Origin of the sequence: Streptomyces sindenensis (assembly GCF_014649035.1) — a bacterium.
Lineage (GTDB): Bacteria > Actinomycetota > Actinomycetes > Streptomycetales > Streptomycetaceae > Streptomyces > Streptomyces sindenensis.
Window position 1 is genome coordinate 1 of record NZ_BMSG01000035.1, and the last position, 57,083, is coordinate 57,083.

Here is a 57,083-nt window from a genome sequence, read left to right on the forward strand (position 1 = left end):
GCGGCCGTCACCATCGCCTCAATCCTGCTCTGGATCTGACCTTTGAAGACGATCTCTAGGGGAGCGCGCCCGCCGGGACGAGGCCGCTTTGCCGGTGGCGAATTCGCCCTCAGCGGCGTAGCTTCGGGAACTTCCTCGGCGGCGCGGCGGCCTGCTCGGCCGCCTTCACCTTGGCCGCGTACTCGTCCACGTACTCCTGGCCGGAGAGTTCGAGGATCGCGTACATGATCTCGTCCGTCACCGCCCGGATCGCCGCCTTCTGGTTCTCCATGCCCGCGTAGCGGGAGAAGTCCAGCTGCTCGCCGAAGCGGATCTCGACCCGCTTGATCTTCGGCAGGACCTGGCCGGGCGGCTGGATCTCGAAGGTGCCGACCATCGCGCAGGGGATCACCGGCACCTGCGCGGTGATCGCCATCACCGCGACCCCGACCTTGCCCTTGTAGAGCCGGCCGTCGTGCGAGCGGGTGCCCTCGGGATAGATCCCCAGCAGCTCGCCCTTGTCCAGCACGCCGAGCCCTTCACGGATCGCCGCCTGCCCGGCGTCCTTGCCGGACCGGTCCACCGGGATCTGTCCCGCGCTGCGGAAGAAGGCGGCCGTCAGCCGGCCCTTGATCCCCGGGCCCGTGAAGTATTCGGCCTTCGCCAGAAAGGTGATGCGGCGCTTGATGATGGCCGGCATCAGGAAATGGTCGGAGAAGGAGAGATGGTTGCCCGCGACGATCGCCGCGCCCTCCTCCGGGATGCTTTCCAGACCCTCGATCCGGGGCCGGAACAGCAGCCGCAGCACAGGGCCCAGAACGACATACTTCAGGACGTAATAAAACACCGTGCGGGTGCACCTCGCTCTGCCGGGCCGACTCAGGACTCGTATCTACCAGGTCATGGTGGTGCCGGGGCCCCAGCCGTAGGGCCCCGGCACCACCGTGCGACCGTAGCGAACCGGTCTTCCGGCTCGTACCCGCCTCCGGGTCCGTCAGGCGTGGTCATCCGCCGTGACGTCGAGGGGTGTTCACTCCCCGTGATGCCTCAGGTGTCCTGTGTGGCCAGCATGCCGATGGTGCACAGTCCCAGCACCACCCAGCCGAACCAGAGCCAGCCGCTGCTTCCCAGCGCCACCGTGTACGCGGTCACCGCGACCAGCGCCCCGACGGTCAGGTATCCCATGGTCTTCGTCGATCCGGACATGCGCGCACGCTCCTCGTCGGCCGCGCGGCCGTTACCCCCATGGTCACCCCGGATGCGCCCTCCGCGCTACTGTCCGCGCGCCTGCAAGGACGCGAGATAGGCGTTGTACGCCGCCAGCTCCTTGTCGCCGTCCCGGTCGGCGGCCCGGTCCGAGCGCCGGGCGGCACGCTGCTCGGAGTTGTACCACTGGTAGACCAGCGCGATCAGCACCAGCACCGAGGGGATCTCGCTGAACGCCCAGGCGATGCCGCCCGCCCAGTTCTGGTCGCTCAGGGCGTCGATGCCCAGCGAGGCGGGCGGATTCTCGTACGTCTTCACCATCGGCGTCGACGCCATCATCAGCGCGATCCCGAAGAACGCGTGGAACGGCATCCCGGCGAACAGCTCCAGCATCCGCATCACATAGCCGGGGCGGTGCGGACCCGGGTCCACGCCCATGATCGGCCAGAAGAAGACCAGGCCGACCGCGAGGAAGTGCACCATCATGCCGATGTGGCCCGGCTTGGAGCCCATCAGGAAGTCGAAGATCGGCGTGAAGTAGAGCGCGTAGAGGCTCGCGATGAACAGCGGGATCGTGAACACCGGATGCGTGATGATCTTCATGTACCGGCTGTGCAGCAGCTTCAGCAGCAGTTCGCGCGGCCCGGTCCGCCCCCGGCCGGCCGGCGGCAGCGCGCGCAGCGCCAGCGTCACCGGGGCGCCGAGCAGCAGCAGGATCGGCGACAGCATGCTGATCACCATGTGCTGCACCATGTGCACGCTGAACATGACCATGCCGTAGTCGTTGAGCTTGGTGCACATCACCAGCGCGATGCTCAGCACGCCCACCGTGAAGAACACGATCCGGCTCACCGGCCAGCCGTCCCCGCGCCGACGCAGCCGCACCACGCCGTACCCGTACAGGGCGAGCGCCAGGACGCAGCCGGTCAGGAAGAACGGTTCGACGGAGAGCTCCAGCCCCCGTCCCAGCGTGAACGGCGGCAGATCCATGTTCATGCCGTGCCCGCTGTGATCCATCTGTTCACTCCCGATGGGGACACGTCCCCGTTTCGTGCCGGTTGTCCGGTCCAGAGTAGAACTGCCCCCGGCCGCGCTCGCGGCCGGGGGCAGTTCTGGCAGGACGTGTCCTGGCGAGGTGTTCTAGAGCACGCACTCCGCCTCGGCGTACCGCTCGGCCGGGACCGTCTTCAGCGTCTCGACCGCCTCCGCCAGCGGGGCCATCACGATGTCCGTGGCGCGCAGCGCGGTCAGCATCCCGAACTCGCCCCGGTGCGCCGCCTCCACCGCGTGCCAGCCGAACCGGGTCGCGAGGACGCGGTCGTACGCGGTCGGCGTGCCGCCGCGCTGGACGTGGCCGAGGATGACCGGGCGGGCCTCCTTGCCGAGCCGCTGCTCCAGCTCGCCGGAGAGCTGCGTGGCCACCCCGGCGAACCGCTCGTGGCCGTAGATGTCCTTGACGCCCTGCTCGAACTGCATGGAGCCCTCGCGCGGCTTGGCGCCCTCGGCGACCACGACGATGGCGAACTTCTTGCCCGCCGAGAACCGCTTGCCGACCAGCTCGGTCAGCTCGTCGATGTCGAAGGGGCGCTCGGGCACCACGATCGCGTGGGCGCCGGCGGCCATGCCGGAGTGCAGGGCGATCCAGCCGGTGTGACGGCCCATGACCTCCACGATCAGCACCCGCTGGTGCGACTCGGCGGTGGTCTTCAGCCGGTCCAGCGCCTCGGTCGCGACACCGACGGCGGTGTCGAAGCCGAAGGTGACGTCGGTGGAGGCGATGTCGTTGTCGATGGTCTTGGGGACCCCGACGATGGGCAGCCCGGCCTCGGAGAGGAGGCTGGCGGCCTTCAGCGTGCCCTCGCCGCCGATCGGGATGATGGCGTCCAGGCCGAGGTCCGCGACATGACCGCGGGCGCGCTCCACCCCGTCGCGCAGATGCGCGGGCTGGACCCGGGAGGAGCCGAGGATCGTGCCGCCGCGGGCCAGGATGCCGCCCACCGCGTCGAGGTCGAGCTTGCGGTAGTCCGCCTCCAGCAGGCCCTTCCAGCCGTCGTGGAAGCCGATGACCTCGTCGCCGTGGTCCACCACCGCGCGGTGCACGACGGAACGGATGACGGCGTTGAGGCCGGGGCAGTCGCCGCCGGAGGTGAGTACGCCAATGCGCATGGCCCGGAAACCTTTGCAACGTGTAAATCGATGACCGGACCACGCCGTCCGGTTGGATCCCCGCCACCCTACCGGCGCAGGGTGGCGGGACCGAACCGGCCGTCCGCCTGGTGGACTTCGCTCAACCGAGCGGAAAACCCCTCAGGCGGGCCGCTGCTCAACCGAGCGTCAGCCCCCTCAGGAGGGCTTTGCTCATGCGAGCGGAATGTGCCTCAGGCGGGCTGGGTCGCCGAGGCCATCCGCTCGGCGCGCAGCGCCTCGTACCAGCGGTCGTCGGTCGGCGGCAGCGCGTTCACGTCGAGGGCCAGCTTCAGCAGCAGATCGGCGATCTGCGGGTTGCGGGCCATCACCGGACCGTGCATGTACGTCCCGAAGACCGTGTCGTTGTACGCGCCCTCCGTGCCGTCCCCGGTGCCGTTGCCCCGGCCGAGCTGCACCCGGGCGAACGGCCGTGCCGTCGGGCCGAGATGAGTGACGCCCTGGTGGTTCTCGAACCCGGTCAGGGGCGGCAGCCCCAGCTGCGGGTCGATGTCCGCGAGGACGTCGCCGACGCACCGCGCACCCTCGCCGCGGGTGGAGACCACGTCGAGCAGACCGAGGCCCTGCTCGCGCTCACCGAGGTCGTTGACGAACTCGTGGCCGAGGATCTGGTAGCCCGCGCAGACCGAGAAGATGATCGCGCCGTTGGACGCGGCCCGGGCCAGCCCGCCGTCGCGGCGCAGCCGCTCCGCCGCGAGCCGCTGCGGCCGGTCCTCGCCGCCGCCGATCAGATAGATGTCGCCGGACGTCGGCACCGGCTGGTCGCTGCGCACGTCGACGCGCTGCACGTCCAGACCGCGCTGCCGGGCCCGCCGTTCCACGACCAGGGCGTTGCCCTGGTCCCCGTAGGTGCTGAGCAGGTCGGGGTAGACCCAGACCAGACGCAGACCGTTGTTCATACTTCGTCCTCTCCGGAGATGGCCGGGGCCGGGGTCAGTTGCCGACACGGCGGCGCAGATCCTGGAAGGCGGTGTAGTTGGCGATGACCTCGATGCGGCCGGGCGGGGCGTACTGCACGGCCTCGTCGAGGTTCTCGCAGACCCGGAAGTCGAGACCGGCCACTTCGAGACGGACCGCGAGGTCCAGCTTCCGGTCGCCGAGCACGAAGATCGGGTGCCCGGCCAGCTGGGTGTAGTCCACGTCCCACAGCCAGGAGGTGTCCGTGCCGTCCGCGCCGCGGGCGTTCACCGAGAGGATCACCGGCGTCGGCGGCGGGTCGATCAGCGAGAACGTCTCCAGCCAGCCGGCCGGGTTCTTCGCCAGCAGGAGCCGCAGCTCACGGTTGTTGAAGGTGACGACGTCGTACCGTCCGGCGACCGCCTGCACCTGGTACATCCGCTCCAGCGCGACCTGCGGCGGCACACCGAAGACGGCGGCCACGGCGGCCGAGCTGGCGGCGTTCGCCTTGTTGGCGCGGCCGGGCAGCTGGAGGTGGATCGGCCACGCCGAACCGTGCGGGTCCAGGACGTAGTCGCCGTTCAGCGCCCAGCTCGGGGCGGGGCGGCGGAAGCCGCACTGCCCGCAGAACCAGTCGTCGCCCGGACGCTGCATCACACCGCCGCAGGACGGGCAGGACCAGGCGTCGTCCTTCCACGCCTGACCGGCCGCCACCCACACCACGTTGGACGAGGAGGAGGCCGCCCAGACGACCAGCGGGTCGTCCGCGTTGGCGATGATCACGGCCTTCGAGCCGGACAGGCCCTCGCGCCAGTGCTCGGCCATCATCCGGGTCTCCGCCGCGCGGTCCAGCTGGTCGCGGGAGAGGTTGAGCAGCGCGATGGCCTTGGGTGTGGTGTCCCGGGCCACCCCGGCCAGATACTTCTCGTCGACCTCGATCACGCCGAACTTCGCGTCCGAGCCGCCGGCCAGCGCCGAGGTGATGCCCGCGGGCATGTTGGCGCCGAGCGCGTTCGACACGACGGGCCCGGCGGCCCGCAGCGCCTCGGCGATCAGCCGCGTGGTGGTCGTCTTGCCGTTCGTCGCCGACACGAGGATCACGTCCAGGTGCTGCGCCAGCCGCCCCAGCAGGTCGGGGTCGAGTTTGAGCGCCACCCGGCCGCCGATCACCGATCCGCTGCCCCGCCCCGCGGCGCGTGACACCGCCGCCGCGGCCTTGCCCGCCGTCACGGCCAGTTTGGCCCGCGGCGACAACGGCTCCGTGTTGCCTGCCATCGTCCTAGATCCTCCTTGCATCGGTCCGCGCCCAGCCTATCGATGTCCGCCGCACCGGCCGCACCGCGGCACCACGGGAATCGCCCGGCCCGGCGGAACGTACGCTTGCCGCCATGCGAAACCGCCCGATCCCCGGCAGTTCCGGACTCGTCCGTGAGATGAGTCTGCTCGGCGACCCGTTGCTCCACCGGCCCTGCGAGGACGTCACCGATTTCGGCCCGTCGCTCGCGAAGCTGATCGAGGACATGTTCGCCACGATGTACGCCGCACAGGGTGTCGGGCTCGCCGCCAACCAGATCGGCGTCCCGCTCAAGGTGTTCGTCTACGACTGCCCGGACGACGACGATGTCCGCCATCTGGGACACGTGGTCAATCCCGAACTGGTCGAGGCGGACGGACTCACCGTACGCGGACCGGAGGGCTGTCTGTCACTTCCAGGTCTGGAAGCGGGCACGGAACGCTTCGACCACGCGGTCGTCGAGGGCCTGACGATGACCGGCGAACCGGTCCGGATCGCCGGGACGGGATGGTTCGCCCGGTGCCTCCAGCACGAGTGCGACCACCTGGAGGGCACCGTCTACCCCGACCGGCTCACCGGGCTGCGGCGCTCCCGGCTGCTGCGCGCGGCGCGCCGGGCTCCCTGGGCGCGGCAGGGCTGATCCGGCCAGGGCCCGGCGGGGCGTTCAGAACCCCGGGCCGCCCTTGACGTCGCGGTCGCCCGCCTCCGCCAGCCGTCCCCACAGCAGATCGGCGAGGCTGCTCACCAGACGCTCGCGGGAGCAGGGCCGGTCGGCGAGCCACCAGTCGCCCGCCGCGTGCATCATGCCGACGATCCCGTGGCCCCAGATGCGGGCCATCTGCTCGCTGTCCGGCCCCAGGTCCACCCGCTCGACGATCACCTGGCCCAGTTCCTCGCCGAGGCGGCGCAGCAGCGGTGCGGAGTGCCGGCCGACGTCGAAGCCCTGCTCGGCGGTGGGGGAGGCGTCGGCGGTGTCGGCGGCTCCGTCGGCGGGGTGCATCAGGAAGCGGTAGACCTGCGGGCGGGCCTCGATGGCGGCGAGATAGGTGTCGAGCGTGGACTCCACCCGGGCCCGCCGCTCGGCGGGCGCGTCCAGGGCGGCGCGCAACGCGCTGAGCAGGGCGTCGGTGTGGCGCTTGGCCAGCGCGCGGTAGAGGCCGCCCTTGTCCCCGAAGTGGCGGTAGAGGATCGGCTTGGTGATGCCGGCCTCGGCGGCGATGGCGTTCATCGAGGCCTGCGGTCCGTCCCTGAGCACCACCCGGTCCGCCGCTTCCAGCAACTCGCGGCGGCGGCGCTCGGCCGCGGTCCGCTGTCGCTCGGAGCTTCGTGCGGTCTCCATGTCGTCTCTCCCACCCCTGGCCACGCGGTGCCGTCGCACCGCTCCTGCACGCCCGCGCAACGTAACACTCCACGCGGCGGGGGCCGGATCGGCTCCATGACGGTTGACAGTACCTACTTGCCGGTAACAGACTGTTGTTACCGCGAGTAACACATGGTTTTCGCCGCAGTGCCTGGAGGGGAAACATGGCCGAGTTCACGCTTGAGCTCAACGACGACCAGAAGCAGGTCAAGGAGTGGCTCCACGGCTTCGCGGCGGATGTCATCCGCCCCGCCGCCGCCGAGTGGGACGAGCGTGAGGAAACGCCCTGGCCCGTCATCCAGGAAGCGGCCAAGGTCGGCATCTACTCCCTGGACTTCTACGCCCAGCAGTTCTTCGACCCTACGGGTCTGGGCATCCCCATGGCTATGGAGGAGCTCTTCTGGGGCGACGCTGGCATCGCCCTGTCGATCGTCGGTACGGGCCTGGCGGCCGTCGGCGTCCTCGCCAACGGCACCGAGGAGCAGATCGGCACCTGGATCCCGCAGATGTACGGCGACGCCGACGACGTGAAGGTCGCCGCCTTCTGCTCCTCCGAGCCCGACGCCGGGTCCGACGTCGCCTCGATGCGCACCCGGGCCGTCTACGACGAGGCCAAGGACGAGTGGGTCCTCAACGGCACCAAGACCTGGGCGACCAACGGCGGCATAGCCAACGTCCACGTCGTCGTCGCCGTCGTCGACCCCGACATCGGCTCCAAGGGCCACGCCTCCTTCATCGTGCCCCCGGACACCCCCGGCCTCTCCCAGGGCCAGAAGTTCAAGAAGCACGGCATCCGGGCCTCGCACACCGCCGAGGTGGTCCTGGAGGACGTCCGCGTCCCCGGCCACTGCCTGCTCGGCGGCAAGGAGAAGCTCGATGAGCGCCTCGCCCGCGCCCGGGAGCGCGCCAAGGCGGGGGGCGAGCGGGTCAAGAACGTGGCGATGGCCACCTTCGAGGCCTCCCGCCCGGCCGTCGGCGCCATGGCCGTCGGCACCGCCCGAGCCGCCTACGAGGTCGCCCTCGACTACGCGAAGACCCGCAGCCAGTTCGGCCGCCCGATCATCGACAACCAGGGCATCGCCTTCCAGCTCGCCGACATGCGCACCCGCATCGACGCGGCCCGGCTGCTGGTCTGGCGCGCCTCCTGGATGGCCACCACCGGCAAGCCGTTCACCTCGGCCGAGGGCTCCATGTCGAAGCTGTACGCGAGCGAGACCGCCCGGGACGTCACCGCGCAGGCGATCCAGATCCTCGGCGGCAACGGCTTCACCCGTGAGTACCCCGTCGAGCGCATGCACCGCGACGCGGCCATCTACACCATCTTCGAGGGCACCAGCGAGATCCAGCGCCTGGTCATCGCCCGCACGCTCTCGGGCATGCCGATCCGCTGAGGACGCCGGCCCCGTCCGGACGGGGCAAGGGCCGCCGCTCCTCGTGGAGGAGCGGCGGCCGGGCTCAGCGCTTGATGAGCGCGGTGACCTCCTCGCGCGCCTCCTTCATCGCGTCCTTCGGCTTCTCCCTGCCGACGAGGACGGCCTGCACGTGCTTGGCCACGGCCTCGTCGATCTGCGTGCTCTGGGCGAACTGCCAGAAGGGACTGCCGGTCGCGGTCCTGGTGATCTTCTCGGTCCACTCCGTCGTGAAGGCGTCCTTGGCGACCTCCGGCGCGGCCAGCCCCGCGGTGGTGGACGGAGGCAGCGCGCGTGCCGCGAAGTACTCGGAGGTGGTGGCCCGGTCGGTCGTGGTGTGCAGCGCGAACTCGGTCGCCGCGTCCTGGCCCTTGCCCTTCACGATCGCGATCACCCCGCCCCACAGCAGTGCCTGCGGGGTGTCCCCGGCCTTCAGCACCGGCCGTTCCACCGGCTGCATGGCGGCGGCCAGCGTCTTGTCCTTCGACTGGGCCGACGTCACGCCCTTGCCGATGATCGCGTCGTCGTAGAAGGCGGCCTTGCCCTGCCCGAACAGGGCGCGTGCGTCGAAGCGGTCCACGTCGGCGGCGATCAGCTTCGCGTCGTGCAGCTTCTTGTACCAGGCGACCGCATCGACCGAGGCGTCGTCGCCTATGGTCACCTTCCCGCCCTCGTACAGCGTGCAGCCGAAGGTCTGCATCCACGGGAAGATGTCCTTGAGCTGCGCGACCTTGGTGGCGGCGGCGTACGGCACGACGCCCTCGCCGAGCCCCTTCAGCTCCCGCAGCGCGTCCTCGAACTCCTCGATGGTGGCTGGGTGCTTCTCGATCCCGGCCTTCTTCAGCAGCTTGGAGTTGGCGATCACTCCGATCGACCCGATGTTCCACGGCAGCCCGTACTGCGTGCCGTCGTAGACACCGCTCTTGAGCGCCACGTCCGTGTAGCCGCCCCCGGCGGCCGCAGGTCCGACGTCGGCCAGTCTGCCCATCTGCGCGATCGCCGCGAGCCAGGCGATGTCGAGGTGCACCGCGCCCGTGGTCTCCCCGCCCCCCAGCTTGAGGGTGAGCTGGCTGAGGTATTCGTTGTACGGATAGGAGACCGCGCGGATGGACGACTTCTCGGCCTTCTCCCACGCCTTGATGATCTTCTCGATCGAGGGCTTGGCGGCCTCTTCGTTGAGCGACCAGGAGGTGAAGTCGAAGTTCTTCGACTTCGGGTCGCCGCCGCCTGCGTCGGTGCCGGCGCCGGACGGCGCACACGCGCCGAGCACACCCGCGCTCGCTACGCCGAGCGCGCCGATGCCGAACATGCGCAGCGCGCCGCGCCGGCTGATGCCAGAGGTGGTCATGGTCTCTCCATGGGGCAGTGGACGGGAGGGGAAGCGGATGGGGGCGGGGCGGGCCGGCCCCGCCGGTTCAGCTCTTGACCGAACCGGCGGTCATGCCGCCGACGAGGTAGCGCTGAAGGGACATGAAGGCGACGATCACCGGGACCGACACCACGAGCGAGGCCGCCATCAGCTGGGGCCAGGCCGTCTGGAACTCGCCGATGTAGGTGGAGACGAGCCCGGGAGGCAGCGTCTGCTTCTCCTTGTCGGCCAGGGTCAGCGCGAAGATGAAGTCGTTCCAGCCGCGTACGAAGGCGAAGAGCCCGGCGGCGATCATGCCCGGAGCGGCCAGCGGCGCCACGATCGAGTGCAGCGTCCGCCACCGGGACGCGCCGTCGATGCTCGCGGCCTCCAGCAGGGCGTCCGGCACGGTGTCGAAGATCCCCTTCAGCATCCAGACGCACAACGGCATCGTGAACGTGGTGAAGGAGAGCACCAGCGCCGTGTACGTGTTGAGCATGCCGAAGCTGGAGAAGACGGCGTACAGCGTCACCAGCAGAAGGGCCTGGGGGAACATCTGGGAGGCCAGCACCATGTGCATCAGCGACTTCCGCCCCCGGTAGCGGAACTTGGAGAACGAGTAGCCCATGTACGTGGCCACGACCACGCTCAGCACGGCGGTGATCGAGGCCACGATCAGCGAGTTGACCAGGTAGGAGATCAGCTGGTCGTTCTCGGCCAGGGCCGTGAAGTTGCCGAGGGTGAGGTCGGTCGGGATCAGCTTTGGCGGGAACTGGAAGGTCGCGTCGGGTGTGCTCAGCGCGGTGGCGAGCAGCCAGTAGACCGGCAGCAGACCGAAGGCGCCGATGGCGACGACCGCGCTCCACGCGGCGACCCGCGACCGCAGCAGGTCCTTGCGGACCCGGCGCCGGGGGGCGGGGCCGGGCCGCTTCGCGACCGGCCGCGGCCGGTCGGTGACGGGCAGGGGGGCGGGGGTGGTGGACGTGGTGCTCATCAGGCGTCGCCCTTCCGCTCGGTGATCCTGAGGTAGACGACGACGAGAAGGAGCAGGAGCACCATCCACAGCCCGCCGAGCGCGGTGGCCCGGCCGATGTCGAAACCGCTGAACGCGGTCTGGTAGACGGCGGTCGCGAACGTCTCCGTGGTGCCGGCGGGGCCGCCGCCGGTGAGCACGTAGATGGTGTCGAAGTGCTGGAAGTTCCAGATGAACTCCAGCAGGAGCACGATCGAGGCGACCCCCCGGACCTGCGGCCAGGTGACGGCGAAGAAGCGCCGGACGGCGCCCGCCCCGTCCATGGAGGCCGCTTCGTGCAGTTCCCTGGGCACGGTCTGCAGACCGGCCAGGAGCATCACCATCATCCAGGGGAAGCTGGCCCAGGTCTTGGTGACGATGACCGCGAGCATCGCGGTGCCGGGCCGGCCGAGCCAGGCCACCGACTCCTCGATGATCCCGGCCTGGACGAGGACGCCGTTGAGCACGCCGTAGTTCGCGTTGAAGATCCACATCCAGAGGAAGGAGACGACCACGCCCGGGATCACCCAGGGGAACAGGAACACCCCGCGCAGGAATCCGCTGCCCTTGATGCCGGTGTTGAGTGCGAGCGCGAGTGCGAAGCCGATGGCGAACGGGGCGAGCGTCGCGCCGACGGTGAAGAGCAGCGTCTGCTCGAGAATGGTGAACAGGTCGCCGTTCAGCCAGTACGCGAAGTTGTCCAGGCCGACGAACTCCCGGCCCGGGAGGCGCAGGTCCTGCCGGAAGAAGCCGGTGATCAGGGCGGACAGCAGCGGATAGAAGATGATCGCCGCGAAGAGGGCGATTCCCGGAGCGGTGAGCAGCAGGGCGAACGCACCGTCGGACAGTCGCGCTCCTGTACGCCCGCGGGGCGGAGGAGCCTTCTGGGGAGGTGCGGCCGTACTCATGGGTCTGTCCTCTCGAACGGTGGCGGGAGCGCCGGGGCCCTGTGCGTGAACGCCGTCCCAGCTTCACTGAACTCAAGTTGCAACATGCGGGATCGTTCTCCATATAGTGCGACGGAGTCAACCCTTTGGGGCGATTGGTCACCGGTTCCGTGTGACCTCGGCGGACCGGTCTGATCTGTGGTCAGGGCGCCCGTCCGTGCGCGGCGGCCCGGTCGGCTGCCGCAACCGGAACTTACAGCCAATCCCACTCACTGAACAGTGGTTGCACAATATGGATGTGATGTACGTTCGAAGTCTCCGCCGCGGCGGGGGAGTACCCGAGCTTCACACCAAGGAGGCCGCATCGTGCGGGAAGAAGAGGGCCACTACGACATCGCCGTGATCGGCGGTGGACTGGCCGGAACCTGCGCGGCCATCGCCGCGGCCCGGCTCGGCCGGCGCGTCGCCCTGGTCAACAACCGGCCCGTCCTCGGCGGCAACGCCAGCAGCGAGATACGCGTCTGGGTCTGCGGCGCCACCGCACACGGCGTGCACCGCTGGGCCCGCGAGACGGGGATCATGGGCGAGCTGTACACCGAGAACCAGTACCGCAACCCCGAGGGCAACCCGTACTACTGGGACCAGGTCGTCCTCGACGCCGTCCGTGCCGAACCGAACATCGACCTCTTCCTCAACACCGACGTGCGCGAGGCCGAGGCGAGCGGCCCCGCCGGCCGCCGCGAGGTGCACTCCTGCACCGGCTGGATGATGGGCTCGGAGCGCCGCATCACCTTCCACGCGCGCCAGTTCCTCGACTGCACCGGAGACGGTCTGCTCGGCCATCTCGTCGGCGCCCGCTACCGGACGGGCCGGGAGGGGCGGCCGGAGTTCGACGAGCCCTGGGCGCCGCCGGAGGCGGACGAGGCGCTCCTCGGCTCCACGATCCTCTTCCACACCAAGGACCTGGGCCGGCCGGTGAAGTTCGTGCCGCCCGCCCACGCCAAGGACCTCTCCAGCACGCCCATCCTGCGCAACCGCGTCCTGCGCACCGGGGACAACGGCTGCGACTACTGGTGGATCGAGTGGGGCGGCGAGCTCGACACCGTCCACGACAACGAGCGCATCCGCGACGAACTCCAGTCCGTGATCATGGGAATCTGGGACCACATCAAGAACTCCGGCCGGTTCCCGGACGCGGCCAACCTCACCCTGGAGTGGGTCGGCAGCCTCCCCGGCAAGCGGGAGTACCGGCGCTTCCTCGGTGACCACGTCCTCACCCAGCAGGACATCCTCCAGCAGCGCCGGTTCGAGGACCGGGTGGCCTTCGGCGGCTGGTCCGTCGACCTCCACCCCGTCCAGGGCATGTACGCCGACGAGCCCGGCGCACGCCAGCGGTACGCGGACGGCATCTTCCACATCCCGCTGCGCTCCCTGTACTCGGCGAACGTGACGAACCTGCACTTCGCCGGGCGCAACATCTCCGCCACCCACATCGCCTTCGGGGCCACCCGGGTCATGGCCACCTGCGCGACGCTCGGTGAGGCCGCGGGCACCGCCGCGGCCCTGTGCGTCGCCGAGGGCCTCACCCCGAGGCAACTGGCCACCGAACGGCCGGACCTGGTGCACCGGACGCTGCTGCGCCAGGACGCCTCCGTGATCGGCCTCGCCGACGAGGACCCCGCCAACCTGGCGCGCACGGCCCGGGTCAGCGCCTCCTCCAGCCTGACCCGGCTGGCCGCCGAGCCGACGGCGGCCGCACCCGGAACCCCGTACCCCCTCACCCGTGACCTCGCCCTCCTGCTGCCCGTCGACCCCGCCCTGGACACGGTCGACCTCCTCGTCCACGGCGCCCCGGACGGCGCGTCCCGGGAACTCACCGTCGAGCTGTGGGGGACCGGCCGCGCCGAGAACGCCGTACCGGCCGACCACCTCCTCACCACCGCGGTCACGGTCCCGCCCGGCGGCCCCCACTGGGTCACGGCCCGTCTCGGCCACCGTCCCGAGACCTCCGGCAACGTGATCCTCCTCGTCCGGGCCTGCGCCGGCACGGCCCTGACCCTGCTGCCCGAGCGCACCGACGGCGTCCTGGCGCTGCGCCGGAAGGCCGAGGGGGACGCGGCGGTCGACCACGACATCCCGGAGGAGGACGGTCAGCCGGTCCTGGAATGGCAGGCCCGCGGCCTGCGGCGGCAGACCTTCGCCTTCCGGGCCGCACCCGACACCGCGGCATTCGGCCCCGCCCGGGCCGTGGGCGGGTACCAACGCCCCTACGGCGGGCCGCACATGTGGTCCTCCGGGCCGGCCGGCGAAGCGGAGTGGCTCCGGCTCGACTGGGACGACGAGCAGGACGTCACCGAGGTCCGCCTGGTGTTCGACGACGACGTGGACGAGTACCTCAACAACCTGCACCGTCACCGCACCCCGTACGAGGTCATGCCGGAGCTGGTGCGGGACTACCGCCTTCAGGCGTGCGACGCCGCCGGTGACTGGCACACGCTGCTGAGGGTGACGGAGAACCGGCGCCGCCACCGGGTGCACCCGGTGCGGACCGCGGACGGCGGCCCCGTACGCACCTCCGCGCTGCGGCTCGTGGTCGACGCGACGCACGGGGCACGGCACGCGCACGTGGTCGCCTTCAAGGCGTACGGCGGCCGGACGGACTGACCGCACGGTCCGCCCGACGACGAAGGGCCGGTGGGAACCGAGCGGTCCCCACCGGCCCTTCGCCGCGGCCGCTCAGAGCGCGCCGAGCGCCTGACTGATGGCGTCGGCGGCCTCGATGACCTCGCGCACGAGGGCCAGGCGTTCCTCCTCGGCGTCGGAGCGCTCGCCGAGCAGCGAGGTCGGGCCCCAGAGCGAGATGGCCGCGACGATGTCCCCCGAGGCGTCGCGGACGGGTGCGGCCAGCGACGCGCGGCCGAGCGCCCGCTCCTCCGCCTCGACGGCGTACCCGGTGCGCCGCACGGTGTCGATCTCCTCGTCGAGGAGGTCGTGGCTGGTGGTCGTGTACTCGGTGTGCGCCGCGAGAGGGTCCCCCAGGAGCTTGCGGCGTTGCTCGGGGGTGAGAGCGGTCAGCAGACACTTGCCGATGCTCGTGGCGTGCAGCGGGGCGGTGTGGCCGCCCTGGGTGTACGACTTGGGGGCGCGCGTGCCCTCGAAGTTGCACAGGAACATCAGCTCGCCGTCCCGGCGTACGGCCACGTTGGCCCCCAGCCCGGTGCGGGTGGCGAGGTCCTGGAGCACCATCCGCGCGGCCCGGTGCACGGGGTGGCGGTTGGTGGCGGTGGCGGCCAGCGGGAGGATGCCGAGGCTGAGGCGGTAGAGGTTGCTGACCGGATCGCGTTCGACCATGTCGAGGCGTTCCAGGGTGGACAGCAGACGTGAGGTGGTCGAGGAGCCCAGGCCGGTGAGCTCGGCGACGTCGGAGACGCGTAGCTCGGGCCGGCCGGAGTCGAGTGCGCGCAGTACGGAGACCGCTCGTTCGACGCTCTGGTTCGTTCCCGCGTCGGTAGCCCGGCCAGCCATGGTCCCCCTCTTCCTGCAATTCTATTGCACTATCTGCATCAGCTTAGCGTGTGCACCGGTCACCCGTACTCCGAATCAGCCCGAGCCTGGTGCCCCGGGGCCGCTTCCGTCAGAAAGCGGCGCTGCGACTCCTCCAGGGCCGCCGTCTCGTCCGGTTCCCCCGGGTGGTCGAAATGGCCCGCCCGGAGCACGAACAGCTCGCGAGGTCCCGCCAGTGCTCCGTACACGGCGAACTGCCCGGGCGGGGGGACCGAGGGATCGAAGAGGGCGGCGCCCACATGGACGGGGACGCGGATGTGGCGTGCCGCCGTCGCCGCGTCGAAGTACGCCAGCACGTCCAGCACCGACGGGTCGTCCGCGTGCCGCCGGCGTACTGATTCCCCGCTGCCCGTGCACGGCAGGGTCACGCGGAGCGGATGGTTGCCGAAGGTCGGCACGGTGAGTCCGGCGGCCCGGAAACGGTCGTCCCAGGGAAGCGCCAGCGCCCCGATGCCGCCGCCGAAACTCGTGCCGAGAAAGGTCAGGTTGCCCGCGGTCTCCGGCACCAGCCGTCCCAGTGCCGTGGCCGCACACCAGACGTCCGCCACGCACCCGCCGAGGAGCGCGGAGTCCCGCGACTCGATGCCGTGCAGGACGTGCCCGGCCGACTCGGCCGGGACTCCGGGCAGCAGGCTCCGCGTTCCGAGCCCGCGCAGGCAGGGCCAGATGGTCGCGGTCCCCGGCGGGCACTGCCAGGGGTCCGGCGCGGCCCGGCCCCCGTATCCGTGGGCCGCCACACAGCCGCGCGTGACGGGGCCGTCGGCGGGGACGGTCAGCCAGCCGCCGATCCGGACCCCGTCGGCGGACGTGTAGGAGACGTCGGCCACCCGCACGTCGGCCAGGGTGGTCCAGGGCCCCTCGATCCGGGGCGCCGGGTCGACGGAGAGCGCCCGGGCGTAGCGGTCCCGCCAGAAGCCGGCGAAGTCGTCGGGCTCCGGCGGGGCCCCGATGGAGAGCAGGCGCGGCAGGTCGTAGCCGTGGGTGGGGTCGAAGGGGAAGCCGTGGCGGAGGGGGCCGGGGGTGCTGTCCTGCGGCAGGGGTGGACGGGGGGACACGTTCTCTCCTCGCGGGTGGTGAGGTGGTGAGGTGGTGGGCCGGCTGCGGTGGCTGTGTCAGCGGCGCGCGTAGTGCAGGCGGCGGTTCTTGGTGTCCGGGAGGTAGAGGATGTCGTTCCCGTCGCTGTCGCGGCGTACGGCCAGCCGGTCGGTGCTCACTTCGGGGACGGCGGAGACGGAGGTCCAGGAGCCGTCCTTCTCGGTGGCGGCGAAGACGCGCTCGGTCCCGGAGCTCTTCACGTAGTAGACGCGCTTGGCGTCGGTCTCGTCCCAGGTGATGCCGAGCGCGGCGCTGGTCTGCCCCTCGGTGTAGACGCTCTGGCGCCGCCAGCCGCCGGCGCTCGGATACGCGTAGAGGACATGGAAGTTCGCGCCGCTCGCGGCGGAGCGGTAGCGGTAGGCCACCTTGGGCGTGGAGCCGTCCAGGGTGAGTTTGGCGCTCTGCACGGCTGCCGCGGTGTAGCCGGTGTTGTCGGAACTCCACTCCTCGCCGCTGGTGAAGTCCTGGATGACGTCGGCGGTGTCCGGAGTGGTCGGCACGGTGAGGGGAGCGCCGGAACTGTCCGTGAAACGGCCGGAGTCCGGGTCGAGGCGGAGGTAGGAGAGCTTGTGGCGGAATGCGGACGACGGTGCCTTGGACCATTCGTAGAGGATGTGGATGTTTCCGGCGGCGTCCACCGCCAGGTCGTCCGGGTAGACGGACCGGTACTGCGCCGACGCGAAGGTCGCGACGACGCCCCACTCGGCGGCCGCGTTGTCCCAGCGGTAGAGCTTGCCGGGGCGGCGGTCGCTGCCGTTGCCGATGCGGGCGGCGAGATAGAGGTCGCCGTTGGGTGCGGTGGTCAGGACCGGATAGGTGACGCCCTGGCCCTGGTCGGGCATGTCGGCGGAGTGATCCGTGACGGGGCCGGTCGTCGCGTCGGTGCGGAAGTAGCGCCAGGTGTCACCGTGCATCGAGGTGAACACATGCAGCCGTCCGCTGCCGTCCCGTGCGACGGAGGGCTGGTTGTGCCCGTTGTCGTCGGGGAACTCCGCCTGCCGCCCGTCCTTCGTGAGCAGCGGCAGACGGCTCCACACCCCGTCGGGATCGCGGCGTGCGATTGCCGGGCGGTGCGTGGCCGCGGTGGGGCCGGGTTCGTTGAACGCGAAGTAGGTGTACTGGCCCCGGCCCTTGTAGGTGGCGGCGGGAGTCCACCAGGCCGCCTGGTTGGACTCGTCCATGGCGTAGGGGACCTGCTCGACGGAAGCGGGGAGAGCGGCGGCTGCGCCGGCCGGAGAGGCGGCCGGGAGCAGGGCGAGGAGGGCCGTCAGGACGGCGGCCGGGGCCAGGAAGGCGCGGGACGGGGCACGGCGCACGGTGACTCCTTGGTGGGGGCGGGCGGATGAGGCATCAGGCGCTGGAGGAGGTGACCGGCGGGAATGTACCGCAGATCCCAGTGGGTGAATAGAACTTGCACATGATGCATCTGATGTGTGTCATCGGGTTCTGTGATCCAGCCCGACCGAAGGACCCCACGAAAAAGGGGCGGTCCGGAACGTCAGTTCCGGACCGCCCCCGCGCGCACTCAGCCCGGCAGGTGCGCCTCGATCGCCGCCACGACCTCCGTGGACTCGGGCTCGGAGCGCGGACGGATCCGGGCCACCGGCTCACCGGCCGGCGAGATCACGAACTTCTCGAAGTTCCACTGGACGTCCCCGGCCTCCCCGTCCGCGTCCGACAGCCGCGTCAGCTCCGCGTACAGCGGGTGCCGCCCGTCGCCGTTGACGTCGGTCTTCTCCAGCAGCGGGAAGCTGACCCCGTACGTCGTGGAGCAGAACGTCTGGATCTCCTCCGCGCTCCCCGGCTCCTGCCCGGCGAACTGGTTGCACGGGACGCCGAGCACGGTCAGGCCCCGGTCCCCGTAGTTCTGCTGCAACCGCTCCAGGCCCTCGTACTGCGGGGTGAGCCCGCACTTGGAGGCCACGTTCACCACCAGGACGGTCCGGCCGCTGTACGCGCCCAGCGTGGTCGGCTCGCCCGTGAGGGTGCGCAGCGGAATGTCGTGCAGCGTCATGAAAGCTCTCCCTGTTCCTCGCGTGGTGCCGCTCATTGTGCCGCCCGCCGCTCACGGAGCGGCGAGCTCCTTGTAGTAGAAGGTCGTCGGCTTGAGGCTGCCCGCCGGATCGGCCGCGTATCCCGGCACGCTCCCGATCTTCTTCCACCCCGCCCCGCAGTAGACCTGCTCGGCCAGGCTGCCGCTCTCGGTGTCCAGGATCAGCAGCGTGATGCCCTCGGTCACCGCGTACTCCTCCACCGCCGCCAGCAGTGCCCCGCCGAGCCCCTGGCCGCGGGCGGAGGGGCGCACCATCAGCTTGGCGACCTCCGCGCGGTGGCGGGCGTTCGGCAGAGGGGCACGGACCAGGGCGATCGTCCCGGAGACCCGGCCGCCCTCGCGGGCGATCCAGATGCCGATGCTCCCGGCCTCCACGGCGGCAGCCCGCTCCCGCCACCAGACGGCGGCCGTCTCCCGGTCCAACGGGGCCAGGAAGCCCACCGAGGAACCCTCCTCGACGGTCTCGACCAGCAGTCCGGCCAGGTCATCGGCGTACGTGACCAGCTCAGGGGCGGTCACGTGGACGATCTCGGTCATGAGCGGGGGTCCTTTCGCAGCGGAACGGTCGAAGGGTGCGGAGCGGAAAGGGCGCGGAGCCGGAGTCAGGGCAGGACGATCAGCAGGGCGTAACGGGCCCGCTCCGGCCCCGCGCAGTGGAAGCGGGACGGGCCGTGCAGCCGGAAGCGGAGGCAGTCGCCGGTGCGCACGGTGTGCGTCACCTCGGCGACCGTCACCTCCACCGTGCCTTCCACTACCCAGATGTGCTGCTCGACACCGGGGACGGGTGCGTTCTCGTAGGCGATCGACGCCCCTGGATCGAGGACGGACTCGACGACCTCGGCGCGCAGTCCCGGATGCGGCGGCGAGACCGACCGCCGGACGAACCCGGCCGCCTCGTCGCGCCAGACCGTCTGCCGGGCCGCGGGCACCAGGGGCGGTGGTTCGGCCTCCACCTCCATGAGGAGGCGCGACATCGTCCGGCCGTAGACCGTGCACAGCCGCCCGAGCAGCGTGGCGGTCGGGCTGACCTCGCAGCGCTCCAGCCGCGAGAGCGTCGACCGGCTCACCCCGCTGCGCCGGGCCAGCTCGTCCAGGGACCAGCCGTGCTCGGTGCGCAGGTCCGCCAGTCGCACGGCGAGCCGGACACCCACGGGGTCCGGCTCCTCGATCGCTTCTCCCATATCCGGGACCATATCCCTGATCGGGGAAGGGATCTAGACGGCCCCGGACCGTGCCCCGCCCGGGCCCGCGGGCGCGGGCGTCAGCCGGAGAGTGACCACGTACGCCACCACCACCGCCACGATCACCAGCGGCATCACCGTGAGCCCCTCCCTGCCCAGCAGAAGCGTCGCCAGGAGCACCGAGGTCATCGGCAGCCGCAGCATCGCCACGCACATGGCCCCCACGCCCATCGCGAACCCCGCGGTGAGTTGCAGCCCCGGCAGATGGGACAGCGCGATACCGCCCACCGCGCCCACGAACATCGCGGGAAAGACCGGTCCGCCCCGGAAGCAGCTCAGCGACGCGCAGTAGGCGAGCGACTTGCAGACGATGAGCAGGACGAGCGCGGCGACCGAATACTCCGCGCTCGCGGACAGCAGGTGGCCCATCTCGTGCTCGCCCGAATACAGCACCTGGGAGCCGTCCTTGCCCGACCCCTCGGCGTACACCAGCGCCAGCGCGCCGACGACCAGGCCCATCACCGCCGTGGCCACCACCGTCCGCCGCTCCACGCGTTCCTGGAGGGCCAGCGACAGCCGGCGGATACCCGCCCCGGCGAAGGCCGCCGCGACACCCAGGACCAGCGCCCATCCGAACCCGGCGGCATCAGGACCGGCCGCCGGGGGCACCTCGCCCAGTGTCAGGGAGTACGTCCCCAGCCCCGTCCAGGACCCGAGCCCCGTGAAGATCAGCGCCCCGATCCCCGCCGAGAGCAGCCCCGGCACCAGGACCACGCCCAGCATCGGCCCGGCCAGCCCCGACACCTCCATCAGCAGGAACGCACCCAGCAGCGGGGACCCCAGCAGGGCGCTCACCGCGGCGAAGCTCCCCGACGCCCCGACCAGGGACCGCGCGTCCGGGGACAGGTCCCGCTTGACACGGCCCGCCGCCCAGACGGCCAGCCCCCCGCCCAGGGCGATCAGGGGCGCCTCCGGCCCCAGCACCGCGCCCACGCCCAGTGAGACGAGCGCCGCGAGCACGACCCCCGGAAGATCCGCCGCGGGCGGGGCGCCGGTGGACACCAGCCCCTCCGCGGGCCGGTGCCCGCCTCCGCCCGGCAGCCGGCGGACGACGAGCCCGACCAGGAGCCCGGCGACGCCGAGCAGCGGAACGGGCCACCACGACGGCGTCGCGTGGAAGCCCAGCGCCTTCGGCAGCTCCGTGTACGTCAGCGACTGGAGCTCCGAGACCAGCGCCAGGAAGCCGAACGCGATCGCGGAGACGGGCACCCCGAGTACGGCCGCCATCAGCAGCAGCCCCGCGTACTTCCGCGTGCGGACCGCCGCGTACGGGTCCTCCGGAACGGCGAGGGGGGTGGCCGGAGGGGTGGTCGGCATGGTCTCGGCTCCTCGGCGTGACGACGGTCGGGAAACGGTGGCGCCCCCCGGCGGCCGGGCACGGCACGCCCCCGGCCGCCGGACATCGGGAGGGGCGCGCGCCCTCCCTGCTTCACGCCGGGATACCACGCGGCAGCGGACCGGGCCGCCCGCCGCCCCCGGGAACACACCCTCCGGTGCGGAAGGTCAGCCGCCCGGCCCCGGAAGACCGTCCGCGCCCGAGGAGCCGTTCGCGCCGTCCGCGGGGAGCCGCCCCGCCGCCACCGCGTCGACCAGCGCCCGGTGGTCCAGCTCGTTGCGGTCCGCGTACGACTCGGCGAACGTGGCGACCGCCCGGTCGAAGACGTCCTTGCCGCCCAGATAACCGGCGATGGCGATCCGGTCCCCGGACCTGGCATGGGCGCGGGCCAGCGTGGCCCCGCACACCTCACCGAACACCCGCATCCCCTTCGGCACCATCGACTCGGGCTCGGCGATGCCCTTCCAGTCGCGCAGCTGGCGCACATAGAAGTCCCGGCTCCGGCCGTCGATGCCCTGCGCCCGCTCCCAGCCGAGGAAGATGTCGCCGGCCGCCTGCATCAGGCGCTGCCCCGCGACCACCCGCTCGCCCTGGTTCGCATACCCGCTCGCCCCGGCGAACTCGGCCAGTACCGAGGGGCCGGCCTCCTTGGCCTGGAGCAGGAGCGGGTCCCCGCCGTCCCGGCCGAGCAGCAGGACGATCCAGCACCGGGTGCCGACACTGCCCACACCGACGACCTTCCGGGCCACATCCACCAGTGCGAAGTCCTCCAGGAGGCTGCGCCGGTCGGGCGGCAGACTGCGCGCGTACCCCGCCAGCATGCCGTCGAACCGCCGGAACACCGCGTCCCGGTCCACGCCCGGCGTCAGATCGGTCAGCGGAACGACCATCGGCGGGTCCGCCGCGATCCGCAGCCGCCCGTCGACCACCTCGGCGAGTTTCCCGAACGCCTGACGGCTGTCCCGGGACCGGGCCTTCCCCAACGCCCGGTCGACATTCCTGCGCCCCCGCCCGCCCAACTGCTCCGCCGCCACCGTGCGCAGCCGCTCGGCATCCGTCCGCGCGTACCAGACGTCCAGATTGCGCATGCCCGCGTACCGGGCCGTCGCCTCCCGGTACGAGCGGACCGCGGCCCGGACGATTCCGGCCCGCTCCCGGTGCGTGAATCCGTTCGCCCTCCCCGCGATGACGAGGCTCGCCGCCAGCCGCTTGACGTCCCACTCCCACGGCCCCGGCAGCGTCTCGTCGAAGTCGTTGATGTCGAAGAGCAGATTCCGTTCGGGGGAGGCCAGCAGCCGGAAGTTCAGCAGATGGGCGTCCCCGCACAACTGCGCCCGGATCCCCGACACCGGAGTGCCGGACAGGTCGGCGGCCATCACCGCCGCCGCGCCCCGGTAGAAGCGGAACGGGGACTCCGCCATCCGGCCGTAGCGGATCGGCACCAGCTCGGGGACCCGCTCCGCCGACTGCGCTTCGAGGACGGCCAGCGGATCGGGACGACGCGGTGACGGCGAGAACTCCGCATGGCTCGACCGCGGAGCCTTTTGCCGGGCGGCCTTGCCCAGCGCGGCGCGTTCGGCGGGTGTCGCGTGCGGTGCGGCGCGCAGTGACGCCGCGGCTTCCCTGTCCATGGGTACCCTTCCGGCGGTCGTCATGTCTGTTCGGCGATCCGGCGCTCACGGTCGCGGCGGAGCCGGATCCGCCGCCAGATCGCCCGCTGGGCCTTGAGCGCGGCCGTGCCCACCACGATCAGCACGAGGACGTTGACGAAGAGCTGGATGGCGGAGCCCCGGGCATCGGACCAGCTGGTGAAAGCCGTGGAGACGGCGACGTCCGCGGCGGCCGGAATCGTGGTCACGGAGATGAACACCCCGAGCAGGGCGCTCGTCCTGGCCTCGGTGAGCGACACGATCCCGACGATCCCGGCCAGGGTGGCGACGGCGACGGAGAAGAAGTTCGGCGTGTTGATGAGGTTGGAGACGGGCCGCAGCCCCCGCTCGAACGCCTCCGACTCCAGCCCGAAACCCCGGATGAGGAGGGCGAAGAGGAAGGTCACCACGATGGTGAGGAGGAAGCCGGCGCCCAGCGCGGCCAGCCCGCTGCGCACCATCGACCGGTGGCGCCGGTCGATCCCCAGCGCCACGCTGACGATGGCGCCGTACTCAGGACCGACGACCATCGCCCCGACGATCAGGATCTGCGAGTTGGTGACGATGCCGACCGACCCGATCAGACCGGCGATGACCAGGTAGAGGTAGAAGCTCGGCGGGTACCGGCCCCCGGACCTGATGCGCGCCTCGACCTGTTCCCAGACCGGCGCCCGGCTCAGCGGCCCCAGCTCGCGCTGCCCGCCCTCCGTGGCCGCGCCGGAGAAGGCCATGTCGACGGGTTCGATGACGAGAGAGCCCCGCCGGTCGAGGTGGACGGCGCGCAACCGGTGCAGTACGTCGTTGGCCGCCCCCGTCAGTACGTCGCAGGCGATGGCATCGCCGTCGGGGCGTCGCGCGGCATCGCGCTGGACGATCAGATTGAGCACGCACGGATCGGCCGAGAGCAGCCCGACGACCTCGTCGGTCAGATCCGGCGGGCTCACCGCGCGGATGTGGATCATGTCCATCCCGGCACCTCCGCGGCTCCCGGCCCCGTCGCACGGAGCTGTGCCCGGCAGGCGGCCCGGGGCTCACTCCAGTAACGCGGCACCGGCACGGTTCGGCAAACCGGGCGCCCCGGCCGGGAAGCCCCGGGCGGTCGGCGGCCGACCACCGGCGCTGGGATCATCGAGGGGTGCACACACCCGATGGCCTCCCCGAACCACTGCCCGGCACCGGCGAAGCGGTCCGCGCGGAGACGGCCGCCGACGACGGAACGCCGGAGCGCCGCCGCCTCGTCCGCTGCCGTCTCTGCGGCCGGCCCCTGACCGGGACCGACTCGCGGCGGGCCGGCCTCGGCCCGTCCTGCGACGCCAAGCTGCACCCGGCGCCACCGGACATCCGCACCCGCCGCCACGTGGTCGACCAGGACCCGCTGCCCGGCACCTGAGCCGAGCCCCGCATCACAGCCGCCGGAACAGCCCCTCCTGCACCACCGACACCAGCAACTGCCCCGCACGGTCGTAGATCCGGCCCCGCGCCAGGCCCCGCCCGCCCGTGGCGATCGGCGACTCCTGGTCGTACAGGAACCACTCGTCCGCCCGGAACGGCCGGTGGAACCACATGGCGTGGTCCAGGGACGCCATGTCGAAGCCGCGCGGACCCCACAGCGGCTCCACCGGGATGCGGACCGCGTCCAGCAGCGTCATGTCGCTCGCGTACGTCAGCGCACAGGTGTGCACCAGCGGGTCGTCGCCCAGCGGGCCCACCGCCCGCATCCACACCGCGCTGCGCGGATCGGCGTCCCTGATCTCGTCCTTCGTCCAGCGCAGTCGGTCGACGTAACGGATGTCGAAGGGCTGGCGGCGGGCCATCCGCTCCAGCGCCTCCGGCAGCGCGCCCAGATGCTCGCGCACCTCCTCGGCGACCGTCGGCAGCTCCTCCGGATCCGGGACGATCCGGGCGGGCGGCAACTGGTGCTCGAACCCCGCCTCCTCCGGGCGGTGGAAGGACGCCGTCAGGTTGAAGATCGTCCGGCCCTCCTGGACCGCCGTCACCCGGCGGGTGGTGAAGGACCGGCCGTCCCGCACCCGCTCCACCTGGTAGACGATCGGCACCCCGGGGCGGCCCGGCCGCAGGAAGTAGGCGTGCAGCGAGTGCACCGGCCGCTCCCCGTCGGTGGTCCGGCCCGCGGCCACCAGCGCCTGGCCCGCGACCTGCCCGCCGAAGACCCGCTGGAGGGACTCGTCGGGGCTGCGGCCGCGGAAGATGTTGACCTCGATCCGCTCCAGGTCGAGCAGGTCGACCAGACGCTCGGCCGGATTCGTCATGCCGTACCTCTCCCGTTGCGCGTCAGGGGCCGGTTCACAGCTGGCCGACCTCGGTGACCCGGACGACCGCCCGGCCCTCCTCGTCGGACGCCGCGAGGTCCACCTCGGCCTTGATGCCCCAGTCGTGATCGCCCGCCGGGTCGGCGAACGCCTGCCAGACCCGCCACAGCCCGTGCGCCGGGTCCTCCTCGATCTTCAGCAGCTTCGGGCCCCGCGCGTCCGGGCCGGTCCCGATCTCCTCGTGCGCGTCCCAGTACGCGTCCAGGGCCTCGCCCCACGCGTCCTCGTCCCACCCCGAGTCGCCGTCCAGCTCGCCCAGCGCACCGGCCCGGTCCAGCGCGGCCAGCTCCACCCGGCGGAACATCGCGTTGCGCACCAGCACCCGGAAGGCGCGCGGGTTCGCCGTGACCGGCTTGACCTCGTCCGCCTTCTCCTGGGCCTCCTCGGCGGTCTCCACCTCCGGGTTGGCCAGCTGCTCCCACTCGTCCAGCAGACTGGAGTCCACCTGACGCACCATCTCGCCCAGCCAGGAGATCAGGTCCTGGAGGTCCTCCGACTTCACATCGTCCGGGATCGTGTGCTCCAGCGCCTTGTACGCGCTCGCCAGATACCGCAGCACGATGCCCTCGGTCCGGGCCAGCTCGTAGTGCGAGGTGAACTCCGTGAACGTCATGGCCCGCTCGTACATGTCCCGGATCACCGACTTCGGCGACACCGGATGGTCGTTCACCCACGGGTGGCTCGTGCGGTACACGTCGTACGCGTGCCACAGCAGCTCGCTCAGCGGCTTGGGGTACGTGACCTCCTGGAGCCGCTCCATCCGCTCCTCGTACTCGACCCCGTCCGCCTTCATCTGCCCCACGGCCTCGCCGCGCGCCTTGTTCTGCTGGGCGGCCAGGATCTGCCGGGGATCGTCCAGCGTCGACTCGACGACCGAGACCATGTCCAGCGCGTACGACGGGGATTCGGCGTCCAGCAGGTCGAACGCGGCCAGCGCGAACGTGGACAGCGGCTGGTTCAGCGCGAAGTCCTGCTGGAGGTCGACCGTCAGCCGCACGATGCGGCCCTCGGCGTCCGGGGTGTCCAACTGCTCCACCACCCCGCCGTCCAGCAGCGATCGGTAGATGGCGATGGCCCGCCGGATGTGCCGCAGCTGCGCCCGCCGCGGCTCGTGGTTGTCCTCCAGCAGATGCCGCATCGCCTCGAACGCGTTGCCCGGGCGGGCGATGACCGCGAGGAGCATCGTGTGGGTGACCCGGAAGCGCGAGGTCAGCGGCTCCGGCTCGGACTGGATCAGCTTGTCGAACGTCGACTCCGACCAGGCCACGAAGCCCTCCGGGGCCTTCTTGCGGACCACCTTGCGCTTCTTCTTCGGGTCGTCGCCCGCCTTCTTCAGCGCCTTCTCGTTCTCGATGACGTGCTCGGGGGCCTGCGCCACGACGAACCCGGCCGTGTCGAACCCGGCCCGCCCGGCCCGGCCCGCGATCTGGTGGAACTCCCGCGCGCGCAGGGTCCGCACCCGGTTCCCGTCGTACTTCGTGAGCGCCGTGAACAGCACCGTACGGATGGGGACGTTGACGCCGACGCCGAGCGTGTCCGTCCCGCAGATCACCTTCAGCAGCCCCGCCTGGGCCAGCTTCTCCACCAGCCGGCGGTACTTCGGCAGCATCCCCGCGTGGTGCACCCCGATGCCGTGGCGCACGTAACGGGAGAGGTTCTGGCCGAACTTGGTGGTGAAGCGGAAGCTGCCGATCAGATCGGCGATCTTCTCCTTCTCCTCCTTCGTGCACATGTTGATGCTCATCAGCGACTGCGCCCGCTCGACGGCCGCCGCCTGCGTGAAGTGCACGATGTAGACCGGCGACTGCCGGGTGTCCAGCAGCTCGGTGAGCGTCTCGGTGATCGGCGTGAAGCGGTACTCGTAGCTCAGCGGCACCGGGCGGGTCGCCGAGCGCACCACCGAGGTGGGGCGGCCGGTACGGCGGGTCAGGTCCTTCTCGAACATCGCGACGTCGCCGAGCGTCGCCGACATCAGCACGAACTGCGCCTGCGGCAGCTCCAGCAGCGGAATCTGCCAGGCCCAGCCCCGGTCCGGCTCGGCGTAGAAGTGGAACTCGTCCATCACGACCTGGCCGATGTCGGCGTACTTCCCGTCGCGCAGCGCGATGGAGGCCAGCACCTCGGCCGTGCAGCAGATCACCGGGGCGTCCGCGTTGACCGAGGCGTCACCGGTGAGCATGCCGACGTTCTCGGTGCCGAAGAGCTTGCACAGGTCGAAGAACTTCTCCGACACCAACGCCTTGATCGGCGCCGTGTAGAAGGTGACCTTGTCCTGGGCCAGCGCCGTGAAGTGCGCGCCCGCCGCCACCAGGCTCTTGCCCGAGCCGGTCGGAGTGGACAGGATCACGTTCGCCCCGGAGACCACCTCGATCAGCGCCTCCTCCTGAGCCGGGTACATCGTGATGCCCTGGCTCTCGGTCCATGAGGAGAAGGCCTCGAAGAGGGCGTCCGGGTCGGCGGTCTGGGGAAGCTGGTCGATGAGGGTCACGCCCCCATCTTGCCTGTCTTCCGCCCGGATGAGGGAACCGGCGGACGGCACGAAGATCACGGACGGTACGCTGCGGACTCAACCTGCCCGCGCCGCACCGGTGATGGGCGCACGAACCACTGGGGGCGGGAAAAGACCATGATGGGGCCGGCACACTCTCTGTCAGGGGCAGCGGCCTGGCTGGGGGTGGGTGCGGCGGCCGCCGCCGCGGGCCACACGATGCCCTGGCCCGTCCTCGTCGTCGGGGCGCTGATCTGCGCGGGAGCCGCGCTCGCCCCCGACCTCGACCACAAGTCCGCGACCATCTCGCGCGCCTTCGGGCCGGTCTCCAAAGCCCTCTGCGAGATCGTCGACAAGCTCTCCTACGCCGTCTACAAGGCCACCAAGAGCGCAGGGGACCCCCGCAGGACCGGCGGGCACCGCACCCTCACCCACACCTGGCTGTGGGCCGTCCTCATCGGCGGCGGCTGTTCCGTGGCCGCGATCACCGGCGGCCGCTGGGCCGTCCTCGTGATCCTCTTCGTCCACCTCGTGCTCGCCGTCGAGGGCCTGCTGTGGCGGGCCGCCCGCGTCTCCAGCGACGTCCTGGTGTGGCTGCTCGGCGCGACCAGCGCGTGGATCCTCGCGGGCGTCCTGGACAAGCCCGGCCACGGGGCCGACTGGCTCTTCGACGCCCCCGGCCAGGAGTACCTCTGGCTCGGCCTGCCGATCGTGCTGGGTGCCCTCGTCCACGACATCGGCGACGCCCTGACCGTCTCGGGCTGCCCGATCCTGTGGCCCATCCCGATCGGCCGCAAGCGCTGGTACCCGATCGGCCCGCCGAAGGCCATGCGCTTCCGGGCCGGCAGCTGGGTGGAGATGAAGGTGCTGATGCCCGCCTTCATGGTCCTCGGGGGAGTGGGCGGGGCCGCCGCCCTCAACTACATATGACGCACCGGGCGCACGGCGGACGTCCGGCGCGTCCGGCGCTCTTCCGGCGGGCGGCGCGCTCCGCCCCGTAGCACCATGGGCGCATGCTGCTCGCCGAGCTCGCCCAGGTGTCCCTGGAGGTCGCCGCCACCTCCGCCCGCTCCAAGAAGGTGGCGCTCCTCGCCGGACTCTTCCGGGACGCCGGTCCCGAGGACGTCCCCGTCGTCATCCCGTACCTCGCCGGACGGCTGCCCCAGGGCCGGATCGGGGTGGGGTGGCGCTCCCTCGGCGACCCGGTGGAGCCCGCGGCGGAACCCACCCTCACCGTCACCGGCGTCGACGCCGGGCTGACCGCCCTCGCCGCCCTCTCGGGACCCGGCTCCCAGGCCCGGCGCAAGGAACACCTCCGCGCCCTGTTCGCCGCCGCCACCGAGGACGAACAGCGCTTTCTGCGGGCCCTGCTCACCGGCGAGGTGCGCCAGGGGGCCCTGGACGCCCTCGCCGCCGACGCCCTGGCCCGCGCCGCCGACGCCCCGCCCGCCGACGTCCGGCGCGCCGTGATGCTCGCCGGATCGCTCCAGGAGGTCGCCGGGGTCCTCCTCGCGGACGGGCCCGAGGCGCTCGCCGCCTTCCGGCTCACGGCCGGGCGGCCGGTCCAGCCGATGCTGGCGCACACCGCCGCCTCGGTCGGCGAGGCCCTCGACAGACTCGGCGCGTGCGCGGTCGAGGAGAAGCTCGACGGGATCCGGGTGCAGGTCCACCGGGACGGCGACCGGATCCGCGCCTACACCCGGACCCTCGACGACATCACCGACCGGCTGCCCGAACTGACCGCCGCCGTCGCCGAGCTTCCGGCCGGCCGCTTCATCCTGGACGGCGAGGTGATCGCCCTGGGGGAGGGCGGCAGACCCCGGCCCTTCCAGGAGACCGCCTCCCGGGTGGGCTCCCGGCGGGACGTGGCGGAGGCGGCGGCGCAGGTGCCCGTCGTCCCGGTCTTCTTCGACGCGCTGCTCGTCGACGACGAGGACCTGCTCGACCTGCCCTTCACCGACCGCCACGCCGCCCTGGCCCGGCTCCTTCCCGAGCACCTGCGGGTCCGCCGCACCCTCGTCCCCGACGCACAGGACCCGGGGGCCCGCGCGGCGGCGGACGCGTTCCTCGCCGACACCCTCGAACGCGGCCACGAGGGCGTCGTCGTCAAGGACCTGGCCGCCGCCTACAGCGCGGGCCGCCGGGGCGCGTCCTGGCTGAAGGTGAAGCCCGTGCACACCCTGGACCTGGTGGTGCTGGCCGTCGAGTGGGGCAGCGGCCGGCGCACCGGCAAGCTCTCCAACCTGCACCTGGGCGCACGCCGCCCCGACGGTACGTTCGCGATGCTCGGCAAGACCTTCAAGGGGCTCACGGACGCCCTGCTGGAGTGGCAGACCGAGAAGCTGGGCGAGCTGGCCACCGACGACGACGGCCACGTCGTCACCGTACGTCCGGAACTCGTCGTGGAGATCGCCTACGACGGACTCCAGCGCTCCACCCGCTACCCCGCCGGGGTCACCCTCCGCTTCGCCCGCGTCCTGCGCTACCGCGACGACAAGACCGCCCAGGAGGCGGACACCGTGGAGACGGTGCTGTCCCGGCAGCAGTGAGCGCGCCCCCTTGCTGAAGGGGCGCGCTCGTACAGGGCCCGGCGGGTCAGTGCTTGATGACCGTCGCCGCCGTGTGCTCCTTGATCTGCTCGGGCGTCAGATACACGTCCGTGTACTCGAAGTCCCGCAGCGTCGCCGGCTTGCGGGACTGGAACCCGGTCCGTACGAAGTCGTCACCGGCGACCGCGTTCAGCATCCAGTTCGTCATGACCCGGGTCTTCGCCACGTTCGTCCGCAGCGCCGACCAGTGGTAGCCCCGGGCCACCGCCTGCGCGGGCAGCCCGCGCAGCTCGATGCCCAGCGGCTTGGACACGGCGTCCTTGCCGCCGAGGTCCACGACGAGCCCCAGATCCTTGTGCACGTAGTCCTTGAGCGGCTCGTGGCGCACCGAGGCGATCAGATTGTCCGCCAGCACCCGGCCCTGGCGCATCGCGTGCTGCGCGGTGGGCGGGCAGACCGCCCCGTCGCCCTTCGCCAGGTCGGGCACCGCGGCCGCGTCGCCGAGCGAGAACACCCCGTCCGCGCCCGGCAGTTTCATCTGCGGGGTCACGGCGAGCCGGCCGCGCACCGTCTCCGCGCCGAGCGTGGCGACCAGCGGGCTGGCGGCCACCCCGGCGGTCCAGATCAGTGTCCGGCAGGGCAGCACCCGGCCGTCGGTGAACGTGACCTCCTCCGGACCCGCCTCGGCGATCGACACCCCGAGCGACACCTCGATGTTCCGCTTGCGGAGCACCTCCAGCGCGGCCAGGCCGAGCTTGTCACCGAGCTCCGGCATCAGCTTGGGCGCGATGTCGATCAGATGCCACTTGATCAGCCGCGGGTCCAGTCGCGGATAGTGCTTCACCGCGTTGGTCGTCAGACGCTGGAGACAGGCGGCCGTCTCCGTCCCCGCGTAACCGCCGCCGACCACCACGAACTGGAGCCGGGAGGCCCGCTCGGCCTCGTCGTGGCTGGCGTCCGCCAGGTCCAGCTGGGCGATGACGTGATCCCGTACGTACGCGGCCTCGGCCAGCGTCTTCATCCCCCGGGCGTTGTCCAGCAGCCCGGGAATGTCGAAGGTACGGGTGACGCTGCCCGCCGCCAGCACGAGGTAGTCGTACGGCTCGTTCACGATCTCGTCCGTGATCTTCCGGATCACACAGACCTTGGCCTGCGTGTCCACGCCGATCGCCCCGCCCGGCACGATCCTGGTCCGGTGGCGGCGGCTGCGGCGCAGCGACACCGCCACGGACTGCGGCGTGAGCACCCCGGAGGCCACCTGGGGGAGCAGTGGCAGATACAGCTGGTACGAGAACGGCGTGACGAGCGTGATCTGTGCCTCGCCCGGAGCGAGCCTGCGCTCCAGACGGCGTACGCACTCGACGCCTGCGAAGCCGGCGCCGACGACGAGAATCCTTGGTGGTGCCACGATCTGCGTCCCTTCTCGGGCTTGCGTGGTTCTGCGCTCGCCTGCCCCGTTTACCGGGTGATTCACCCCTCATCCTCACCGGAGGCTCCGGCATCCGCCTCCTGACAGGGGTGAAACGGGGGCCGGTCAGAGGGGCGGGGCGGCCGCCAGCTCCCGCAGCCAGTAGGCGCCCTCGGCGTCCCCGGACTCGCCCGGACCACCCGGCGGTACGGGGAACATCCGCCCCCACGAGGCGGCCCGGCCGAGCGCCGCCAGCCGCCATGCCAGGCTCACCGCACGGCGCAGCCCGGCCGCCGTGACGCCCCCGCCGGTCCACGGCTCCAGATAGGCGTCCCGCAGCCGGGGCAGCACCCCGGGGCCCCAGCGCTCACGGGCCGCACGGGCGGGCACCAGCAGGCTGCAGAACGGGTGCCCGACCAGGGCGTCGCCCCAGTCGAAGAAGGCGTACCGCCCGGACACGGGTGCGAACAACTGCTTCTCGTGCAGATCGGCGTGGTCCAGTGAGTCCGCCACCCCCGACGACGCCAATTCCTCGCACCAGTCGGCCACCCGGGGCCGCAGCGCCTTGAGCGTCACCCGGTCCTCCCGCGTCAGCGCGGTGTTCCCCGCGACCAGCCGGTCGAACAGCGCGGGCAGGTCGCGCGGCCGGGCCGCGGGAACCCCCAGCGCCTCGATCGCCTCCGCGTACGGGGTCAGCTCCCGCTGCATCGCGGCGTACTGGCGCAGCGGCTCCTCCCAGTACCGGGGGTCAGGGCCGCCGGGCCGCCCGTCGAGGACCTCCGACAGCACCGGACCGCCGTCCGGGGTCAGCGTCCAGCCCCGTGCCGCCTCGACGGCGAGCGGGGCCAGGACCTGGGCCGGGACCCAGCGCGCCAGCGCCTCGGTGAGCCCCGCCTCGAAGGCCGCGGCGGGCGGAACGGCCTTGAACCACACGGGCGCGGGACCGGCGACGGTCAGCCGCACCAGCACCGACCAGGGACGCAGCCGCACCGCCCGGGGCCCCGTCTCCACCAGCCCGTGAGCGGCGAGGCCCTCGGTCACCCAGGCGACGGCCTCCGCCCGCCAGACCGGGTCCTCCCAGGGCGACACGGCGTCCGGGAAGCGCCCCCGGTCCACGGTCGTGGTCGTATCGGGCCCGGTCGCGGTCTCACCGGCCACGGCGGCCGTGGCCGTGCCGGGTCCGGCCACGGCGTTCGTGGTCGCGTCGGACACGGGATTCTCGTCTCTGTGCATCCGATCATGGGATCACCGGCCCCGACGCGAGCGCACCGCAATTTCCGGGAACACCCGTTCCCGCCCTGCCCGGATCGGTGGCCCTGCCCCCCTCCGGCCCCTGGAGCAGCGGGAGTTCGGCCGCCCGCCCCGTGCGAGGATGCTGCGGTGACCACCTCGCCCTCCTCGCCCGTGGCCGACGACCCTCCCGTGGCCGACGCCCCGCCCCGCGACCAGGGGCTGGGATCCCGTGCCGCCGCGGTCCTCGTGTTCGGGTCATCGGCCGCGGTCCTCGTGGTCGAGATCGTCGCCCTGCGGCTGCTGGCCCCCTACCTCGGTCTCACCCTGGAGACCAGCACGCTGGTGATCGGCATCGCGCTGACCGCCATCGCCCTGGGCTCCTGGCTCGGCGGGCGCATCGCGGACCAGGTCGACCCGCACCGGCTCATCGCCCCCGCCCTCGGGGTGTCGGGCGTGGTCGTCGCGCTCACCCCCCTCCTGCTCCGCACCACCGCCGAGTGGTCTCCCGCGCTGCTCCTGCTGGTCGCCGCGGCGACCCTCCTGGTGCCGGGCGCGCTGCTCTCCGCGGTGACCCCGTTCGTCACGAAGCTGCGACTCACCAGCCTCGCCGAGACCGGGACGGTTGTCGGGCGGTTGTCGGGCGTCGGCACCTTCGGAGCCATCGTCGGCACCGTGCTCACCGGATTCGTCCTGGTCACGCGGCTGCCCGTCAGCTCCATCCTGATCGGCCTCGGCACGCTGCTGGTGCTCGGGGCGGCCCTCGTCGGATGGCGGGCCGGGCGGTGGCGGTGCGCCTCGGCCGTGGCCCTCGCCACCGTCGCCGTCGGCACCCTCGCCACCGGGTTCGCCCCCGGCGGCTGCGACGCGGAGACCCGCTACCACTGCGCCCGGGTCGTCGCGGACCCCGAGCGGGACAGCGGCCGCACACTCGTCCTGGACGGCCTGCGCCACTCCTACGTCGACGTCGAGGACCCGGAGTACCTGAAGTTCGCCTACGTACGCGCCTTCGCGTCCGTGGTCGACACGGCCTTCCCCGAGGGTGAGCCGTTGACCGCCCACCACATCGGGGGCGGCGGTCTCACCTTCCCCCGCTACCTCGCGGCCACCCGCCCCGGAACCCGCAGCCTCGTCTCCGAGATCGACCCCGGGGTCGTCCGCATCGACCACGACCGGCTCGGCCTCGGCACCCCTGCCGCGACCGGCATCGACGTACGCGTGGAGGACGGGCGTCTCGGCCTGCGGCGGCTCGCCGAGGGCAGCCACGACCTGGTCGTCGGCGACGCCTTCGGGGGCGTCAGCGCGCCCTGGCACCTCACGACGTCCCAGGCGCTCAAGGACGTACGCCGGGCGCTCGACGCGGACGGTCTGTACGTCACCAACCTCATCGACCACGGCCGGCTCGCCTTCGCCCGCGCCGAGGTGGCCACCCTCGCCGCGACCTTCCGGCATGTCGCGCTCCTCGGGCGGCCCGCGGACATCGGCCTGGACCCCACGGCTTCGGTCGTCGGCGGCAACATGGTGGTCGTCGCCTCCGCCCGGCCCCTCGACGCCCCCGCCATCCAGGAAGCCATGGACGCCCGGGACGTCGGCTGGAGGATCGCCACCGGCGACACCCTCACCGCCTGGACGGGGAACGCCCGGGTGCTCACCGACGACCACGCGCCCGTCGACCAGCTCCTCCAGCCCCACCCCGTCCCAGCGGCCCGATGACCTCCGGACGGCTCGGTCAGGCCCGACCGGCTGGGTGACATCCAGGACGTCCCGGTGACGCCGAACGGCCCGGTCGCCCCGCCGTTCGGGCGGGCAACCGGGCCGTTCGGACGGCGAGCCTCACCCGTGCCAGGACCGCCACAGCGACGCGTACGCGCCGCCCGCCGCCACCAGCTCGTCATGGCTGCCCAGCTCGCTGATCCGGCCGTCCTCCACGACCGCGATCACATCCGCGTCGTGCGCGGTGTGCAGCCGGTGCGCGATCGCCACCACCGTACGGCCCTCCAACACCCGGGCCAGGGAACGCTCCAGATGGCGCGCGGCCCGCGGGTCCAGCAGCGAGGTCGCCTCGTCCAGCACCAGCGTGTGCGGATCGGCCAGCACCAGCCGGGCCAGCGCGATCTGCTGCGCCTGCGCCGGAGTCAGCGCGAACCCGCCCGAACCGACCTCGGTGTCCAGCCCCTTCTCCAGCGCCCTCGCCCAGCCGTCCGCGTCGACCGCGGCCAGCGACGCCCACAACTCCGCGTCCTTCGCCCCCTCACGGGCCAGGCGCAGATTGTCCCGGAGCGAACCGACGAACACATGGTGCTCCTGGTTGACCAGGGCCACATGCTCACGGACCCGCTCCGCCGTCATCCGCGACAACTCGGCCCCGCCGAGCGTCACCTCACCGGTGCGCGGTGCGTAGATACCCGCCAGCAGCCGGCCCAGCGTCGACTTGCCCGCACCGGACGGGCCGACCAGGGCGAGCCGGGTGCCCGGAGCCACGTCGAGCGACACCTTGTGCAGGACGTCGACGCCCTCCCGGTACCCGAAGCGGACCTCGTCCGCCCGTACGTCCCGGCCGTCGGGGCCGACCTCGGCGTCGCCCGCGTCCGGCTCGATGTCCCGGACGCCGACCAGCCGCGCCAGCGACACCTGGGCGACCTGGAGCTCGTCGTACCAGCGCAGGATCAGACCGATCGGGTCGACCATCATCTGGGCCAGCAGCGCCCCCGTCGTCAGCTGCCCGACCGTCAGCCACCCCTCCAGCACGAACCAGCCGCCGAGCAGCAGGACCGCGCCGAGGATCGTCACGTACGTCGCGTTGATGACGGGGAACAGCACCGAGCGCAGGAACAACGTGTACCGCTCCCACGCGGTCCACTCCTCGATCCGCCGGTCCGACAGCGCCACCCGGCGGTCGCCGAGGCGGTGCGCCTCCACGGTCCGCCCGGCATCCACGGTCTCCGCGAGCATCGCGGCGACGGCGGCGTAACCGGCGGCCTCCGAGCGGTACGCCGAGGGGGCCCGGCGGAAGTACCAGCGGCATCCCACGATCAGCACCGGCAGCGCGATGAGCACGGCCAGCGCCAGCGGGGGAGCGGTCACCGTCAGCGCGCCGAGCAGCAGCCCCGCCCACACGACGCCGATCGCCAGTTGCGGCACGGCCTCGCGCATCGCGTTCGCCAGCCGGTCGATGTCCGTGGTGATCCGGGACAGCAGATCGCCCGTCCCGGCCCGCTCCAGCACACCGGGCGGCAGCCCGACGGACCGGACGAGGAAGTCCTCGCGCAGATCCGCGAGCATCTCCTCGCCCAGCATCGCGCCGCGCAGCCGCATGGAGCGGGTGAACACGACCTGGACGACCAGCGCCACCGCGAAGATCGCGGCCGTACGCTCCAGATGCAGGTCGGTGACCCCGGCCGAGAGGTCCTCGACCAGACCGCCCAGCAGATACGGACCGGTGATCGAGGCGACCACCGCCACCGCGTTGACCGCGATCAGGACGGTGAACGCCCTGCGGTGCCGGCGCAGCAGACTCCGTACGTAACTCCGCACGGTCGTCGGTGTGCCCACGGGCAGCGTCGTCGCCGACTCCGGGGCCGCGGGGTCGTACGCCGGGGGTGCGACGCCGATCATGCCCTCTCCTCGATTTCCTCGATGCTCTTCATGGCGGGGAGGCCGTCGCTCCTGACGGTGGGGACGTCGCCGACGCCGTTCACCGCGTTCGCGGCGGCCGCCTCGTCGTCGGTCTCGCGGGTGACGACCGCCCGGTAGCGCGGTTCGGTGCGCAGCAGGTCGCGGTGGGCCCCCACGGCGACGACCGTGCCCTCGTGGACGAGGACCACCCGGTCGGCGGCGTCGAGCAGCAGCGGTGACGAGGCGAACGCCACCGTCGTACGCCCCTGGCGCAGCTTCGCGATCCCGGCGGCGACCCGTGCCTCGGTGTGCGAGTCGACCGCGGAGGTCGGCTCGTCCAGCACCAGTGCCTCCGGGTCGGTGACCAGGGACCGGGCCAGCGCGAGGCGCTGGCGCTGACCGCCGGACAGGGACCGGCCGCGCTCGGTGATCCGGGTCCGCATCGGGTCCCCGTCGTTGCCGGCGGACGCCTGGGCCAGGGCGCTCAGCACATCGCCGCACTGGGCCGCCTGAAGCGCCGCGTCCGCGGTGACCAGGCCCGAGGACGGGACGTCCAGCAGCTCCCGGAGCGTGCCGGACAGCAGCACCGGGTCCTTGTCCTGGACCAGGACCGCGGCCCGTGCGGCCTCCAGCGGGATCTCGTCCAGGGCGACCCCGCCGAGCAGCACCGACGGAGGCGAGGCGGCAGCCCGGTCGTCCTCCTCGCCGGTCGCCGCGTGCCCGCCGAGCCGTTCGGCCAGCCGGCCCGCCTCGTCCGGGTCGCCGCAGACCACGGCGGTGAACCGCCCGCGCGGGGCCATCAGCCCGGTCGCCGGGTCGTACAGATCACCGGTGGGCGTCACGCCCTCCACCGTGGCCTCCTGCGCACTGCGGTGCAGCGACAGCACCCGCACCGCACGCTGGGCGGACGGCCGCGAGAAGGAGTACGCCATGGCGATCTCCTCGAAGTGGCGAAGAGGGAACAGCATCAGGGTGGCCGCGCTGTAGACCGTAACGAGCTGGCCGACGTCGATGCGGCCGTCCCGGGCGAGGGTCGCCCCGTACCAGACCAGGGAGATCAGCAGGATTCCCGGCAGCAGCACCTGCACCGCCGAGATCAGCGCCCACATCCGGGCCGAGCGCACGGCCGCGCGGCGGACCTCCTGCGAGGCGCGGCGGTAGCGGCCGAGGAACAGCTCCTCGCCGCCGATGCCGCGCAGCACCCGCAGCCCGGCGACGGTGTCCGAGGCCAGCTCGGTGGCCTTGCCCGCCTTCTCGCGCTGCTCGTCGGCGCGGCGGGTGGCGCGGGGCAGCAACGGCAGCACGGCCAGGGCCAGCACCGGCATGGCGAGCGCCACCATCAGTCCGAGGGACGGCAGGTAGAAGGCCAGGCCGACGCAGATCACCACGAGGGCGGTGGCCGCGGCGGCGAACCGGGAGAGCGCCTCCACGAACCAGCCGATCTTCTCCACGTCACCGGTCGACACGGCCACGACCTCACCGGCCGCGACCCGGCGGGTCAGCGCGGAACCCAGCTCGGCGGTCTTGCGGGCGAGCAGCTGCTGGACCCGCGCGGCGGCGGTGATCCAGTTGGTCACGGCGGTCCGGTGGAGCATGGTGTCGCCGACGGCGATCAGCACGCCGAGGGCCACGATGAGGCCGCCCGCCAGGGCGAGCCGACCACCGGAGCGGTCGATGACGGCCTGCACGGCGAGCCCGACGGTGACCGGCAGACCGGCGATGCCGAGCTGGTGCAGCAGTCCCCAGGAGAGGGACTTCAGCTGCCCGCCGAGCTGATTGCGCCCGAGCCAGAACAGGAAGCGAGGGCCCGAACGGACATCGGGGTCGCCGGGATCCGAATACGGAAGGTCGCGAATCTGCATGACGTCCCAGGGCTCGTGAAACGGAGATCCGGACGGACCTCGAAGACGGGGTGACGTGCAAGGCTCCCTGTTCGTCCCGTTCCGGGGCAACCGGTTTTTCCGGTCGCCCCGCCCTGCGGGGTCCCGGGCCCAGCAGGGCCGGGACCCCGGAGACGTCACTCCGCGGGCTTCTCCGAGTCCATGCCGGACCGGGCCTTCCTCCACTCGCCCCGGGTGAAGTCCGGGATCGGCAGGGGCACGCCCCTGGCCTTGACGGACAGATGACTCAGCGGCACGGGAGCCGTCCAGACCGCCGCGTCGTACACGTCGAAGTCGGGCACCAGACCGAGCCGCATGCACTGCATCAGGCGGAACACCATGATGTAGTCCATCCCGCCGTGGCCGCCCGGCGGATTGGCGTGCTCCTTCCACAGCCAGTGGTCCCACTCGGCGTACTTCGTGAAGTCGTCCCACTGGTGGTTCGTGTTCGTGGGCTCCAGATAGATCCGCGCCGGGTAGTCCTCGAACACGCCCCGGGTCCCGCCGAGGCTGTTGATCCGCGAGTACGGGTGCGGCGACGACACGTCGTGCTCCAGCCGGATCACCCGGCCCTTGGCGGTCTGCACGAGGCTGATCGTCCGGTCGGCCCCGATGTAGGACTCCTTCCACCTCGGGTCGTCCGGCTCCATGTGCTCCTCGCGGTACGCGGCGAGCCCCAGGGCGGTGGTGCCGACACTGCTGATGCTGACGACCCGGTCGCCCCGGTTGACGTCCATGTAGTTGGCGACCGGACCGAACCCGTGGTTGGGGTAGAGGTCACCGCGCAGCCGGGTGTGCCACAGCCGCCGCCACGGACCCTCGTAGTAGTCGGGGTCGAACATCAGCTCACGCAGATCGTGGTTGTAGGCCCCCGCGCCGTGCTGCAACTCGCCGAAGAGACCCGCGTGCGCCATCCGCAGCACCCGCATCTCGTTCTTGCCGTAACAACAGTTCTCCAGCTGCATGCAGTGCCGCCGGGTGCGCTCGGAGAGATCCACGAGCTGCCACAGCTCCTCCAGGCGCATCGCGATCGGGCACTCCACCCCGACGTGCTTGCCGTTGAGCATCGCCGTCTTCGCCATCGGGAAGTGCAGCTCCCACGGCGTCGCCACGTAGACGAAGTCGATGTCCCCGCGCTTGCAGAGGTTCTCGTAGTCGTGCTCGTCCTTGGCGTAGATCGCGGGTGCGGGCTGACCGGCGGCCGTCACCTTCTTGGCGGCCTTCTCCGCCTTGTCCCGGACCGGGTCGCACACCGCCTTGACCTGGACGCCCGGGAGGGCGAGGAAGAGGCCGATCATGCTGGCGCCGCGGTTGCCGAGGCCGATGATGCCGACCCGGACCGTGGAGCGCCGCTCGAAGGGCACGCCCGCCATGGTGCGGCCCTGCCAGGGAGGGGCGGCGGCCACGGCTTCCGCGGCGGCGACGGCGTCGGGGGCACCCCGCCCGGCCGCCGACGCGGTGCCCGCGCCCAGTGCCCCGAGGCCGAGCCCGGCCCCGGCCACGCCCGCCGTGGTCCACAGCACCGAACGGCGGCTGGGATCCTGCCGGTTCACCTCGTCGGCCGCGCCGCTGCGCGGGGGGATGTCCTGCGGTTCCGGTGCGGGCCGGGCGTCGTCGTTCATCGAGCCTCCAGGTGGGGTTTGGGGGTTCTGACGGTGCGCGAGCGCGCCCGGTCCCGCCGTACGGATACGGGCGGGCGGGACCGGGGCTCGGTAAGGACCCTGGAGGGTGAGGCTGATGGTGCGCAAGGGAAGTATTTGGACTCCTGTCCTCAAACCTTGGACTTTTCTCATGGCACGCCGAAGCCCCGACTGGTGCAACCAATCGGGGCCTTCAAACGCTCATCTGTGCAGGCCAGGCGGGGGCGTTGACGCCACTGTCACCGACTCACGGGAGAGTCGGGCGGGTGGCGTGTTCCAGTTCGATCAGCGCCGAGCGGTACGGATGCCCGGTGGCGCGTTCCATGCCGATCTCGCACATCCGGTTCGCCGACAGATAGGCGTCGTAGGGCCGACGGCCGACCTCGGCCGCCTCCCTGGCCGTCGCCGAATCGGTCAACTCCTTGTGCAGCATGCCCCGGTCGCCCGCGAAGGCGCAGCACCCCACGTCGTCCGGGACCACGACCTCCGCCGCGCAGGCCTCGGCCAGCGCCCGCAACTGCCCGACATCACCCAGATGTTCCATCGAGCAGGTCGGATGCAGGACCGCCGAGCCGGCCGTCCGGAACACCGTCAGACGCGGCAGCAGCTCCTCGGCCGCCCACACCAGCGAGTCCACGACGGTCAGTTCGCGGTGGAGCGCCCGGTTGACCTCGGTGAGGCAGGGCACCACCTCCTCGGCGATACCGAGCGTGCACGAGGACGCGTCCACGACCAGCGGCAGCGTCCCGCCCGCGGTCCAGCCCCAGGCGGCCTCCACGATCCGGTTCGCCATGATCCTGTTGCCCGCGTCGTACCCCTTGGAGTGCCAGATCGTCGCGCAGCACGTCCCTGTGACGTCGTCGGGGATCCACACCGGCTTTCCGGCCCGCCCGGACAGGGCGACCACCGCCTCGGCCAGCGAGAGTCGGGGCCCCGCGTCGCCGTCGTCCGGCCCGGCGAAGATGCGGTTGACACAGGCCGGGTAGTACACCGCGCTCGCCCCGACGCGTGCCGTGTCCGGCAGCCGCCGGGCCGCCGGACCGGGGATCTGCGGCAGCCACTCCGGTACGAGATCGGGGCGCACGGCCTTGCGGGCGAGCCGTGTCACGGCCTGCAACGGAGCGTCCCCCACCCGGTCCCCGACGGCGTCGGCCGCCGCCACGGCCAGCCGCGCCGAGGCCTCCACCGCCCGGAAGTTCTTCGCGGTGAGGGCAGCGATCCGCTCCTCGCGCGGGGTGTGCCGGCGGTGCCGGAAGCCCTTCATCATCGCCCCGGTGTCGATGCCGACCGGGCAGGCGAGTTTGCAGGTGGAATCCCCGGCGCAGGTGTCCACGGCGTCATAGCCGTACGCGTCCAGCAGGCCGGACTCCACCGGTGAGCCATCGGTCTGCCGCATCATCTCCCGTCGCAGCACGATCCGCTGGCGCGGGGTGGTCGTCAGATCCTCACTGGGACAGGTCGGTTCGCAGAAGCCGCACTCGATGCACGGGTCGGCGACCGCCTCCACCTTCGGAATGGTCTTCAGACCCCGCAGATGGGCCCGCGGATCCCGGTCCAGCACGATGCGCGGGGCGAGCACCCCCGCCGGGTCGATGACCTGCTTGGTCCGCCACATCAGCTCGGTGGCGCGCGGACCCCACTCGCGCTCCAGGAACGGCGCGATGTTGCGTCCGGTGGCGTGCTCCGCCTTGAGGGACCCGTCGAACCGGTCCACCACCAGCGCGCAGAACTCCTGCATGAACGCGTCGTACCGGGCCACGTCCGCCGGCTTCGCCGCGTCGAACGCGAGGAGGAAGTGCAGATTGCCGTGTGCCGCGTGGCCCGCCACGGCGGCGTCGAAGCCGTGGCGGGACTGGAGCTCCAGCAGCGCGGCGCAGGCGTCCGCCAGCCGGGCGGGCGGCACCGCGAAGTCCTCCGTGATCAGGGTGGTGCCGGAGGGCCGGGAACCGCCGACGGCGGTCACGAACGCCTTGCGGGCCTTCCAGTACCCGGCGATCGTCCCGGCGTCCCGGGTGAACGCGTTGGTCACGGACGCCGCCGGACGGACCAGGTCCAGCCCGGCCACGACCGCGTCCGCCGCCCGCTCGAACGCCGCCAGGCCCGCCTCGTCGGCCGCCCGGAACTCCACCAGGAGCGCGGTCGTCTCCCGGGGCAGCGCCGTCCAGTCCGCCGGAACGCCCGGCACGCTGACGGAGGCGCGCAGGGTGTTGCCGTCCATCAGCTCCACGGCGATCGCCCCGGCCTCGTTGAACCGGGGCACGGCGGCCGCGGCGGCGGTGAGGGAGGGGAAGAACAGCAGGGCGCTGGAGACCCGCCGGTCCAGCGGCAGTGTGTCGAAGACGACCTCGGAGATGAAGCCGAACGTCCCCTCGGAGCCGACCATCAGCCCCCGCAGGATCTGTACCGGCGTCGCCCCGTCGAGGAAGGCGTCCAGGCGATAACCGTTGGTGTTCTTGATCGTGTACTTGGCGCGGATCCGGGCGGTCAGCTCCGCGTCCGCCTCGATCTCCGCCTTCAGCTCCAGCAGCCCCGCGCACATCGCCGGTTCCGCGTGGGCCAGCTCCTCGTCGGCGGTGGGGTCCGCGGTGTCGACGACGGTGCCGCTCGGCAGGACGAAGGTGAGCGAGGCGAGCGTGCGGTAGGAGTTGCGGGTGGTGCCCGCCGTCATGCCCGAGGCGTTGTTGGCGACGACCCCGCCGAGGGTGCAGGCGATGGCGCTGGCCGGGTCGGGGCCGAGCAGCCTGCCGTACCGGGCGAGGGAGGCGTTGGCCCGCATGACGGTGGTGCCCGGCAGGATCCGGGCCCGCGCCCCGCCGTCCAGCACCTCGACGCCGGTCCAGTGACGGCGTACGTCGACGAGGATGTCCTCGCCCTGCGCCTGGCCGTTGAGGCTGGTGCCCGCGGCCCGGAACACCACGGAACGGCCCTTGCCATGGGCGTACGACAGGATCGCGGACACGTCGTCGAGGTCCTCGGGGACCAGCACGACCCGGGGGAGGAAGCGGTAGGGGCTGGCGTCGGAGGCGTACCGCACGAGGTCGGAGATCTTCCACAGCACCTTGTCCGCGCCGAGCAGCGCGGTCAGCTCGCTCCGCAGCGGCTCCGGGGTGCCGCCCGCGCTGCCGTCGGTCACCCGGTCGGGGGCGGCTTTCCGCGCCGTTCCGGGACGCAGGGCTTCCGGGTCGGGCTCCAGCAGCGGCATGTGTCGGCCTTCCCCTCGGCTCGGCGCTCAGCGGTGGCACGCGGCAACGCCGCTCAGCAGTGGCGCTCCGGCATTCCGTCGACCAGAGCGGACAGCAGCTCACCGAACACCTCGCGCTGATCGGCGGTCAATGGAGCCAGGATCTCCTCTGCGGCGGCCCGGCGCGCGCTGCGCAGGGACCGCAGTGTGGCGCGCCCCTGGTCGGTGATCTCGATGCGGACCACCCGGCGGCTGTCGGGATCCGGGGCGCGGCGCACCCGGCCGCTCGCCTCCAGGGCGTCGACCAGCGTGGTCACGGCGCGCGGGACGACGTCGAGCCGTCGGGCCAGATCCGCCATCCGGGGGGCCGCGTCGTAACTCGCGACCGTCCGCAACAGCCGGAACTGGGCCGGAGTGATGTCCATCGGATCCAGCTGGCGGCGCTGGATCCGGTGCAGCCGGCGGGTGAGCCGCAGCAGTTGCTCGGCGAGCAAGCCGTCCCGCGAGTCCGGCGAGTCCGGCGAGTCCCGCGCGTCAGGGGAGTCGGAGGGGTGGGAGGGATGTGAGGGGTCAGAGGGGTCGGGGGAATCCGGGGCGTCCATACGGGAACAATACCAGGACCTGGTTCATTGTGAGTACAGGTAACAATGAGCTAGGCTCTCACTGTGCGGAGCCGGGACTGCCCGGCTCCGCCTCACGCCCGACGAAGGAGCCCATGAAACCCGACGAACCCACGTGGACGCCCCCGCCCGATGCCCGCACCGACGCCGACCGGCCGCCCGCCGAGGTGCGCCGCATCCTCCGCCTCTTCCGTCCCTACCGCGGCCGCCTGGCCGTCGTCGGCCTGCTGGTCGGCGCGTCCTCCCTGGTCGGGGTCGCCTCGCCGTTCCTGCTGCGCGAGATCCTCGACACCGCCATCCCGCAGGGACGCACGGGCCTGCTGACCCTGCTGGCGCTCGGCATGATCCTCACCGCCGTGATGACCAGCGTTTTCGGCGTGCTCCAGACCCTCATCTCGACCACAGTCGGCCAGCGTGTCATGCACGACCTGCGCACCGCCGTCTACACGCAGCTCCAGCGGATGCCGCTCGCCTTCTTCACCCGGACCCGCACGGGCGAGGTCCAGTCCCGCATCGCCAACGACATCGGCGGCATGCAGGCGACGGTCACCTCCACCGCGACCTCCCTGGTCTCCAACCTCACGGCCGTCATCGCGACCGTCGTCGCCATGCTCGCCCTCGACTGGCGGCTCACCGTCGTCTCGCTGCTCCTGCTGCCGGTCTTCGTCGCGATCAGCCGCCGCGTCGGCCGGGAACGCAAGAAGATCACCACCCAGCGCCAGAAACAGATGGCCGCGATGGCCGCCACGGTCACCGAGTCCCTCTCGGTCAGCGGCATCCTCCTCGGTCGCACGATGGGCCGCTCCGACTCCCTCGCCCAGGGCTTCGCGGAGGAGTCCGAGCGCCTGGTCGACCTGGAAGTGCGCTCCAACATGGCCGGCCGCTGGCGGATGTCCGTGATCGGCATCGTGATGGCCGCCATGCCCGCCGTCATCTACTGGGCGGCCGGACTCACCTTCGCGTCCGGAGCCGCCGCCGTCTCCATCGGCACGCTCGTCGCCTTCGTCACGCTCCAGCAGGGGCTGTTCCGCCCTGCGGTGAGCCTGCTCTCCACGGGCGTCCAGATGCAGACCTCTCTCGCCCTCTTCCAGCGCATCTTCGAATACCTCGACCTCACGGTGGACATCACCGAACCGGAGAATCCGGTCCGCCTGGAGAAGATCCGCGGCGAGATCGCCTTCGAGAACGTCGACTTCAGCTACGACGCGACGAACGGCCCGACGCTGACCGGTATCGACGTGACCGTCCCCGCGGGCCACAGCCTCGCGGTCGTCGGATCCACCGGTTCGGGCAAGTCCACCCTCAGCTACCTGGTGCCCCGGCTGTACGACGTCACCGGCGGCCGGGTCACGCTCGACGGCACCGACGTCCGCGACCTGGACTTCGACACCCTGGCCCGGGCCGTCGGCGTCGTCTCCCAGGAGACATACCTCTTCCACGCCTCGGTCGCCGACAACCTGCGCTTCGCCAAGCCGGCGGCCACCGACGAGGAGATCGAGGCCGCGGCCCGCGCCGCGCAGATCCACGACCACATCGCCTCCTTGCCCGACGGCTACGACACCATGGTCGGCGAGCGCGGCTACCGCTTCTCGGGCGGCGAGAAGCAGCGGCTCGCCATCGCCCGCACGATCCTGCGCGACCCTCCGGTGCTGATCCTCGACGAGGCGACCAGCGCGCTCGACACCCGTACGGAACAGGCCGTGCAGGAGGCGATCGACGCCCTGTCCGCCGGACGGACCACGCTCACCATCGCGCACCGGCTCTCCACCGTCCGCGACGCGGACCAGATCGTCGTCCTGGAGGACGGCCGGATCGCCGAGCGCGGCACGCACGAGGAACTGCTCGCACGCGACGGCCGCTACGCCGCCCTGATCCGCCGCGACTCCCACCCGGCCCCGGTCCCCGCCCCCTGACGTCACCGGCGTGCCGGGCATACGGCATGATCGCCGCGCATGAGAGCTCTCCTCGGGGTGGAACTTCCCGGCTACCGCACAGTCGACACCGGCACCTGGCTGAACGACCACGGTGATGTGCTGTCGCTGCACTTCTTCGACCTGCCGCCGGACCTGCCGGCCGCGCTGGACGACGGCCCGGCCCTGCGCCACGGGCTGACCCACTTCACCGCACGGGCGGGCGGCGGACTCATCGAGGCATCGGTGAAGCGCCTGGGCGAGCTGCCCGCCCTGCGGCAGATACTCAAACTGCCGCTGCCGAACCAGCCCAGCGGCCAGGCGTTCATCGGCAGCTTCACGGTGCCGCGCGCCGGATGCAGCACCGTGGTGAAGATCCAGGCGGCGGAGCGCGGCATGACGGGCATGCGGGAAGCCGTGGTGATGGCCAAGCTCGGGCCCGACCAGTACTTCCGGCCGCACCCCTACGCCCCCGAGGTCCGGGGCGGGCTGCCCTTCCACGCGGCGGACCACGCTCAGTGGGACACGGAGTTCCCGGACCACCCGCTCACCCGGGTCCGCCGGACGCTCGACACCCTTACGGCGGCGGTGACGGTGGCGCCCGAGTTCGCCGCGCTGCCGCCCTTCACGGGACCGGCCGCGTCGGCCGGCTGAGCCGACCGGCTCCGTACACGCGGCACACACGGCGGCGCCGCCGCTCCCGTGGGACGGGGAGCGACGGCGCCGGGCGGAGCAATGGTCAGACGAGCCAACCCACGAAGTGGACGACGCCGGCAAGCAGGTTGGTCAGGAAGTTCATCTGGTCTTTCTCCTTGTACGTGGTGCATCTGTGGGACTGCGCAGTAGCGGTCTGCAGCCCGTTGACTGCGCTCTGCAATCATCACGCCCCGGACGAGTGAAGAGCAACGAATCCCCTGACGATCACGCGTTCCAGCGAACACCCGATCCCTTGTTCGTGTGTTCCGGCTACGGGTGTTTGGTCCGCTGCCGTACGGCGTTCGTGTCGCCGGTGCCGACGCCGTGGTCGGGCTACCGGCCGTGGCTCGCACCCCGGGTTAACGTGCGCGCATGGTGAACGAGTCCCCGGACGCCCGCCCCCGTCGCAGACTCCGCCCGACCCGCCGCGGAAAGATCGTTCTGGCCGTCGGCGCGCTGCTCGTCGTGTCGGCCGCGGTCCTGATCCCGCTGTCCCTGACCGGATCGGACGAGCCGCCGAAGAAGCGGGAGAGCCCGCAGAGCACGCTGATGATCCCCGAAGGCCGTCGCGTCTCGCAGGTGTACGAAGCGGTCGACAAGGCGCTCGACCTGAAGCCCGGCAGCACGCTGAAGGCCGCGTCGACGGTGGACCTGAAGCTGCCCGCCCAGGCCGAGGGCAACCCCGAGGGATATCTCTTCCCGGCCACGTATCCGATCGACGACACGACCGAGCCCGCGGGCCTGCTGCGCTACATGGCCGACACCGCCCGCAAGCACTTCGCCGCGGACCATGTCACGGCGGGGGCCCAGCGCAACAACGTCTCCGTCTACGACACGGTCACGATCGCCAGCATCGTCCAGGCCGAGGCCGACACCCCGGCCGACATGGGCAAGGTCGCCCGGGTCGTCTACAACCGGCTGCTCAAGGACATGCCGCTGCAGATGGACTCCACCATCAACTACGCCCTGAAGCGCTCCACCCTGGACACGACGACCGCCGACACCCAGCTGGACAGCCCGTACAACAGCTACCGGACCAAGGGCCTGCCGCCGACGCCCATCGGCAATCCGGGGGAGGAGGCGCTGCGCGCGGCCATCAGGCCCACCCCCGGCCCCTGGCTCTACTTCGTCACGGTCGGCCCCGGCGACACCCGGTTCACCGACAGCTACGACGAGCAGCAGCGGAACGTCGAGGAGTTCAACCGCAGCCGAGGCTCCGCCACGACGGGCTGACCGGCTCCGCCGCGACGGCCTGACCGAACCTGGCGACGGAGGAAAGGCCGCGCGAGGGCGGCGGGGTGAGGAAGGGGGCCAGGCGGCGGGAGGCCGAGGCGATCAGACCCCGGGAACCGGCTCGGCCGACAAGGCCGACGGGACCCCCGCGCACCAGGTTCGCTTTCACGCCCCCGGCACAGACACGGCGACGGCCGCCTCGCCCGCCCCCGCTTCCCCGCCGGCCCGCACGCCGCCCGTCTCCTTGAGCAGCCGCATGACCGACCGGACCGCCGCGCGGCCCGCGCGATTCGCGCCGATGGTGCTGGCGGAGGGGCCGTACCCGACGAGGTGGACGCGCCCGTCCCGTACGGCACGGGTGTCCTCGGCCCGGATGCCGCCACCCGGCTCGCGCAGCTTCAGCGGAGCCAGATGGTCCACGGCGGGCCGGAACCCGGTCGCCCAGAGGATCACGTCGGTCTCGACGACGCGGCCGTCGTCCCAGGCCACCCCGGTCGGCGTGATCCGGTCGAACATCGGCAGCCGGTCCAGCACCCCCTGTTCCCGGGCCCGCCGCACGGCGTCGTTCAGCGGCAGCCCGGTGACGCTGACCACGCTCTTCGGCGGCAGCCCGTTGCGTACCCGCTCCTCCACCATCGCCACGGCCGCCCGCCCCCACTCCTCCGTGAACGGTCCTTCGCGGAAGACCGGTTCACTTCTAGTCACCCAGAAGGTGTCGGCGGCGAACTCGGCGATCTCCATCAGATGCTGCGTACCGGAAGCGCCACCCCCGACCACGAGGACGCGCTGCCCCGCGAACTCCTCGGGCCCCGGGTAGTTCGCGGTGTGCAACTGCCGCCCCCGGAAAGTCTCCTGGCCCGGATAACGCGGCCAGAACGGCCGGTCCCAGGTGCCGGTCGCGTTGATCAGAGCCCGCGTGGCGTACGTCCCCTCGGACGTCTCCACCAGCAGCCGCCCGCCGTTTCCCTCCCGTACGGAGCTCACCTCCACGGGCCGGTGGACCCGCAGGCCGAAGCGGTCCTCGTACGCGGTGAAGTACGCGCCGATCACCTCGGAGGAGGGCCGGTCCGGGTCGGCCCCGGTCAGCTCCATGCCCGGCAGCGCGTGCATCCCGTGGACCTTGCCGTACGTCAGCGAGGGCCAGCGGAACTGCCATGCGCCGCCCGGCCGGGGCGCGTGGTCCAGCACGACGAAGTCGTCGTCCGGCTTCAGCCCGACGCGGCGCAGGTGGTAGGCGGCGGACAGCCCCGCCTGACCCGCGCCGACGACGACCACGTCCAGCTCGCGCACCCCAGAAATGTTCACGCTTCTACTAACTCGTCGGGCGCCCGGGATCTTCCCGAGCGCCCTCGCACCAGGTACCGGTCGGCGTCAGCACGGCCTCGAAACCCGACTGCTCGGCCGCCTCGGCGTTGGACGTCCCGGTCTGCCCGCCGAGCAGGAGCCCCACGATCACCCGCTGAAGCGAGAACCCCCACCGCGGCGGGCCGCACCCACCGCGGAGCGGCCCCCAGTCGCGACCGCCGGACGGAGGCGCGCGCGAAGTGAGCAGAGCTGATCGGAGCATGGCGCTGAACGTAGTCAGCCGGTGGGGACACGGGCCCAGGGGGTCTCGGAGCGTGGTCGCCTCATCTCACCCCGGTGAGGTGATGATGGAGGCATGTCCGATTCCTTCACCACCACGGTCCTGAACATCACCACGGGTACGGCCGAGACGGTCACGGACCTGACGCGCGCCTGCGAGGAGTTCCTCACCCGCAGCGCCCCCGGCCGCGACGGCCTGCTCAACGTCTTCGTGCCGCACGCCACGGCCGGCATCGCCGTACTGGAGACCGGCGCCGGCAGCGACGACGACCTCCTGGCCGCCCTCCACCACCTGCTCCCCGCCGACGACCGCTGGCAACACCGCCACGGCAGCCCCGGCCACGGCCGCGACCACGTGCTCCCCGCCCTGGTCCCGCCCCACGCCACGCTGCCGGTGATCGGTGGCCGACTGGAGCTGGGGACCTGGCAGTCGGTCTGCCTGGTGGACACGAACGTTTCTAAAGACAACCGTCAGGTTCGTCTGAGCTTCCTCAGCTGACCAAGATCGTTCAGCGGGGCGTGGCCGCCGATTCTCCGTACGATGCGCGCTCGAACGGAGAGAAGAAATGCGCGGTACGGACCTCAACACGATCGAACGACCCTACGACGGATGCGGCAAGTGCCTGCTCGGAGTGCGGCGGCTGTCGCGCGTGAAGCTGGCGACGTCTTCGCCTGAGCGCCAGCGAGAGAACGTGCTCGCTGCCGCCGCCTCCGTCGGGGCCCACATCATCGGCTGGGCGGACGACTGGGAGGTCTCCGGCGCCACGGATCCCGTGACCCGCCCCAGTCTGGGCCCGTGGCTCCGTGACGAGAGGGGGCCGTACGACGGCCTGGTCGCGGCAGCGGTGGACCGGCTCGGCCGCAACGTCGTCGACTGCCTGAACACCGGCTACAAGATGCGGGACGAGAAGAAGATGCTCGCCACGTACGGGCACGACGGTGCCTGGAACCTCGACGACTCCGCCGACGAGAACCGTTTCACCATGGAAGCCTGGGGCGCGCAGATGGAACTGCGCGCGATCCAGCGCAGGAACCGTGACGCCACCGTCAAGACCCGCGCAGCCGGTCGCCCGAAAGGCAAGCCGTCGTACGGCTTCCGGTACGTCCGGAAGGTGATGGGAGGGAAGATCGACCAGGTCGAACTGCATCCGCATGCCTCCGAAGTGCTGCGGAACGTCGCCCGCCGCATTCTCGCCGATCCGGAAAGCGTCACCTGCAGCAGTGAGGCCGCGCGTCTCAACCGTGCCGGGGAACTCTCACCCGCGGATCACCTGGCTGTGATGTACGGCAAGCCGGCAGGGGGCCGACCGTGGTCTCCGCAGAGCCTGAAGAACATCCTTCTGTCCGAAGCCACTCTCGGGTACCTGATGCACCGCAACAAGCCCGTCCTCGGGAGGGAGGACGGTCACCCCGTACGGCTCTGTGAGGGGCTGTGGGACCGGGCCACACACGAGGCGCTCAGGAGCGCCATCCTCTCCCGGAAAGCGCCTTGGGTCCGCCGTTCCAACCGCGAGTACCTGTTGACCACGGTGGCCCTGTGCGGGCAGTGCCACACGCGTCTTTACACCCAGACCTCGAAGGACGCCCCACCGCGCTACACATGCACGGCGCGGAACAAGGGCTGGCTTCAGGCGCAGCACTGCCGACCCGCACCCCTCATCAACGCTCACCTGCTGGACGCCTACGTTGAGGAGTGGTTCCTTCGGGAGCTGGGTGACGGCGTGATCTACGAGACGGTGTACGACCCGGGCAACGGCATCGCGGAGCGCGTGGCAGAGACCCGGGCCAGTCGCGAACGGCTGCGAGCCGACCGGGAAGCCGGACTCTACGACGCCCCTGACGACGCCGCGTGGTTCCGGGACCGCTACGCCGTCCTGGGGCGGGAACTCGCTGCTCTCGAGGCTGAGCCACGACGGGCGCCGGGCATGGTCCGGCGGCCGACAGGAGAGACGGTTGCCGACCGTTGGTTCCGTGCTCCGGATGTCCAAGCGCGAAAGGAGATCCTGATCGACTTCGGAGTGCGGGTGACGCTCTTCCCGGCCAGTGCTCCCGTTCGATGGGTGCCCGGCTTCATTCACGGTCCTGAGCAGGATCCGGCAGCTCTGATGTAGAGCAGAGGCCCCTGGGCCTCGCCAATTGCGCTGCCCGGGGGCGCGTCATCGTCGGGGCTTCGGCGGTCGACCGCTGACGTGTCTCCATATCGCCTGATGTCGGCCGGTGCAAGCCGACTTCCTTCGAAATGCTCTGAGCGTGATGAACGGCGGCGAGGAGAGCGATGTGACTCAAGCGGGAGAGCGGTGGATGCGTGAGCAGGCAGTGGCGGAACTGAAGGTCGAGAAGACGCCCACCGGCGTGAAGTGGCTGGTCCATTCGCGCGGGCGGCAGATCGACCGCGCGATCGCCGAGGTCTTGCCGACGGAACGGTGCGTCAACCCTGCCAAATCGTACGAGTTCGCGCGGACTCTATTGAGTGACGAGGTCGGCGTGCGAATCGCGGACAGTGGTGCGGTGCTCATCGGCCGAGCCGGAACCGAAGAGGGAGCGGGGGAGCGGTGTCCCTGTCGGGGCAGCGGCGACGATGGAGCGGGCGAGCGGTACGGATGCCTCTGCGGCTGCCATGTCGGCGGGATATGTCGTCAGTCGATCATGAGGGTTGGCCGGGGGGAGGCTCCGCAGGTGTCGTTCCTGTTCAGTCTTCAGGCTGTGCCGGAGATCGGACCTGTGTTCATGCGCTCGGCTTCCTGGGCGTTGAGCCTTTGGCTGCGCGAACTCGCTCGCAGTGGGGACTTGAGGGATGGAGACTGCGAAGCAGTGATTCGACTTCGTCGAGCGAATACCCGCACGCGGTCAGGCGTTGAAGTGGCTCTGACTCAACCAGTAGGGCAACGTCTGTCCTGGGGCGATTCAGCAGTGCCATTCCGATTGGCCGCATAGCGCGAGCCCCGCAGACTCGGTGGATGAGAAGGGGCGTAGAGCTTCCTCCGCTCCAAGCGTGACAATCGTCCGACCAGATGGGGCCGCGGACTGCCTGACATCAGTGGATCCCCTTCCACGACCATGGCCGCGGGCCGGATCGACCACGGAGACAGTCAATCCGGTACTGCGCCTGGCTCCTCCACTCAGCGTTGCCGGCTGCGTGCTGAGCCGCGTACGTCGCCATACGCAGCTCACGGGCGCGCGCGAGGAGGGGGTAGCCCTCCCACGCCGTCACGTCGTACCCGTACACCGCACAGAAGCGGTCGTATTCGCGTGCGCTGACGGCGCGCGTGGTCCTTGCTCGTACAGCGGTGGACACGAGATCCCACTCCGGGGGCCCGACTGAAAAACGCTCCAGATCCATCATCAGGACCCCATGGGCGGTGCGGACGATGTTGCCGGGCCAGGCGTCACCGTGCACGGCCCGATTGGGGAGACCGGTCGGTCGCTCCGCCCAGGCCGCTTCGAGGTCGCGGTGAAGAGCGTGCAGCCACTGCTTGTCGTCGTCACGGATCGTGGTGGCCGCTTGCAGCCGTTCGCCGACCCGGACGAAGGGGTCGAGGTACCCCAGCTCGATCGCAGGCGTGGGCAGGGAGTGGAGTCTCGCGAGGAGTCCGGCGACATCCTCGACCGAGCCGTGCTGCTGCGGCGGCAGCTCTGCCCAGAAGGTCACGGGCCTGCCGTCCGCCTCCACCGGCTGCTCCACGTCGACCAGGCGAACGGCCGGGACGTTCTCCCGGGCCAGCCAGCGTGCGACGCGCACCTCGCGGGCCGCCGCAGCGCCCTGTCCCTCCCGGGCTATCCGTACGATCACCCGCTGACGAGGCAGCCGCCATATCTGGTTCTCGGCCAGACGGAGAGGCTCCGCTCCCCCCGAGTCCAACCCGACCGCCGAACAAGCCTGTATCAGGACGTGACGCGCAGCTTCGGATGCCGAAGGAGTCATGCGGAGACCGTAGCGGCGATCCGATCGCGCAGCCCTGAGGCCTCCTGGACAGTCCGATGCTTCGAGGCGAAGCGGCCGAGTTGCCGTAGATCGTCGACAGCTCGCCGGGAGGTGAGTCGGCCCGCCTCGTTCAGGGCGTCGTGGCCGAGCGCCGCCGCCTGGCGAGGGTCTCCCTTGGCCATGAGCAGGGAGGCCAGCTTCGTCCGCGAGATCGCACGTGACCGCTTGTAGGAGTCCGTGTGTCCGTTCACCGCTGTGTTGAATCGGCGCGCTGCCCGGCCCGGGTCCTGTCCGGCGAGGATTGCGAGATCGAAGAGGGCGTGAGCTGTGTCCCCGTTGTGCTGCGCTTCGTCGTAGTAGGCCATCCACGGCGACTCTTCGCTTGGCCGGGCCTGAGTGAAGGCCTCGTCCGCGGCACCGACGGCCGTCATCGTGTCCCTTACGTTGCCCATCTTCCCGAATGCCCTGGCCCTCGCGGTGTGAAGCATCGCTTGCTCGGTGGCCGTGAGGCGGTCGGAGCGCACAAGTCCCTTCTCGGCGTAAGTGAGTCCGTCATCGGGGGCACCGATCCACACGGCTTGCCGGGCGAGAAACGAGTACGTCTTGGCCCGCAGATGCCAGTCGCCGGCCTCCTCGGCGCAGTCTGCTGCGAACCGGAAGGTCTTGGTGGCCTCGTCGTGGTGGTAGGCGTCGAAGGCAGAGGCGCCGACCACGATGCCGAGTCGCGATACGGCGGCGAACAGGTCGGTTCGCATGTGTTCGGGGAACTGCGCCTGCAGCAGCCCAGCTGACCACTGCATGGCTCGGGCGGCTACGTCGCGCACCACGCCCCCGCCGCCCAGTTCGTTGTCCATGCCGCTGATGGCGGTGGCGGCGGCAAGAACCTGGTCGACGTGGCTCGGACTCACATGTGTCGGGAGGGACAGCTCGGCGGGTGCGAAGACGTCGGTGAAGTTGAGAGGGGTTATGGCGGCGAGGCCGCCGATCTGGAGGAACGAGCGTCGAATCACGGGCTCAGGGCTCCCAGGGCGAGGAGTTGGTTCGTCTCTGCCCAGGATGCGGCCTGTTGGTGCATGCGTGGGGCCCTCCCCTCGGCGCAGTGAGGCCTTATCGGCATCAGCCGGCCTTTTGTCGGCATCGCGGTTGCCGAAGGCCATCGGCCACGCCCGGTCGAATAGCCCTCCCGTGCCGAGGACGTCATCGAGCCGCTGAACCACATCGCGGCGACAGCTCGGGTACTTCCCCTTCTCAATAGACAAGATCATGTCGTCGCTGACCTGCACTAACCGCCCTAGTTCCTTGGCCGACAGTCCTTGCCCAAGGCGCAGTCGGCGCAGCTCGTTCCCGAACCACTCCTGGGGGGACGCCCCAGGATCGAGCTGCTTCATTGGCTGCGGCATGTTCTGCCCCCGAAGTCGTTGATGCCGAACTTTTCACCTCTCGGCATCAGGCTCTGCACGTTCTCGGTGCGCTCTGCCTAAATGGTTGCTGATCGGTTCCAGTCCAGTACACACCGCAACCCACCCCTGCTGAAGGGGTTCCGGCAGAACGGAGGAAGCAGCGATGGAGGCGCTCGTCGACCCCCGCGAGCGGGATGCTTCTGTTCGAGCCACGTCCAGGAGCGTGGACGGTCAACTCGACATGAGATTCAACGTCCGGGCCGAAGACCTGGGAACCGTGCGGGACATCGTCGCAGCGCATCTTGGCTGGTGGCGCGTCGACAGCGGCACCGCGTTCCGCATGCTGACCGTCGTCAACGAACTGCTCACCAACGTCTTGCAGCACACTCCTGCGGACGCCGACGGGCGCCGGATGGCCAGCCTGCTCCTCCAGAGGGTGCCGGACGGCATCACCGCCATCGTTCGCGACCATGACCGCTGTCCGCCGGTGTACTCGTCGCCGACCCTCCTTGCCGAGGAGGGGCGCGGGCTGATGCTGCTGAGTGCCCTGGCGGACGACACGTCCGTGTCCGTGACCTCGGCGGGCAAGGACGTGTGGGTTCTCATAGCGCCTCCGGAGCCGACCGAGCACTCGTAGCCCTTTGCGCCCGGTACTTGGCCCTCCCCAGGAGTCCCTATGTCCCTCACCGTTCTGGTTCCGGAGAACGACGTGGTTCCTCCGCCAGCCGACGAGCCCCGCGCACCGCAGTGGACCCCTCCACTCGACGCTGAGGGTTTGAGGTCCGTCCTCGAGCGGATCAGGAACTGGAACCCGTTCGACGTGGAGGAGGTCTTCGACGACCTCGACACGGCGATCGGCGACCAGACGCCGCCCGTCGCGGTGACCGACCTCCTGGTCGACCGTCTGCGGGGCCACCTCAGACAGCTCAGCGACATCGCCGTCGCGGACGAGCAGTACCCGCCCACTGCGGAGATGCTCCAGCTCGTGGCACGCGGGGTTCCCCTGCGGGTGGGGCGTGCGCCGGCCGACTACCGGCAGGCCGTCGGTCTCGCTCGTCGTCTGGCCTTCGTCACCGCCGACTTGGTCGAAGAGTTGATCGAGGCCCGCTACATCAAGGAGGCGGAGTGACGCACGACCCCGGCTCCCTTCGGCACCCGGTCGTGACCGCCACGGCAACAGCGTTCCCGCGCGACGCCTACGACTTCGAGTACTACGAGCGGCGGATCTCCGACACCTGGCTCCTGGGCGAGAGCATCGCCGTGCGCACACTGCGCATGCCGTTCCTCGCAGTTCCCGTCGGGGGCACGAGGCGCGGCGGGGACTACACGGTGTCGTGTCCGTGCTTCGGGCTCAAGGTCCGTGACCTTCTCCTCGGGCAGCCGGGCTTCCCCGACCTCCGCGTGCAGTGGTCGCCCTACCCGGACACCTGCTTCGTTGTCGCGTGGGGAGAGGAGCCGTCGAAGCTCGGGGGCGATCCTGACGCCACCACCCTGGGGCGCTTCTACGGCTACACCGAAGCAGCGACAGCCGCCTTCATATGGCGGCGGCGCCACGAGACTCCCTCTTCGGCCGCGCCCGAACCGTGTTGCCCCACGGCACCGTAGCCGGCCGAAGAGGGCCCGACTTCCTACCCGAGAGGACGAGCACCATGTGTGCGCACAACCCGCCGTGCCCCACGGCTGAGGCTCCCGACAGGGAGGCCGCGCGGCCCCTCGCGCACCGGCCTGAGCAGGGCTGGAGCCTGCTGTGCAACGGAGTGCTCCTCTTCGAGGACACCGGTGAGCTGCTGCCGGACGGCCAGGTCATCGCCCCGCACCGCGCCCTCAACGTGGCGAGGGCAGCCGCGTGAAGCGGACCAGCGCGGCGCCCCGGCTCGTCCCGTACATCACCCAGCGCGAAGGCGAGTACGGCGGGCTGGAGTCGGAACTCGCGCTGACCATGAACGCCTTCGGCGCTGTGTGTCTCGCCTACCAGGACGAGACCCCGGCTGATCGCGGGCCCCGCGGTGAGCTGTGGGCCCGGTGCTCCCAGTCGCTGAACGCGGCTGGGAAGCCGACGGGCAAGCCGCAGTGGCGCATGGTCAACCCCGCCCGGCAGCGGGAGGCGATGGAGCAGCTTCGGTGCCAGGTCGGCTTCTGCCCGGCCGAGACTGACCAGGGCTATGTCTTCCTCGCCGGGAATTCGGAAGGCGCTTCCCACCGTGCTGGTGAGCCGGTGAGGACGGCCCAGCCACCGGTGTGCCTGAAGCACCTGCGGCCGGCCATAGAGCTGTGCCCGCACCTGCGGAAGGGGCACATAGCCTTCCGCGCGCGGGCGACGTCGCCCTGGGGCGTCATCGGCACCCGGTACCGCCTCACCGCCACCGGCCTGGAACCCCTTCCCGCCGACGACGATGACGCGCCCGTGGCGTACGGGCACCCCCAGTCGGGCTGGTTCCTGGCGAGCCAACTCATACGCGAACTGCGGGACTACGAGGTCGTCAATCTGGACGATCTTGTACCCGCCGCCTAGACGGCCGCCCGGGGGCCCTGAGCGATACGGACGGGGCTCCTGGGCGGCTCACCACCGGCGCCGAGCCCTTCGCGCGCCGTCCGGCACGAATCCGCCGACCTTCGGCGGTCCGGCAAGAACGGAGAGCGTTCGCCGATAGCCTCCCGGCCCACCGTGCCGACCTACCCCCTCCCTGAACACGAACGACCGAAGGAAGTCCATGACGAATACGACCGTCGAGCCCGACGAGGCGACCCGCCTGCGGAACAAGGTGGTGAACGAGCTGCGCGCGGACGGCAACATCTCCTCCTCGGAGATCGAAGCGGTGATGCGCAAGGTGCCCCGGCACGAGTTCACCCCCGCCGACACGC

The 57,083-nt window shown here is 71.3% G+C and carries 50 protein-coding genes (1 of these 50 running past the window's edge); 19 read left to right on the forward strand and 31 right to left on the reverse strand.

Going from position 1 to position 57,083, the window contains the following annotated elements; genetic code table 11:
• Window positions 1-109: 109 nt before the first annotated feature.
• The 6 genes from IE145_RS28095 to IE145_RS28120 form a co-directional block, all read right to left on the reverse strand.
• Entirely contained in the window at window positions 110-826 is a 717-nt protein-coding gene (locus tag IE145_RS28095; RefSeq protein ID WP_189528242.1) for a lysophospholipid acyltransferase family protein, read from the reverse strand.
• Between the two features lie 200 nt (window positions 827-1,026).
• Complete coding sequence (locus IE145_RS28100; RefSeq protein ID WP_176711363.1) at window positions 1,027-1,185, reverse strand: hypothetical protein; 159 nt, start codon at window positions 1,183-1,185, stop codon at window positions 1,027-1,029.
• A gap of 66 nt (window positions 1,186-1,251) precedes the next feature.
• Entirely contained in the window at window positions 1,252-2,202 is a 951-nt protein-coding gene (locus tag IE145_RS28105) for a cytochrome c oxidase assembly protein (RefSeq protein ID WP_030580484.1), read from the reverse strand.
• 123 nt (window positions 2,203-2,325) lie between these two features.
• Window positions 2,326-3,351 (reverse strand): 6-phosphofructokinase, encoded by a 1,026-nt coding sequence (locus IE145_RS28110; protein ID WP_189528243.1) that lies wholly within the window; start codon window positions 3,349-3,351, stop codon window positions 2,326-2,328.
• Between the two features lie 212 nt (window positions 3,352-3,563).
• A complete protein-coding gene (locus IE145_RS28115) occupies window positions 3,564-4,289 on the reverse strand; it encodes a type 1 glutamine amidotransferase (RefSeq protein WP_189528244.1) in 726 nt (241 codons plus the stop codon).
• A gap of 34 nt (window positions 4,290-4,323) precedes the next feature.
• Complete coding sequence (locus IE145_RS28120; RefSeq protein WP_189528245.1) at window positions 4,324-5,562, reverse strand: MurT ligase domain-containing protein; 1,239 nt, start codon at window positions 5,560-5,562, stop codon at window positions 4,324-4,326.
• 113 nt (window positions 5,563-5,675) lie between these two features.
• On the opposite strand from IE145_RS28120, the gene def reads away from it, so the two are divergent.
• On the forward strand, window positions 5,676-6,221 hold the full coding sequence (gene def / locus IE145_RS28125; protein ID WP_010070005.1) for a peptide deformylase: 546 nt from the start codon (window positions 5,676-5,678) through the stop codon (window positions 6,219-6,221).
• A gap of 24 nt (window positions 6,222-6,245) precedes the next feature.
• Here the strand turns inward: def and IE145_RS28130 are convergent, their stop codons facing one another.
• On the reverse strand, window positions 6,246-6,920 hold the full coding sequence (locus IE145_RS28130; RefSeq protein WP_189528246.1) for a TetR/AcrR family transcriptional regulator: 675 nt from the start codon (window positions 6,918-6,920) through the stop codon (window positions 6,246-6,248).
• 185 nt (window positions 6,921-7,105) lie between these two features.
• Here IE145_RS28130 and IE145_RS28135 point away from each other — a divergent pair, with 185 nt between their 5' ends.
• Entirely contained in the window at window positions 7,106-8,332 is a 1,227-nt protein-coding gene (locus tag IE145_RS28135; protein WP_189528247.1) for an acyl-CoA dehydrogenase family protein, read from the forward strand.
• A 64-nt stretch (window positions 8,333-8,396) separates the two neighbouring features.
• Here IE145_RS28135 and IE145_RS28140 read toward each other — a convergent pair whose 3' ends face one another.
• The 3 genes from IE145_RS28140 to IE145_RS28150 form a co-directional block, all read right to left on the reverse strand.
• Entirely contained in the window at window positions 8,397-9,698 is a 1,302-nt protein-coding gene (locus tag IE145_RS28140) for a sugar ABC transporter substrate-binding protein (protein WP_189528248.1), read from the reverse strand.
• Window positions 9,699-9,765: 67 nt separating this feature from the next.
• A complete protein-coding gene (locus IE145_RS28145; RefSeq protein ID WP_189528249.1) occupies window positions 9,766-10,692 on the reverse strand; it encodes a carbohydrate ABC transporter permease in 927 nt (308 codons plus the stop codon).
• Window positions 10,692-11,618, reverse strand: a complete 927-nt coding sequence (locus tag IE145_RS28150; protein WP_189528250.1) for a carbohydrate ABC transporter permease — start codon at window positions 11,616-11,618, stop codon at window positions 10,692-10,694. The genes IE145_RS28145 and IE145_RS28150 overlap by 1 nt, the downstream gene beginning before the upstream one ends.
• Window positions 11,619-11,963: 345 nt before the next feature.
• Here IE145_RS28150 and IE145_RS28155 point away from each other — a divergent pair, with 345 nt between their 5' ends.
• Entirely contained in the window at window positions 11,964-14,261 is a 2,298-nt protein-coding gene (locus IE145_RS28155; protein ID WP_189528251.1) for an FAD-dependent oxidoreductase, read from the forward strand.
• A 72-nt stretch (window positions 14,262-14,333) separates the two neighbouring features.
• Here the strand turns inward: IE145_RS28155 and IE145_RS28160 are convergent, their stop codons facing one another.
• The 9 genes from IE145_RS28160 to IE145_RS28200 form a co-directional block, all read right to left on the reverse strand.
• Window positions 14,334-15,122 (reverse strand): IclR family transcriptional regulator, encoded by a 789-nt coding sequence (locus IE145_RS28160; RefSeq protein ID WP_189528252.1) that lies wholly within the window; start codon window positions 15,120-15,122, stop codon window positions 14,334-14,336.
• Between the two features lie 59 nt (window positions 15,123-15,181).
• The gene (locus IE145_RS28165) at window positions 15,182-16,216 is read right to left on the reverse strand and encodes an acetylxylan esterase (RefSeq protein ID WP_189528253.1); all 1,035 of its coding nucleotides are present in this window, start codon (window positions 16,214-16,216) and stop codon (window positions 15,182-15,184) included.
• A 57-nt stretch (window positions 16,217-16,273) separates the two neighbouring features.
• Window positions 16,274-17,572 (reverse strand): BNR-4 repeat-containing protein, encoded by a 1,299-nt coding sequence (locus IE145_RS28170; RefSeq protein ID WP_189528254.1) that lies wholly within the window; start codon window positions 17,570-17,572, stop codon window positions 16,274-16,276.
• 209 nt (window positions 17,573-17,781) lie between these two features.
• Window positions 17,782-18,270: a glutathione peroxidase gene (locus IE145_RS28175; protein WP_189528255.1), complete on the reverse strand. Its 489-nt coding sequence runs from the start codon at window positions 18,268-18,270 to the stop codon at window positions 17,782-17,784.
• 51 nt (window positions 18,271-18,321) lie between these two features.
• Window positions 18,322-18,846: a GNAT family N-acetyltransferase gene (locus IE145_RS28180; protein WP_189528256.1), complete on the reverse strand. Its 525-nt coding sequence runs from the start codon at window positions 18,844-18,846 to the stop codon at window positions 18,322-18,324.
• A gap of 65 nt (window positions 18,847-18,911) precedes the next feature.
• The gene (locus IE145_RS28185) at window positions 18,912-19,490 is read right to left on the reverse strand and encodes an XRE family transcriptional regulator (protein WP_189528257.1); all 579 of its coding nucleotides are present in this window, start codon (window positions 19,488-19,490) and stop codon (window positions 18,912-18,914) included.
• A 33-nt stretch (window positions 19,491-19,523) separates the two neighbouring features.
• Window positions 19,524-20,867 carry a chloride channel protein gene (locus tag IE145_RS28190; protein ID WP_189528258.1) on the reverse strand — a complete coding sequence of 448 codons (1,344 nt, stop codon included), beginning with the start codon at window positions 20,865-20,867 and terminating at the stop codon, window positions 19,524-19,526.
• Window positions 20,868-21,053: 186 nt separating this feature from the next.
• The gene (locus IE145_RS28195; protein ID WP_189528259.1) at window positions 21,054-22,517 is read right to left on the reverse strand and encodes a DUF2252 domain-containing protein; all 1,464 of its coding nucleotides are present in this window, start codon (window positions 22,515-22,517) and stop codon (window positions 21,054-21,056) included.
• Between the two features lie 20 nt (window positions 22,518-22,537).
• Window positions 22,538-23,503, reverse strand: coding sequence for a DUF389 domain-containing protein (locus IE145_RS28200; protein ID WP_189528260.1), 966 nt, complete (start codon window positions 23,501-23,503; stop codon window positions 22,538-22,540).
• Between the two features lie 167 nt (window positions 23,504-23,670).
• Here IE145_RS28200 and IE145_RS28205 point away from each other — a divergent pair, with 167 nt between their 5' ends.
• Window positions 23,671-23,925, forward strand: a complete 255-nt coding sequence (locus tag IE145_RS28205) for a DUF6011 domain-containing protein (RefSeq protein WP_189528261.1) — start codon at window positions 23,671-23,673, stop codon at window positions 23,923-23,925.
• Window positions 23,926-23,938: 13 nt separating this feature from the next.
• On the opposite strand, the gene IE145_RS28210 is transcribed toward IE145_RS28205, so the two are convergent.
• Both IE145_RS28210 and IE145_RS28215 read right to left on the reverse strand, forming a co-directional pair.
• The gene (locus IE145_RS28210) at window positions 23,939-24,805 is read right to left on the reverse strand and encodes an acyl-CoA thioesterase (RefSeq protein ID WP_189528262.1); all 867 of its coding nucleotides are present in this window, start codon (window positions 24,803-24,805) and stop codon (window positions 23,939-23,941) included.
• Between the two features lie 34 nt (window positions 24,806-24,839).
• Window positions 24,840-27,353: a DEAD/DEAH box helicase gene (locus IE145_RS28215; protein WP_189528263.1), complete on the reverse strand. Its 2,514-nt coding sequence runs from the start codon at window positions 27,351-27,353 to the stop codon at window positions 24,840-24,842.
• Between the two features lie 138 nt (window positions 27,354-27,491).
• Between IE145_RS28215 and IE145_RS28220 the strand changes: the two genes are divergently transcribed.
• The gene (locus IE145_RS28220) at window positions 27,492-28,283 is read left to right on the forward strand and encodes a metal-dependent hydrolase (RefSeq protein WP_093810416.1); all 792 of its coding nucleotides are present in this window, start codon (window positions 27,492-27,494) and stop codon (window positions 28,281-28,283) included.
• A gap of 83 nt (window positions 28,284-28,366) precedes the next feature.
• Complete coding sequence (locus IE145_RS28225; protein WP_189528264.1) at window positions 28,367-29,902, forward strand: ATP-dependent DNA ligase; 1,536 nt, start codon at window positions 28,367-28,369, stop codon at window positions 29,900-29,902.
• A gap of 46 nt (window positions 29,903-29,948) precedes the next feature.
• Here IE145_RS28225 and IE145_RS28230 read toward each other — a convergent pair whose 3' ends face one another.
• Window positions 29,949-31,310, reverse strand: coding sequence for an NAD(P)/FAD-dependent oxidoreductase (locus IE145_RS28230; RefSeq protein WP_097876852.1), 1,362 nt, complete (start codon window positions 31,308-31,310; stop codon window positions 29,949-29,951).
• A 126-nt stretch (window positions 31,311-31,436) separates the two neighbouring features.
• A complete protein-coding gene (locus IE145_RS28235; protein WP_189528293.1) occupies window positions 31,437-32,468 on the reverse strand; it encodes a phosphotransferase in 1,032 nt (343 codons plus the stop codon).
• Between the two features lie 222 nt (window positions 32,469-32,690).
• Between IE145_RS28235 and IE145_RS28240 the strand changes: the two genes are divergently transcribed.
• Entirely contained in the window at window positions 32,691-34,253 is a 1,563-nt protein-coding gene (locus IE145_RS28240) for a fused MFS/spermidine synthase (protein WP_189528265.1), read from the forward strand.
• Window positions 34,254-34,373: 120 nt separating this feature from the next.
• Here IE145_RS28240 and IE145_RS28245 read toward each other — a convergent pair whose 3' ends face one another.
• The 5 genes from IE145_RS28245 to IE145_RS28265 form a co-directional block, all read right to left on the reverse strand.
• A complete protein-coding gene (locus IE145_RS28245) occupies window positions 34,374-36,155 on the reverse strand; it encodes an ABC transporter ATP-binding protein (RefSeq protein WP_189528266.1) in 1,782 nt (593 codons plus the stop codon).
• Window positions 36,152-38,017, reverse strand: coding sequence for an ABC transporter transmembrane domain-containing protein (locus IE145_RS28250; protein ID WP_189528267.1), 1,866 nt, complete (start codon window positions 38,015-38,017; stop codon window positions 36,152-36,154). Before IE145_RS28250 ends, IE145_RS28245 begins: the two co-directional genes overlap by 4 nt.
• 155 nt (window positions 38,018-38,172) lie before the next feature.
• Complete coding sequence (locus IE145_RS28255; protein WP_189528268.1) at window positions 38,173-39,657, reverse strand: Gfo/Idh/MocA family protein; 1,485 nt, start codon at window positions 39,655-39,657, stop codon at window positions 38,173-38,175.
• 265 nt (window positions 39,658-39,922) lie between these two features.
• Complete coding sequence (locus IE145_RS28260; RefSeq protein ID WP_189528269.1) at window positions 39,923-42,877, reverse strand: FAD-binding and (Fe-S)-binding domain-containing protein; 2,955 nt, start codon at window positions 42,875-42,877, stop codon at window positions 39,923-39,925.
• A gap of 53 nt (window positions 42,878-42,930) precedes the next feature.
• Window positions 42,931-43,458 carry a MarR family winged helix-turn-helix transcriptional regulator gene (locus IE145_RS28265; protein WP_189528270.1) on the reverse strand — a complete coding sequence of 176 codons (528 nt, stop codon included), beginning with the start codon at window positions 43,456-43,458 and terminating at the stop codon, window positions 42,931-42,933.
• 113 nt (window positions 43,459-43,571) lie between these two features.
• Here IE145_RS28265 and IE145_RS28270 point away from each other — a divergent pair, with 113 nt between their 5' ends.
• The 3 genes from IE145_RS28270 to mltG all read left to right on the forward strand — a co-directional run bounded on the left by IE145_RS28270 (window position 43,572) and on the right by mltG (window position 47,315).
• Complete coding sequence (locus IE145_RS28270) at window positions 43,572-45,389, forward strand: ABC transporter ATP-binding protein (protein WP_189528271.1); 1,818 nt, start codon at window positions 43,572-43,574, stop codon at window positions 45,387-45,389.
• Between the two features lie 39 nt (window positions 45,390-45,428).
• A complete protein-coding gene (locus IE145_RS28275; RefSeq protein ID WP_189528272.1) occupies window positions 45,429-46,040 on the forward strand; it encodes a hypothetical protein in 612 nt (203 codons plus the stop codon).
• 414 nt (window positions 46,041-46,454) lie between these two features.
• Complete coding sequence (gene mltG / locus IE145_RS28280) at window positions 46,455-47,315, forward strand: endolytic transglycosylase MltG (RefSeq protein WP_189528273.1); 861 nt, start codon at window positions 46,455-46,457, stop codon at window positions 47,313-47,315.
• Between the two features lie 165 nt (window positions 47,316-47,480).
• Here mltG and IE145_RS28285 read toward each other — a convergent pair whose 3' ends face one another.
• Entirely contained in the window at window positions 47,481-48,620 is a 1,140-nt protein-coding gene (locus tag IE145_RS28285) for an NAD(P)-binding domain-containing protein (RefSeq protein WP_189528274.1), read from the reverse strand.
• 355 nt (window positions 48,621-48,975) lie between these two features.
• Here IE145_RS28285 and IE145_RS28290 point away from each other — a divergent pair, with 355 nt between their 5' ends.
• The 3 genes from IE145_RS28290 to IE145_RS28300 all read left to right on the forward strand — a co-directional run bounded on the left by IE145_RS28290 (window position 48,976) and on the right by IE145_RS28300 (window position 51,833).
• Window positions 48,976-49,398, forward strand: coding sequence for a YjbQ family protein (locus tag IE145_RS28290; RefSeq protein WP_189528275.1), 423 nt, complete (start codon window positions 48,976-48,978; stop codon window positions 49,396-49,398).
• 67 nt (window positions 49,399-49,465) lie between these two features.
• A complete protein-coding gene (locus IE145_RS28295) occupies window positions 49,466-51,010 on the forward strand; it encodes a recombinase family protein (protein WP_189528276.1) in 1,545 nt (514 codons plus the stop codon).
• 139 nt (window positions 51,011-51,149) lie between these two features.
• Window positions 51,150-51,833, forward strand: a complete 684-nt coding sequence (locus IE145_RS28300; RefSeq protein ID WP_189528277.1) for a hypothetical protein — start codon at window positions 51,150-51,152, stop codon at window positions 51,831-51,833.
• Between the two features lie 100 nt (window positions 51,834-51,933).
• Here IE145_RS28300 and IE145_RS28305 read toward each other — a convergent pair whose 3' ends face one another.
• Window positions 51,934-52,821, reverse strand: coding sequence for a phosphotransferase family protein (locus IE145_RS28305; RefSeq protein WP_189528278.1), 888 nt, complete (start codon window positions 52,819-52,821; stop codon window positions 51,934-51,936).
• Entirely contained in the window at window positions 52,818-54,221 is a 1,404-nt protein-coding gene (locus IE145_RS28310) for a helix-turn-helix domain-containing protein (RefSeq protein WP_189528279.1), read from the reverse strand. The genes IE145_RS28305 and IE145_RS28310 overlap by 4 nt, the downstream gene beginning before the upstream one ends.
• A 163-nt stretch (window positions 54,222-54,384) precedes the next feature.
• On the opposite strand from IE145_RS28310, the gene IE145_RS28315 reads away from it, so the two are divergent.
• The 6 genes from IE145_RS28315 to fxlM all read left to right on the forward strand — a co-directional run.
• The gene (locus IE145_RS28315; RefSeq protein WP_229825896.1) at window positions 54,385-54,858 is read left to right on the forward strand and encodes an ATP-binding protein; all 474 of its coding nucleotides are present in this window, start codon (window positions 54,385-54,387) and stop codon (window positions 54,856-54,858) included.
• Between the two features lie 138 nt (window positions 54,859-54,996).
• Window positions 54,997-55,350, forward strand: coding sequence for a DUF6415 family natural product biosynthesis protein (locus IE145_RS28320; RefSeq protein ID WP_229825897.1), 354 nt, complete (start codon window positions 54,997-54,999; stop codon window positions 55,348-55,350).
• Window positions 55,347-55,826: a DUF6302 family protein gene (locus IE145_RS28325; RefSeq protein WP_229825898.1), complete on the forward strand. Its 480-nt coding sequence runs from the start codon at window positions 55,347-55,349 to the stop codon at window positions 55,824-55,826. Before IE145_RS28320 ends, IE145_RS28325 begins: the two co-directional genes overlap by 4 nt.
• A 44-nt stretch (window positions 55,827-55,870) precedes the next feature.
• A complete protein-coding gene (locus IE145_RS28330; protein WP_161254874.1) occupies window positions 55,871-56,071 on the forward strand; it encodes a DUF5999 family protein in 201 nt (66 codons plus the stop codon).
• On the forward strand, window positions 56,068-56,733 hold the full coding sequence (locus IE145_RS28335; RefSeq protein WP_229825899.1) for a hypothetical protein: 666 nt from the start codon (window positions 56,068-56,070) through the stop codon (window positions 56,731-56,733). Before IE145_RS28330 ends, IE145_RS28335 begins: the two co-directional genes overlap by 4 nt.
• A 199-nt stretch (window positions 56,734-56,932) precedes the next feature.
• Window positions 56,933-57,083, forward strand: partial view of a methyltransferase, FxLD system gene (fxlM, locus tag IE145_RS28340; RefSeq protein WP_189528281.1) — the start only. The gene runs 1,088 nt beyond the window's last position; 151 of the gene's 1,239 nt are visible here — the first part of the coding sequence; the start codon lies at window positions 56,933-56,935; the stop codon falls past the right edge of the window.

What these genes read in the sequence shown, in the direction of transcription:
- IE145_RS28100 (WP_176711363.1), bottom strand. Translation starts at nt 1,185, where the DNA reads ATGTCCGGATCGACGAAGACCATGGGATACCTGACCGTCGGGGCGCTG.
- IE145_RS28105 (WP_030580484.1), bottom strand. Translation starts at nt 2,202, where the DNA reads ATGGATCACAGCGGGCACGGCATGAACATGGATCTGCCGCCGTTCACG.
- IE145_RS28110 (WP_189528243.1), bottom strand. Translation starts at nt 3,351, where the DNA reads ATGCGCATTGGCGTACTCACCTCCGGCGGCGACTGCCCCGGCCTCAAC.
- IE145_RS28115 (WP_189528244.1), bottom strand. Translation starts at nt 4,289, where the DNA reads ATGAACAACGGTCTGCGTCTGGTCTGGGTCTACCCCGACCTGCTCAGC.
- IE145_RS28120 (WP_189528245.1), bottom strand. Translation starts at nt 5,562, where the DNA reads ATGGCAGGCAACACGGAGCCGTTGTCGCCGCGGGCCAAACTGGCCGTG.
- def (WP_010070005.1), top strand. Translation starts at nt 5,676, where the DNA reads ATGCGAAACCGCCCGATCCCCGGCAGTTCCGGACTCGTCCGTGAGATG.
- IE145_RS28130 (WP_189528246.1), bottom strand. Translation starts at nt 6,920, where the DNA reads ATGGAGACCGCACGAAGCTCCGAGCGACAGCGGACCGCGGCCGAGCGC.
- IE145_RS28135 (WP_189528247.1), top strand. Translation starts at nt 7,106, where the DNA reads ATGGCCGAGTTCACGCTTGAGCTCAACGACGACCAGAAGCAGGTCAAG.
- IE145_RS28140 (WP_189528248.1), bottom strand. Translation starts at nt 9,698, where the DNA reads ATGACCACCTCTGGCATCAGCCGGCGCGGCGCGCTGCGCATGTTCGGC.
- IE145_RS28145 (WP_189528249.1), bottom strand. Translation starts at nt 10,692, where the DNA reads ATGAGCACCACGTCCACCACCCCCGCCCCCCTGCCCGTCACCGACCGG.
- IE145_RS28150 (WP_189528250.1), bottom strand. Translation starts at nt 11,618, where the DNA reads ATGAGTACGGCCGCACCTCCCCAGAAGGCTCCTCCGCCCCGCGGGCGT.
- IE145_RS28160 (WP_189528252.1), bottom strand. Translation starts at nt 15,122, where the DNA reads ATGGCTGGCCGGGCTACCGACGCGGGAACGAACCAGAGCGTCGAACGA.
- IE145_RS28175 (WP_189528255.1), bottom strand. Translation starts at nt 18,270, where the DNA reads ATGACGCTGCACGACATTCCGCTGCGCACCCTCACGGGCGAGCCGACC.
- IE145_RS28180 (WP_189528256.1), bottom strand. Translation starts at nt 18,846, where the DNA reads ATGACCGAGATCGTCCACGTGACCGCCCCTGAGCTGGTCACGTACGCC.
- IE145_RS28185 (WP_189528257.1), bottom strand. Translation starts at nt 19,490, where the DNA reads ATGGGAGAAGCGATCGAGGAGCCGGACCCCGTGGGTGTCCGGCTCGCC.
- IE145_RS28190 (WP_189528258.1), bottom strand. Translation starts at nt 20,867, where the DNA reads ATGCCGACCACCCCTCCGGCCACCCCCCTCGCCGTTCCGGAGGACCCG.
- IE145_RS28195 (WP_189528259.1), bottom strand. Translation starts at nt 22,517, where the DNA reads ATGGACAGGGAAGCCGCGGCGTCACTGCGCGCCGCACCGCACGCGACA.
- IE145_RS28200 (WP_189528260.1), bottom strand. Translation starts at nt 23,503, where the DNA reads ATGGACATGATCCACATCCGCGCGGTGAGCCCGCCGGATCTGACCGAC.
- IE145_RS28210 (WP_189528262.1), bottom strand. Translation starts at nt 24,805, where the DNA reads ATGACGAATCCGGCCGAGCGTCTGGTCGACCTGCTCGACCTGGAGCGG.
- IE145_RS28220 (WP_093810416.1), top strand. Translation starts at nt 27,492, where the DNA reads ATGATGGGGCCGGCACACTCTCTGTCAGGGGCAGCGGCCTGGCTGGGG.
- IE145_RS28225 (WP_189528264.1), top strand. Translation starts at nt 28,367, where the DNA reads ATGCTGCTCGCCGAGCTCGCCCAGGTGTCCCTGGAGGTCGCCGCCACC.
- IE145_RS28245 (WP_189528266.1), bottom strand. Translation starts at nt 36,155, where the DNA reads ATGATCGGCGTCGCACCCCCGGCGTACGACCCCGCGGCCCCGGAGTCG.
- IE145_RS28250 (WP_189528267.1), bottom strand. Translation starts at nt 38,017, where the DNA reads ATGCAGATTCGCGACCTTCCGTATTCGGATCCCGGCGACCCCGATGTC.
- IE145_RS28255 (WP_189528268.1), bottom strand. Translation starts at nt 39,657, where the DNA reads ATGAACGACGACGCCCGGCCCGCACCGGAACCGCAGGACATCCCCCCG.
- IE145_RS28260 (WP_189528269.1), bottom strand. Translation starts at nt 42,877, where the DNA reads ATGCCGCTGCTGGAGCCCGACCCGGAAGCCCTGCGTCCCGGAACGGCG.
- IE145_RS28265 (WP_189528270.1), bottom strand. Translation starts at nt 43,458, where the DNA reads ATGGACGCCCCGGATTCCCCCGACCCCTCTGACCCCTCACATCCCTCC.
- IE145_RS28270 (WP_189528271.1), top strand. Translation starts at nt 43,572, where the DNA reads ATGAAACCCGACGAACCCACGTGGACGCCCCCGCCCGATGCCCGCACC.
- IE145_RS28275 (WP_189528272.1), top strand. Translation starts at nt 45,429, where the DNA reads ATGAGAGCTCTCCTCGGGGTGGAACTTCCCGGCTACCGCACAGTCGAC.
- mltG (WP_189528273.1), top strand. Translation starts at nt 46,455, where the DNA reads ATGGTGAACGAGTCCCCGGACGCCCGCCCCCGTCGCAGACTCCGCCCG.
- IE145_RS28290 (WP_189528275.1), top strand. Translation starts at nt 48,976, where the DNA reads ATGTCCGATTCCTTCACCACCACGGTCCTGAACATCACCACGGGTACG.
- IE145_RS28295 (WP_189528276.1), top strand. Translation starts at nt 49,466, where the DNA reads ATGCGCGGTACGGACCTCAACACGATCGAACGACCCTACGACGGATGC.
- IE145_RS28305 (WP_189528278.1), bottom strand. Translation starts at nt 52,821, where the DNA reads ATGACTCCTTCGGCATCCGAAGCTGCGCGTCACGTCCTGATACAGGCT.
- IE145_RS28310 (WP_189528279.1), bottom strand. Translation starts at nt 54,221, where the DNA reads ATGCCGCAGCCAATGAAGCAGCTCGATCCTGGGGCGTCCCCCCAGGAG.
- IE145_RS28315 (WP_229825896.1), top strand. Translation starts at nt 54,385, where the DNA reads ATGGAGGCGCTCGTCGACCCCCGCGAGCGGGATGCTTCTGTTCGAGCC.
- IE145_RS28330 (WP_161254874.1), top strand. Translation starts at nt 55,871, where the DNA reads ATGTGTGCGCACAACCCGCCGTGCCCCACGGCTGAGGCTCCCGACAGG.